50 protein-coding genes and 1 pseudogene (2 of these 51 only partly in view) are annotated in these 57671 nt (G+C 68.7%); 36 read left to right on the top strand and 15 right to left on the bottom strand.

The annotated features are described in order from the left end of the window. The 9 genes from O7615_RS14920 to fxlM (O7615_RS14880) all read right to left on the bottom strand — a co-directional run. Nucleotides 1-117, bottom strand: partial view of a hypothetical protein gene (locus tag O7615_RS14920; RefSeq protein ID WP_278178176.1) — the start only. The gene continues 135 nt to the left of window position 1, outside the view; 117 of the gene's 252 nt are visible here — the first part of the coding sequence; the start codon lies at nucleotides 115-117; its stop codon lies beyond the left edge, outside the window. Between the two features lie 607 nt (nucleotides 118-724). Continuing rightward, nucleotides 725-1156 (bottom strand): HAD hydrolase-like protein, encoded by a 432-nt coding sequence (locus O7615_RS14915; RefSeq protein ID WP_278178175.1) that lies wholly within the window; start codon nucleotides 1154-1156, stop codon nucleotides 725-727. 18 nt (nucleotides 1157-1174) lie between these two features. Beyond that, entirely contained in the window at nucleotides 1175-1450 is a 276-nt protein-coding gene (locus O7615_RS14910; protein WP_278178174.1) for a hypothetical protein, read from the bottom strand. A 238-nt stretch (nucleotides 1451-1688) separates the two neighbouring features. Continuing rightward, a complete protein-coding gene (locus O7615_RS14905; protein ID WP_278178173.1) occupies nucleotides 1689-2747 on the bottom strand; it encodes a hypothetical protein in 1059 nt (352 codons plus the stop codon). Further along, nucleotides 2744-3565, bottom strand: a complete 822-nt coding sequence (locus O7615_RS14900) for a thiopeptide-type bacteriocin biosynthesis protein (RefSeq protein ID WP_278178172.1) — start codon at nucleotides 3563-3565, stop codon at nucleotides 2744-2746. Before O7615_RS14900 ends, O7615_RS14905 begins: the two co-directional genes overlap by 4 nt. 17 nt (nucleotides 3566-3582) lie before the next feature. Then, on the bottom strand, nucleotides 3583-4812 hold the full coding sequence (locus O7615_RS14895) for a lanthionine synthetase C family protein (RefSeq protein ID WP_278178171.1): 1230 nt from the start codon (nucleotides 4810-4812) through the stop codon (nucleotides 3583-3585). Next, on the bottom strand, nucleotides 4809-7826 hold the full coding sequence (locus tag O7615_RS14890) for a lantibiotic dehydratase (RefSeq protein ID WP_278178170.1): 3018 nt from the start codon (nucleotides 7824-7826) through the stop codon (nucleotides 4809-4811). Before O7615_RS14890 ends, O7615_RS14895 begins: the two co-directional genes overlap by 4 nt. A 168-nt stretch (nucleotides 7827-7994) precedes the next feature. Beyond that, nucleotides 7995-8204, bottom strand: a complete 210-nt coding sequence (locus O7615_RS14885; protein WP_278178169.1) for an FxLD family lanthipeptide — start codon at nucleotides 8202-8204, stop codon at nucleotides 7995-7997. 79 nt (nucleotides 8205-8283) lie between these two features. Continuing rightward, complete coding sequence (gene fxlM / locus O7615_RS14880; protein ID WP_278178168.1) at nucleotides 8284-9492, bottom strand: methyltransferase, FxLD system; 1209 nt, start codon at nucleotides 9490-9492, stop codon at nucleotides 8284-8286. Between the two features lie 601 nt (nucleotides 9493-10093). Here fxlM (O7615_RS14880) and O7615_RS14875 point away from each other — a divergent pair. Together O7615_RS14875 and O7615_RS14870 are read left to right on the top strand one after the other, a co-directional pair. Beyond that, nucleotides 10094-10963, top strand: a complete 870-nt coding sequence (locus O7615_RS14875; RefSeq protein WP_278178166.1) for an aminoglycoside phosphotransferase family protein — start codon at nucleotides 10094-10096, stop codon at nucleotides 10961-10963. 147 nt (nucleotides 10964-11110) lie between these two features. Further along, nucleotides 11111-12385 (top strand): IS701 family transposase, encoded by a 1275-nt coding sequence (locus tag O7615_RS14870; RefSeq protein WP_278182106.1) that lies wholly within the window; start codon nucleotides 11111-11113, stop codon nucleotides 12383-12385. Nucleotides 12386-12406: 21 nt separating this feature from the next. Here the strand turns inward: O7615_RS14870 and O7615_RS14865 are convergent, their stop codons facing one another. Then, entirely contained in the window at nucleotides 12407-13774 is a 1368-nt protein-coding gene (locus O7615_RS14865; protein ID WP_278178164.1) for a hypothetical protein, read from the bottom strand. Nucleotides 13775-14438: 664 nt separating this feature from the next. Here O7615_RS14865 and O7615_RS14860 point away from each other — a divergent pair. From O7615_RS14860 to O7615_RS14775, 18 genes are all read left to right on the top strand, one after another. After that, nucleotides 14439-14975 carry a hypothetical protein gene (locus O7615_RS14860; protein ID WP_278178163.1) on the top strand — a complete coding sequence of 179 codons (537 nt, stop codon included), beginning with the start codon at nucleotides 14439-14441 and terminating at the stop codon, nucleotides 14973-14975. A gap of 27 nt (nucleotides 14976-15002) precedes the next feature. Then, on the top strand, nucleotides 15003-15791 hold the full coding sequence (locus O7615_RS14855; protein WP_278178162.1) for a helix-turn-helix transcriptional regulator: 789 nt from the start codon (nucleotides 15003-15005) through the stop codon (nucleotides 15789-15791). Between the two features lie 6 nt (nucleotides 15792-15797). Beyond that, nucleotides 15798-16988, top strand: a complete 1191-nt coding sequence (locus O7615_RS14850) for a M20/M25/M40 family metallo-hydrolase (RefSeq protein ID WP_278178161.1) — start codon at nucleotides 15798-15800, stop codon at nucleotides 16986-16988. A gap of 129 nt (nucleotides 16989-17117) precedes the next feature. Then, nucleotides 17118-18233 carry an NAD(P)-dependent oxidoreductase gene (locus tag O7615_RS14845; RefSeq protein ID WP_278178160.1) on the top strand — a complete coding sequence of 372 codons (1116 nt, stop codon included), beginning with the start codon at nucleotides 17118-17120 and terminating at the stop codon, nucleotides 18231-18233. Continuing rightward, the gene (locus O7615_RS14840; RefSeq protein WP_278178159.1) at nucleotides 18230-18976 is read left to right on the top strand and encodes a class I SAM-dependent methyltransferase; all 747 of its coding nucleotides are present in this window, start codon (nucleotides 18230-18232) and stop codon (nucleotides 18974-18976) included. The genes O7615_RS14845 and O7615_RS14840 overlap by 4 nt, the downstream gene beginning before the upstream one ends. After that, nucleotides 18973-19647, top strand: coding sequence for a class I SAM-dependent methyltransferase (locus O7615_RS14835; protein WP_278178158.1), 675 nt, complete (start codon nucleotides 18973-18975; stop codon nucleotides 19645-19647). Before O7615_RS14840 ends, O7615_RS14835 begins: the two co-directional genes overlap by 4 nt. Beyond that, nucleotides 19644-20768: a hypothetical protein gene (locus O7615_RS14830; protein ID WP_278178157.1), complete on the top strand. Its 1125-nt coding sequence runs from the start codon at nucleotides 19644-19646 to the stop codon at nucleotides 20766-20768. Before O7615_RS14835 ends, O7615_RS14830 begins: the two co-directional genes overlap by 4 nt. A gap of 9 nt (nucleotides 20769-20777) precedes the next feature. Then, on the top strand, nucleotides 20778-21125 hold the full coding sequence (gene speD / locus O7615_RS14825; RefSeq protein ID WP_278178156.1) for an adenosylmethionine decarboxylase: 348 nt from the start codon (nucleotides 20778-20780) through the stop codon (nucleotides 21123-21125). Between the two features lie 165 nt (nucleotides 21126-21290). Next, on the top strand, nucleotides 21291-21692 hold the full coding sequence (locus O7615_RS14820) for a sigma factor-like helix-turn-helix DNA-binding protein (RefSeq protein ID WP_278178154.1): 402 nt from the start codon (nucleotides 21291-21293) through the stop codon (nucleotides 21690-21692). Further along, nucleotides 21692-21982 (top strand): hypothetical protein, encoded by a 291-nt coding sequence (locus tag O7615_RS14815; protein ID WP_278178153.1) that lies wholly within the window; start codon nucleotides 21692-21694, stop codon nucleotides 21980-21982. Before O7615_RS14820 ends, O7615_RS14815 begins: the two co-directional genes overlap by 1 nt. 696 nt (nucleotides 21983-22678) lie before the next feature. Beyond that, entirely contained in the window at nucleotides 22679-23605 is a 927-nt protein-coding gene (locus tag O7615_RS14810) for a TauD/TfdA family dioxygenase (protein WP_278178152.1), read from the top strand. A 160-nt stretch (nucleotides 23606-23765) separates the two neighbouring features. Next, complete coding sequence (locus O7615_RS14805; RefSeq protein ID WP_278178151.1) at nucleotides 23766-24500, top strand: DUF6875 domain-containing protein; 735 nt, start codon at nucleotides 23766-23768, stop codon at nucleotides 24498-24500. Then, complete coding sequence (locus O7615_RS14800) at nucleotides 24494-31528, top strand: non-ribosomal peptide synthetase (protein ID WP_278178150.1); 7035 nt, start codon at nucleotides 24494-24496, stop codon at nucleotides 31526-31528. Before O7615_RS14805 ends, O7615_RS14800 begins: the two co-directional genes overlap by 7 nt. Before the next feature lie 2 nt (nucleotides 31529-31530). Further along, nucleotides 31531-33435, top strand: coding sequence for an asparagine synthase (glutamine-hydrolyzing) (gene asnB, locus O7615_RS14795; protein ID WP_278178149.1), 1905 nt, complete (start codon nucleotides 31531-31533; stop codon nucleotides 33433-33435). Next, on the top strand, nucleotides 33432-34400 hold the full coding sequence (locus tag O7615_RS14790; protein ID WP_278178148.1) for a TauD/TfdA family dioxygenase: 969 nt from the start codon (nucleotides 33432-33434) through the stop codon (nucleotides 34398-34400). Before asnB ends, O7615_RS14790 begins: the two co-directional genes overlap by 4 nt. Nucleotides 34401-34663: 263 nt before the next feature. Then, complete coding sequence (locus O7615_RS14785; RefSeq protein WP_278178146.1) at nucleotides 34664-36166, top strand: IMP dehydrogenase; 1503 nt, start codon at nucleotides 34664-34666, stop codon at nucleotides 36164-36166. Between the two features lie 129 nt (nucleotides 36167-36295). Then, nucleotides 36296-37246 carry a hypothetical protein gene (locus O7615_RS14780; RefSeq protein ID WP_278178145.1) on the top strand — a complete coding sequence of 317 codons (951 nt, stop codon included), beginning with the start codon at nucleotides 36296-36298 and terminating at the stop codon, nucleotides 37244-37246. An 844-nt stretch (nucleotides 37247-38090) separates the two neighbouring features. Next, the gene (locus tag O7615_RS14775; RefSeq protein ID WP_278178144.1) at nucleotides 38091-38372 is read left to right on the top strand and encodes a hypothetical protein; all 282 of its coding nucleotides are present in this window, start codon (nucleotides 38091-38093) and stop codon (nucleotides 38370-38372) included. Nucleotides 38373-38724: 352 nt separating this feature from the next. Here the strand turns inward: O7615_RS14775 and O7615_RS14770 are convergent, their stop codons facing one another. After that, nucleotides 38725-38973 carry a winged helix-turn-helix domain-containing protein gene (locus O7615_RS14770; RefSeq protein WP_278178143.1) on the bottom strand — a complete coding sequence of 83 codons (249 nt, stop codon included), beginning with the start codon at nucleotides 38971-38973 and terminating at the stop codon, nucleotides 38725-38727. 327 nt (nucleotides 38974-39300) lie between these two features. Between O7615_RS14770 and O7615_RS14765 the strand changes: the two genes are divergently transcribed. From O7615_RS14765 to O7615_RS14710, 12 genes and pseudogenes are all read left to right on the top strand, one after another. Then, nucleotides 39301-40332 carry an ABC transporter substrate-binding protein gene (locus O7615_RS14765; RefSeq protein ID WP_278178142.1) on the top strand — a complete coding sequence of 344 codons (1032 nt, stop codon included), beginning with the start codon at nucleotides 39301-39303 and terminating at the stop codon, nucleotides 40330-40332. A 110-nt stretch (nucleotides 40333-40442) separates the two neighbouring features. Beyond that, nucleotides 40443-41123 carry an ABC transporter permease gene (locus O7615_RS14760; RefSeq protein WP_278178141.1) on the top strand — a complete coding sequence of 227 codons (681 nt, stop codon included), beginning with the start codon at nucleotides 40443-40445 and terminating at the stop codon, nucleotides 41121-41123. A gap of 15 nt (nucleotides 41124-41138) precedes the next feature. Continuing rightward, nucleotides 41139-41945 (top strand): class I SAM-dependent methyltransferase, encoded by an 807-nt coding sequence (locus O7615_RS14755; RefSeq protein ID WP_278178140.1) that lies wholly within the window; start codon nucleotides 41139-41141, stop codon nucleotides 41943-41945. A gap of 742 nt (nucleotides 41946-42687) precedes the next feature. Next, complete coding sequence (locus O7615_RS14750) at nucleotides 42688-43599, top strand: trypsin-like serine protease (protein WP_278178137.1); 912 nt, start codon at nucleotides 42688-42690, stop codon at nucleotides 43597-43599. Between the two features lie 215 nt (nucleotides 43600-43814). After that, nucleotides 43815-44318, top strand: a complete 504-nt coding sequence (locus O7615_RS14745; RefSeq protein WP_278178135.1) for an NUDIX domain-containing protein — start codon at nucleotides 43815-43817, stop codon at nucleotides 44316-44318. Between the two features lie 2 nt (nucleotides 44319-44320). Next, entirely contained in the window at nucleotides 44321-45163 is an 843-nt protein-coding gene (locus O7615_RS14740) for a carbon-nitrogen hydrolase family protein (RefSeq protein ID WP_278178133.1), read from the top strand. A gap of 21 nt (nucleotides 45164-45184) precedes the next feature. Beyond that, nucleotides 45185-46252, top strand: a complete 1068-nt coding sequence (locus tag O7615_RS14735; RefSeq protein ID WP_278178131.1) for a methyltransferase domain-containing protein — start codon at nucleotides 45185-45187, stop codon at nucleotides 46250-46252. A gap of 49 nt (nucleotides 46253-46301) precedes the next feature. Further along, on the top strand, nucleotides 46302-46793 hold the full coding sequence (locus O7615_RS14730) for an NUDIX domain-containing protein (RefSeq protein WP_278178129.1): 492 nt from the start codon (nucleotides 46302-46304) through the stop codon (nucleotides 46791-46793). Between the two features lie 290 nt (nucleotides 46794-47083). Continuing rightward, nucleotides 47084-48322 carry a methyltransferase, FxLD system gene (gene fxlM / locus O7615_RS14725; protein ID WP_278178128.1) on the top strand — a complete coding sequence of 413 codons (1239 nt, stop codon included), beginning with the start codon at nucleotides 47084-47086 and terminating at the stop codon, nucleotides 48320-48322. Between the two features lie 900 nt (nucleotides 48323-49222). Then, the gene (locus O7615_RS14720; protein WP_278178127.1) at nucleotides 49223-49591 is read left to right on the top strand and encodes a hypothetical protein; all 369 of its coding nucleotides are present in this window, start codon (nucleotides 49223-49225) and stop codon (nucleotides 49589-49591) included. After that, nucleotides 49588-49770: pseudogene (locus O7615_RS34330) on the top strand (hypothetical protein); the annotation flags it as partial. The gene O7615_RS14720 and the pseudogene O7615_RS34330, both read left to right, overlap by 4 nt. Beyond that, nucleotides 49727-50218: a nucleotidyltransferase family protein gene (locus O7615_RS14710; protein WP_278178126.1), complete on the top strand. Its 492-nt coding sequence runs from the start codon at nucleotides 49727-49729 to the stop codon at nucleotides 50216-50218. The pseudogene O7615_RS34330 and the gene O7615_RS14710, both read left to right, overlap by 44 nt. Nucleotides 50219-50734: 516 nt before the next feature. Here the strand turns inward: O7615_RS14710 and O7615_RS14705 are convergent. Further along, on the bottom strand, nucleotides 50735-51244 hold the full coding sequence (locus tag O7615_RS14705) for an NUDIX hydrolase (protein WP_278178125.1): 510 nt from the start codon (nucleotides 51242-51244) through the stop codon (nucleotides 50735-50737). A 1180-nt stretch (nucleotides 51245-52424) separates the two neighbouring features. Here O7615_RS14705 and O7615_RS14700 point away from each other — a divergent pair. After that, nucleotides 52425-52736, top strand: coding sequence for a hypothetical protein (locus O7615_RS14700; RefSeq protein WP_278178124.1), 312 nt, complete (start codon nucleotides 52425-52427; stop codon nucleotides 52734-52736). Between the two features lie 6 nt (nucleotides 52737-52742). On the opposite strand, the gene O7615_RS14695 is transcribed toward O7615_RS14700, so the two are convergent. Continuing rightward, a complete protein-coding gene (locus O7615_RS14695; RefSeq protein ID WP_278178122.1) occupies nucleotides 52743-53351 on the bottom strand; it encodes a hypothetical protein in 609 nt (202 codons plus the stop codon). 326 nt (nucleotides 53352-53677) lie between these two features. Between O7615_RS14695 and O7615_RS14690 the strand changes: the two genes are divergently transcribed. Next, complete coding sequence (locus tag O7615_RS14690; protein WP_278178120.1) at nucleotides 53678-54550, top strand: helix-turn-helix transcriptional regulator; 873 nt, start codon at nucleotides 53678-53680, stop codon at nucleotides 54548-54550. Between the two features lie 132 nt (nucleotides 54551-54682). On the opposite strand, the gene O7615_RS14685 is transcribed toward O7615_RS14690, so the two are convergent. Next, nucleotides 54683-54886: a DUF397 domain-containing protein gene (locus O7615_RS14685; RefSeq protein ID WP_278178118.1), complete on the bottom strand. Its 204-nt coding sequence runs from the start codon at nucleotides 54884-54886 to the stop codon at nucleotides 54683-54685. A gap of 1315 nt (nucleotides 54887-56201) precedes the next feature. Then, on the bottom strand, nucleotides 56202-56507 hold the full coding sequence (locus O7615_RS14680; RefSeq protein WP_278178117.1) for a hypothetical protein: 306 nt from the start codon (nucleotides 56505-56507) through the stop codon (nucleotides 56202-56204). Between the two features lie 277 nt (nucleotides 56508-56784). Between O7615_RS14680 and O7615_RS14675 the strand changes: the two genes are divergently transcribed. Both O7615_RS14675 and O7615_RS14670 read left to right on the top strand, forming a co-directional pair. Then, nucleotides 56785-56952, top strand: a complete 168-nt coding sequence (locus tag O7615_RS14675; RefSeq protein WP_278178116.1) for a hypothetical protein — start codon at nucleotides 56785-56787, stop codon at nucleotides 56950-56952. A 173-nt stretch (nucleotides 56953-57125) separates the two neighbouring features. Then, nucleotides 57126-57671, top strand: the 5' portion of a protein-coding gene (locus O7615_RS14670; protein WP_278178115.1) for a hypothetical protein. Its footprint extends 69 nt past the window's final position; 546 of the gene's 615 nt are visible here — the first part of the coding sequence; its start codon is at nucleotides 57126-57128; its stop codon lies off the right edge, out of view.

The following is a 57671-nucleotide window of genomic DNA, read 5'->3' as shown; positions in this document are numbered from 1 at the left end:
CCGGGAGAGATCCATTTCCCCGTCCGCTTTAAGAAGGCCGGCCAGGAGGCGGTCCGCCTGCGAAATATCCTCCGCGCCGGCCAGAGCGCCGAGCACATTATTCGCATCGGGTGTCATGGGACTGAGTCTGTCCAGTTCAGCCAGGAGTTCCGACGTTCGGGGCGAGGTCAAAGCCTCACCCGGAGTGGTCGATAACGCTGAGGCACCCCACCAGAGACACGCTGTCAGAGTCTTCACCGTGCCGATCTGCATTTGGCGGCTCGCCCGGGTCCACTCGCGGGTCGCAATCTGGGCGATACGAGAAACAGCGGGTCCATCCACCCCCGAGAGTGCCGCAGCACCAACGGCATGGAGCGTCGCATATAGGACGATCGGGTCGGTCGGCACGCGCTGGTTCCTTCCGAGAGAGCGGCGGTAACACAGTGTAGGGCCAAGTGCCAATGGGTCGGAACCAGGGAGCCCATACCTGGTGGCGCTGGAAGTCAACCGGGGTCTATGTTGGACGGCCGGCGAGTGAGGCCAGCGAGCACTGCGGCCCGCCCTCCGCGCCGCCGAGCACTGGATGCCGCCGAAGTCTGTGCCCAATGAGCGCTGTCCCACTTGCACATCGATCTTGCCCGAGCGCACGTGCAGACCGGCTCCGGGGAGCGAGCGTTCGACGCTCTCCTGACGGCGAGACGAGTCGCGCCGGAGCACACCCGTGTTCATCCGCACGTACGCCACGTCATTGCCGCGCTACGTCCTCGAGTCTCAGCCAACAGCCAGTTGCATGAGTACGCACGGTGGGTATCGGGTGCAGCGGGCTAGTTCGGCAGGGGACGATGTGGGCCAGGTGCGCCAACGACTCCAACACCACCACGCCGTGGTCGACGAGTGCGGGATCGTTGGCCCAGAGGTGTCCCCAGGGGCCGCGTTTGATCAGTGCCGCTCGTAGACCTGCGGCTTGGGCAGCTCGAACGTCGTAGTCACGATGGTCCCCAACATAGAGGATCTCGCCCGGCTCACTCGGCGCGAACTCGATGACCCGGGCGAAGAACCGTGGATCCGGTTTCGCGACGCCCCACTCCCCTGACGTGGCAACGGCGTCGACCGGAAGTTCCAGGGCGCGGAGAAGGTTGCCGCCCGGACGGTCTGGTTGCCGGCCACGCCAACCCACATCCTACGTCCACGCAGTTCAGCCAGGGGCTGGCCGAACATCCGGGTACAGGTCAGCGTCGTCGATCCTCTCGCCGTGGCCGGCCGCGTCGCGTCGCTCGCGCTCGACAGCAAGGTCGATGCCAGGTCGGAGGTACTGGAAGGCGTCGGCGTTGCTGCGGCCCTGCGTGACGACGATCCCCACGAGAGCCGACAAGGTGTGCCGTGGCACGTCCAGCCAGTCTGCCCAGGCCTGGAACTCTCGGGTGTCGTCCAGCAGCGTCTCCCCGACGTCGAAAACCACTGATCTGATCACTTGGGCTCCTTCATCGCGGTCGAGGACTCACCCTACGGACCTTGACCGCGAGGGAGGAACGAGCAGACCGGCTTCGGCGCGAGGCGGAGGGACCGCCCTGGGCCGCATTCGACAACTGCAAGATCCTCGGGCTTAGGAACATCGACGTCAACGGTGGTCAGGATGGCGGTGACTGCGTCGACATCGAGCGAGGACGGCCCTTGCCGCGGGCTCGACGTCTCGTCGAGTGGTTCGTGAGTCATGGTCGGGCGATGGTCAACTCGGCAGTGTCGAGGACCGCGAGGAGCTGATTGAGCTGCGGTTCGGGGACGGTTCCGGTGTCGAGGCCGCACGTCTCGACGAGGGTCGCGAGCTGGTGGGTCTGCTGCTGGCTCGCCGCGCTCAGGCAGGCGCGGTGGGTGAGGATGTCGCGGGCGGCGTACCCGTCGCGGGCGGCGTACGCGATCAGGCCGGCCGCGATCTGGTGGGCCTGGGGGAGGCGGGGGCCGAGGGCGTCGAGGAGGGTCAGGCCGAGCCGGGTGTGGAAGAGGGCAAGGCCGTTCTCTTGGGAACTGCGGTCAAGGTAGGCGGCGATGTCGACGGTACGGCGGTCGGGTGGAGTGTCGTCGGCCAGGAGCAGGGACAGGCATGCGGTGACGGCGTTTTCCCATGTTTCGCCGGGTTGGGTGGCATCCACTGTCGCGCGGGCGTGATGGCGACGGCCGGCGATGGCGTGGGCGATGACGGTGAGTTGTCGGCCGTCGAGCATGCGGTTGCCGATGCCGTTGTAGTGGGTGAGTCGCTGGATCGCGTGGTCCCATCGTCCGTCGACGGCCAGAGCGTGGGCGCCGGTGCCGAGCAGGACCGTCCAGAGCCAGGCGCGGGTTCTGTGATGGGCGGAGGGGTCGGCGGCGATGTGGGAGGCGGGGATGGTGAGGCCGTCGATGATCGTGTCGGTGCGGGTGTCGATGGCGTGGAACAGGGTGTGCAGCAGCGTCCAGGCGGCGGCGCCGTTGCCGGCGCGGATGTGGAGGCGGGCGAGGTTGACGACGGGTTCGAGGCCGTGTCGCGGGTCGCGGTCGGTGCGCAGGGCCGTGCGGGCGAGCCGATGGCACCACGTGCGGGCGAGATCGGGAACTCCGCAGTCGGATGCCAGCAGGGCGGCGAGGTTGAACACGGCGGTGGCTGCGGCCACGTCGCCGGTGTCGTGGGCGCGTCCGGCGCGTTGCTGAAGGCCGGTGACCCGTTGGGGCAGGGGTGTGCAGGCGGGCCGGGGCCGGGCGACCAGTGGGAATCGGCGGATGGTGGCGGGGTTCACCGGGGGATGCCGATCGAGGCGAGGACCGTGGTGGCGGGGTCGGGTCCGAAGATGAGGGTCTTGGCGGTGGTGGCGAAGGCGGCTTGCTGGCGGCCGGGGACGCCTCGCCGGTTCCAGGCGAAGATCACGTGGTGGGTGAGGATCTCGCGTAGGCCGCGGCGCAGTTGTCCGGTCTGATTGAGGCGGTCGAGTGTGGCGCCGGCGGTGGTGTAGGCGTCGATCCAGGCAGGGGCGGGAGCCAGGGGTGCGGTGGCCGGGGTGAGGCTCGCCAGGTCGACGGTCAGGAGCCGGTGCACCGGGCCTTGCAGGCCCTCGATGAGGGCCGGGTCGGGTGGGTCACGGTGGTCGGCGACGCGGGCCCAGACGTCGCCTTGTTCGTAGCGGTCGAGGGCGGCGGCGCGCATCATCGCCGTGCACAGAATGAGCGACGCCTCGCGGGAGCGGGCCGGCTGTCCGCCGTTTCCGGCGGTGAGGAGGTGGCGGCTGTCGTGGTGCCAGAGCTGATGTGCCGTGTCCATGGCGGCGGTGCCGCCGAAGGCGTGGATTTCCGGCTCGTAGATGCCGGGGATGACCGCGGCGAGGTGGCCGGCGTGGTTCAGCAGCGCCAACCGGTCGTGAAGGAAGGCGTCAGCTGCCGACGCGGCAACGGTGGGGAGGTATCGCAGTCGCCACAGGCCCTTGCGGACGAAGAACCACGCGGTGATCAGCCGCCGGGCTTCGGCCTCGGCAAGGACCGGCGCGAGACGCCCGCGGGCGACGTCGGCGGCGGTGCGGGGATCCGGGAAGGCAATGGTGAGCTGGCTCCAGGTGGATCGCATCGCGATCACCTCCAGGGTCAGGCAAGGGCGAGAAAGGCGTCCCAGCATGTTGCGGGGGTGCCGGTGGCGGTGGTGTGCAGGGCGAGTGCGGCCCCGGCGGTGCCGTTGAGCAGTTCCGGCTCGGTCGGCTGATCATTGGTGAGATGGGTGGCAAGGTCGGCGGCCAGGCCGGGCAGCTCGGCGGCGATGTCGCTGGCCCACTGTGGGTTGGTGCTGGCGGCGGCCATGCGGCAGGCGGCCTGGAGCAGGCCGGCTTTGCCGTGGCAGAGTCCGATCTCGGGCAGCCGGGCCCGTTCGATCGGGTCGCGCAGGACAGCAAGCATCGCATTCTCCGCGTGCCGCTGGCGGTTGCTGTCGCCGAGGGCGAGGCCGGCGAGTTGTTGGGCGCGGGCGGTGCCGGCGGTGCCGTAGCACCAGGAGGGTCGGTGCCGTCGTGGTGCGGTGGGTTCGGTGGTGACGTAGCCGGGCCACCAGGTTCCGGTGGGATCGTTGTCCTGGCGGTGCTGGTCGGTCCACGCGCAGAGGGCGGTGAGCGCCCCGTGCAGGCGTGGTGTGGTGTGGCCGCGCAGGAGGGCGAGGGCGAGGACGGCGAGGACGGCGCTGATGCCGTGAGCGACACCGAGGTTGCCGTGCCCGTGGGGGAAGTCCGGGTGCCGTGTGCCGCCGAGCCCGGAGGGTAGCCACCAGGGCGGCTGCAGGGCGTTGGCATCGAGCGGGTCGGTGATGCAGGCCAGGTAGGCCAGCACGTCGTGGGTGATCTGGTGGTCGGGGTGGGCCTGCAGGTGGTAGACGCCGAGTCCGGTGAGGCCGTGGACAAGGTCGAACTCCCGCATCGTCAGCGGGTCGCGGCGGTCTATGCGGGCGTGTGCAGCGGCCAGCCGATCTCGGGTGATGGCGATGGTGGCGTCGTCGAGCGTGGTGAGGGCCTGCTGGTAGCGGCCGAGTGGACGCGCGGTGTGTAGCAGGAAGGCCAGCGTGGGGGCGCCGTTAAACAGGTCGGCGTTGGGGCCGGCGCTGACCGGCTCGCTGGCCGCGGCACGGAGCCAGGCGTGCGCGGTCGCCGAGTTGCCGCGCCCGGTCAGCGCGCGTTCGACGTGCAGCAGAGCGATGCCGGCGGCACCGCCGGCCAGGGACTGCGGTCGGGTTCGTCCGTCGGGTGAGCCTTCGACGACCATGGGATCGGTGAGCGTGGCGGCGGTCGCGGCGACCACGTCCAAGACGTCAGGGCTGGCGGACAGGATTGTCACGATGGGCTCCTTGTCGTCCACGACAGTGCGGCGGCGCGGGCCAGATGCAGACAAGCCCGTTCGCTGTCCAGGTCAGGGCCGGCGATACGCACGTGGTGCAGGTGCAGCAGGTCGGGCAGCAGGTCGGCCGGTTCGGTGGTGCTGTGGTCGGGAAGGGTGTCACGCCAGGCGGCCGCGATCTGGCGTCGCTGCTGCCAGCACGCCAGCAGCCGTTTCCCGTCGGGCAGGGCGGCCACCGCGTGGTGGTCGTGGGGGTTGGCGAGGCGGACGGCCTGGTCGTAGACGGCCCGCTCGGGCGCGGGTCGGTGCGCTCGGGCGTGCATGATGAGCCAGTACATGGCCTGGTACGGGTCGCCGATGACCGCTGTCGCGAGGTCGACCATACTGGCGGCGGTCAGGGCTCGCCAGTGCGGTGCATGTCGGTGACTGGTGACGGACAGTTGGGCGAGCGCGGCGGAGGAGTCTGCGGCGAAAACGCCGACGGTGGTGTGGTAGGCGGCCGGGCCGCCGAAGCGTCCGGGTTCGGGGAAGTCGGTGTCCCATTGGATGCGGCGGGTCAGATCGGCGTCGACGAGCTGCCGGGACCATGCGGTAATCGTCTCCACGGGCAGCCCTCGCAGGCGCAACCGCAGGTGCGGCTGCGGGTCGATGAAGCGTTGGAACCACCAGCTGCCCTCGGGCGCAAGGTGACCGAGCAGGCCGGGCAGGTGGTCGGTGAGGATGCAGGTCTGCTGGTCCGGTCGGGCATACACCTTCAGGTACCGGTGGTCGGGATCGCCGGGCAGGGTGCCGTGTTCGCGCACGTCGATCACCTGGTGGGTGAGCCGCGGTGGCGGTGGCGGCGGTGTGGTGGCGACCAGGGGAATGACGATCTCGTGCGGGTGCCCGCCGATCCAGTCGCTGCCGCCCGGTGCCGCGCGCAGCACGCCGGTGCCGGTGCGGCGCAGGTGGTCGCGCAACAGCGTTCGGTGGGCGGGTTCGCCGAGGTCGAGGCCGAGAGTTTGATCGCCGAAACCGAGGGAGACCTCCGGTGGGCAGCCGGTGGCCTGGAGCCAGCGGGCCAGAGCGTCATCCCACTCCTTCCCGCCGACGATGGGCGGGGGCAGGTCAGTGACAGGCAACAGCCAGCGGGCCCGGCTCAGCAGCGTCCGGCCGTGACGCACCGCAGGGAGGAACGGTAGATCCCGGGCAGCCGGACCCCAGTCAAACGGCGCACACGCAGTCGCCAGGGCGGTGGGCGCCTCGGCGAGGAACCGCACGATCGGCAGCGCGTGCCGATTCCGCTCGACCGCGTTGACGAGCATCGGCAGGAGCGCCCGCTGACGAGAGATCGAGACCAGGTAGAGACGGTGAGCGTCGGCGGTGACGGCGATGTCATCCACACCGATCACGTCGGGCGCGGTCTCGTGGTACTCGCCGACCGGGATCACGTAGGGCAACAGCCGGCGGGCGCGGGCGACGTCCAGGCTCACGGTGTAGCGGGTCGGCGCCGACAGTTGAGCCAGCAGTACGTCACCTGCCCGGGCCTGGACGGCGGCGACGCGGGCGGCCAGCCGCTGGAACTCGGATTCGTCGAACATGTCCAGGACCCGGCCGGCGGTACCGAAGGCAGGCCCACCGGCGCGCACCACCGACAGCATGAAGTCCCCGTCGGCGACCGCCTCCACCGTGCGGGCATGCACGCGTACGGTCAGCTCGGCCGATGGCGACACGTCGACCGGTGCGCGCCCCGCCAGGGCTCCCAGTAGCCCATCGGTCAGGTTGATCTCCCGCTCGCGATGCAGCGCGGCGCGCTGGGCGAGGGCCAGCAGGGCGCGGTCGCGGTCGGTGACCGCGGCCGGCGCTGCCGGCGCGGCGCCGGTGAAGCCGGCCGGGTAGCCGATTCCGACATCGGCATCAACCGCGTCACGGACCGGCACGAGCGCGTGCAGGCCGTACCGGTCCAGGAACCGCGCATGCCACTGCGTCCACTCGACCGTCGTGGGCCGGGCGAGACGCGCCAGCGCGGTGGCGGCCCGGCATGCCTCGGCCGTCACCGTACGCGGAAGCACCAGCTCGCAGTCCACTCGCAGGTCGACCCCGACCGGCGGGGCTCCCGCGACGACGCCTGCGGCAGTCGTGTCGAGGTCACGGCGGTGAACCGCAGCGACGGCCCCATCCGGCGTGCCGTCGTGGCGGATCTTCTTCTCCCGGACCTGCCGCAACGGCGTCAGTACCTCACCCACCGCGGTGCCATCGGCGTCGAGACGCTCCAGCTGGTTGATCAGGTGGGTGAGCGGGTCGGTGGCTGTCGACGGTGGGCGCAGGCTGCTCACCAACAGCCTCTGGGACACAAGCTGGCCGATCAGCCGGTCCGCTGCGCCCGGCGGGGCACGGTGTTCGGCGGCGAGTTTATCGGTGAGATCGCCCCAGCGGATCGGTTCGGCAGCCAGGGCCAGCGCGGCCCGGACCACCATGGTCGCGCGCACCCGGACGTGCAGCGGCGCACCACGGGGAGCCTGGCTGGCGCGGTGCTCCAGCACGAACTGCGTGCCCCGCTCGACCAGCAGGTTGTTGACGCGCACCAGCAGAAGCGGCCTAACCCGCGGGTCGGCCTCGATACGGTCGAGCACCGCGGACAGCCACGCCGCCGGGATCCGCGCGGCGAGGCGATGACCGACGCCTACTCGGGCGGAGCCGGTCCGGGCGGCGACGGCCGGGGCGGTGCCCGCGAACAGTCCGTACGGCGTCGGGCGGGTCGTGGCGCGCAGCAGGTACCGCATCACCGCGAGGACCACGCGGCGGTTGTCCGCCTGCGATAGGTTTCCGTCAAGTGCGGCTGTGATGCGGGCGGCCAGCTCTGGAGAGGCGTGTGCGAGCGCCACCCCGAAGCCGGGAACCTCCAGCGCCCGGCGCAGCCACGGCCGCCAACCTGCGACAGCGTCGGGGTGGCTCAGATCCGGCCACGGACCGAGGTGGTCGGGTCGGCACACGGCCGCCCGCACCACCAACGCGTCATCGATGCCCCGAAACACCCTGCTCTCCCTGGTTTACTCGTCGAAACGAGGGTGGGGTGTCCGGCCCGGGGCGCGGCAATCACGTCCTGGGCCGGGCATCCACGTCGCTTAACGGCTGCGGTGGGTCGGCTGTCCGGCGGCCTCACCCTGCGAGCCCTGCCGCTGTGCCGGGCGGCAGGCGGTTTCTCAACAGCTGGTGCAGGCGGATTCGCAGGTGCTGCCGCAGTTGTCCTCGGTCATCTTGATGATGTGCTCGACGGTGCCCCCGGCCTCGACGAACGTGATGTCGAGGTCGAAGTCGTCCGTGATGTCGAGGTCGAAGTCGTCGGGGATCCGGTCCGCGTCGGGCCGGACGTCGATGGCCGGTCGCAGCGGTGTGGCAAGTTGGACGGTCATGGCAACCTCCGAGGGTTGGGGGTGGGGATCTTCCGACGCCTGTCTCGAGTTCGCCGAGTCGGGTGAGGCGTCGGGAGTTTCAGGACCAGCTGACGGCGAGGCTTCCGTGCCGCTTCGTCGCATGCCATCCGGTCACGTTGCTGGCATCGGCGGTACCCGGGTGGTAGCTGATGCGGGCAGCGCCGCGCCGGTAGTGGTGGCCCGCCCACTCGCGGATCAACCCCAGAAGCTCGTCGGCGACCAGCTCCGCATCCGGTCCGTGCGCGACGACACCGGTCTCGTAGCCGCTGACCATCTCGCCGTTCTCACGCTTAATCCGGTAGGCGAGGCTACCGCCACGGATGATCGCGGGGGTACCGAGCCGAACCGTGCGGTTGACGACACCCTGGTCGACGGCACGCTGCGCGGCATGCAACATCGGCACGTCGACACCGCTGCTCAACAAGAAGAGCTCCAGCTCATCCGGCATATCGAACGGGGTACCTGACCAACGTTCGATCGCCGTGCCATGCAGCGCCCTGCGCAGGGCCGACACATGGAACGTGGCCGTGCTCTGCGGATCCAGACGCAACGCGATGTCCGGGCTGATGGCAACCATCTGCTCACTCGCTGCGCCGGCGCCCTGCATCGCCACGAACGAGCCGAGCCGGTAGTTACTGGCAGTCAGCACCGGGCTGTCCAGGGTGCGGTCGAAGGCGATCAGCCGGGTGATCGCGGCGAAGCGCAGCGGAACGACGATCCGGCCGGGCGCGGTGAGCTGGTCCAGCCAGGCCGGAGGAATGTCGAACGCACCCACCGTCGCGATGATCCGGTCGAACGGGGCGAACGCTGGCGCACCGTACTCCGCGTCGGCCAAGACCACGTTGACCCGGTCATAGCCCGCGGTGCGCAGCCCTGACCGGGCACGAGCCACGATGTCGGCGTCGATGTCGACCGTCGTCACCGACCCGCCTGGGCCGACGAGTTCCGTGAGCAAGGCGGCGTTGTAGCCACCCGAGCCGACTTCCAACACGTTCATGCCAGGCTCGATAGCGGCCTGTTCGAGCTGGATCGCCTGGATGTGCGACGCGGACACCACGCTGGTCTGACGACCATCGGCGCCGATCTTCGGCGCCAGCGTCGTGTGCGTCTCGTATACCCTGGCCAGCGGCTCGCCTGGCGCGAACGCCTGACGGGGAACGGTGTTCATGGCAGCAGCCACACGGTCGGAAGTGATCAGCCCTTCGTCGCGCAGCGCGGCCACCATAGCCGCGCGCAAGACGGCAGGATCCTCGATCTTCAGACTCATAGCATTCCTTCGATGACTAGCCGGTTCGCGCTCCACGACGATGGCCCGGCCTTGGCCAGGCTGATGCCACGATCGACAGGCCAGCGGCAAACGGGCGAAGGCCCCGGGCGGGCAGAGGAGCCGCCAGGGAAAGCGATGTTCGGGAGTTCCTGCCATCGGGCGTGAACGTGTGCACAGTCAGGACCACCGCCCCGCCCTCCTGCCGCTTCGTGATTGGCGTGCCTGCGGCCGGGCAATGATCCAGCCCGGGTAGCAAACCCAACCTCGCCAGTGCGTAGCTCCGTAACCAGCTGCATAGTCAACAATTACAGACCGCGCCGATCCGGGGAACACCGACCTACGGTCCGACCTTGCGTACCGACCTTCGGTCCGACCTGGTTCTGAACTGGCCAAACGGGGCGTCGAGGCTCAGGGCTCCATGCAGGCAGTCTCTACCTCGACCCGGCGTAGAAGACATGACGATGACGACATACGTAGCAGCTCGGTGGGACGCTGTCGGCAGCGGCGTGGTCGCGGCTCGTCGTACAGCGAGCGACGCCAGGCGACAACGGCGATCGAGAGGCCGACGAGGCAGCGCGGCGCGCCGAGGGAGAATGATGGGGTGCGCGCGGAAGACGCAATCGATGTCGTGGTCGCAGCGGCTGCCGAGGCTGGCGTCTCGGCTCATGGTGCCGTAGCGGTTCGAGTCGGCGAGAACGGCGTGATCCTCCTGCCAACCGCTGGAGTGCTGGCGAGAGTGGTACCGACACGGACCAGCGGAGGCGATCCGCGGCGTGAGATCGACATCGCCGCTTGGCTGGCGGAGCAGCAGCTGCCTGTCGTTCGGCCCGTACGACAGGAGCCGATCACCATCGGACAGCACGTAGTGTCCCTGTGGGAGTACCTTACCGAAAGCCGGCCGGCCGACCTGGTCACGCTCGCCGAGTGCTTGCGGCAACTTCATTCAGTTCCCCTGCCGACGAATCTGCTGCCCCGCCTGTCACCGTTCGACAAGTTCGATGAGCGGTTAGAAGCTGGAGTCGACCTTGATAAGGCTGACAGTGTCCTCCTGCGCCAGCTTCGCGATGACCTCTCGACGCGGTGGGACGTGGCGGAGTTCGCGCTCGGTGAGGCTGTACTGCACGGCGATGCACATATGGAGAATCTTCTGGTCGCAGGCGACGGGCGACCAGCATTCGTGGATCTAGAGACGGTGTGTATCGGACCCCCGGAATGGGACCTCACCCTTACCGCCCTCTATTTCGAGTGCGGATGGTTCTCCGAGCAGGAGTATCGCGAATTCGTCGAGACGTACGGGTACGACGTTCGCCGCAGCCCATCGTGGCCAACACTGCGGCTGATTCGCATGCTCAGGATGACTCTTTGGCTGGCTCAGTCCGCGCGCGGCGATGCGCAGCGGCAGCGTCAACTGAGGCATCGCATCGACACGTTGCGAGACGGGAGCGCACCTGCCGGCTGGACCGGCTACTAGTACGGCAGCCGCCGTTTGAGATGTCGCTGGTGGGGTCTGGTAGGCGAGGTGCGGCCACCGCGTGATCGTCTGTCTGCTGTGGACATAACTTCGGATCTGGCGGTGGCCGCGTGCCACAGCGTAAACCCTGCCCGGTGGCGGCAGGTTCTGGCCGGGGTGTGTGATGCGTTCGCGGGACGGTTCGGGCGGGTCGAGCCGCGGCGCACGGCTACGGCGTTCGTGAGTGGGCTGCTGGCCGACATTGAGGTCAAGACGTGCTGGCAGTTGGCGGAGCGGGCCGGGCATGCCCGGCCGGACGCGATGCAGAGGTTGTTGTATCGGGCGGTGTGGGACGCCGACGCTGTCCGCGACGATCTGCGCGACGTGGTCGTGGCCCGGTTCGGTGACTCGGACGGCGTGCTGGTTGTCGACGAGACCGGGGACCTGAAGAAGGGCACGCATTCGGTCGGGGTGCAACGCCAGTACACCGGCACTGCCGGCAGGATCGAGAACGCGCAGGTAGGGGTGTTCTGCGGCTATGCCAGCCGGCATGGGCACACGCTGATCGACCGCCGGGTCTACCTGCCGGTGTCGTGGACCGATGACCGGGACAGATGCCAGGCCGCTGGGGTTCCCGACGAGGTTGTCTTCGCCACGAAGTCCGAGCTGGCCGCCGACATGATCACCGCTGCGGTCGACGCCGGCGTTCCCGTCGGGTGGGCGGCTGCGGACGAGGCCTACGGCAACAGCAGCGTCTTCCGCACTCACCTGCGCGAACACCGCCTGGGCTATGTCCTGGCCGTGTCCCGCAGCCACCTGGTCCCTCTCGACGGTGGCAAGACCCGGGTGCGGGCTGATCGGGTCGCCGTCGACCTACCGGCCTCGGCGTGGCAGCGCCGCAGCGCAGGCGCCGGATCCAAGGGCCCGCGTTTCTACGACTGGGCCTGGCTCAACGACGTCTGCACCGATGCCGACCCCGACGACGGCGGCCACCACAGCCTCCTGATCCGCCGCAACACCACCACCGGCGAGCTGGCCTTCTACCGCTGCTGGACCCCGCAACAAGCCACCCTTGCCCGACTCGTGCGGGTCGCGGGCATCCGCTGGACGGTCGAGGAAAGCTTCCAGGCCGCCAAGGGCCAGGTCGGCCTCGACCAGCACCAGGTCCGCCGCTGGGACTCCTGGCACCGCTTCACCACCCTCGCCCTGGCCGCCCTCGCCGTCCTGGCGATCTGCGCCGCCGACGCCGACGACGACTCCACCGACACAGGGCTGATCAAGCTGACCGTCAACGAGACCCGCCGACTGATCAACACCCTCGTACTCCGCCCGATCCGCGACCTCACCCACCGTCTGCGCTGGTCAGACTGGCGCCGCCGCCATCAAGCCCGAGCCCGCCAAGCCCACTACACCCGACGCCTCAACCTCGAACACCAGCCATAGTCCCGAACGGCGGCTGCCGTACTAGAACTGCAAACTCACTGCCGCCGCTACGCGTGCCCGCGCTGCCGCCAGCCCATCCGCAAGCTCTGGCTCCGGTTCGGCGCCTGCGAGGATGGAATCAAGGGCTCGAAGGTCGTCGCGCAGTCTGGCGGACTGAACGCCCTCGGCATCCGCTAGGCCTACCCGTATCGACTCCAACGCGCCACCCAGATTGGCGCCGCGCATCTGCAGGCCGGCAATCCGGATCATAGTGAGTGCCCGCGACCTGGCAATCTCCACCGGATGAAAGGAGTACGCCGATCGCAATCGATCGATCGTTTCTGTAATCCGGCCACGATCATCACTTTTCACGGCAATATCGAATAGGGCATGTCCGGCATCCCCGAGAATCTGACCTGCATCGGCGTAGTAGCCCCACACCGGATCTTCTGCCCCGTCCGGCCGGCTGACCGCGAACTCGTCATCACACTGGCCAACCGCTCGAACGCACGCCGGCCCATCATGATTCCGCGCGTGGGCGCGGGCCTCCACGATCCGGACCGCAGCACGTCCAAGCGGAGGGAGATCACGCCAGCTCGACCGAACGAGGTCGATTAACTGAAAAGCGTCAGAAACTCGTCCATGGTAGGCCAAATGCCTGATAAGGGTAGTTCCCACGTGGGCGCACTGCTGCACGTCCCCGGCCTCGCGGGCAAGCTGGATCGCAGTAACTAGATACCGCTGAGCGGTCCCAGGGTCATCGCCCGCGTCGAAGCACGCCCATCCGGCAAGGTCGCCAAGTCGGGCTGCCGTCGAAAGCCAGGCCCGACGAACCGACTCGACGGCCAACGCCTGACGAGCGACTTGACAGGCCCATTCGAGCTGGCCGGCCATCGCCGCACGGGCGAGTCCACCACCGTGCTGATGATCCCACTCCTCGAACAAGGCGATGCTGCGTTGCAGCGCCTCGACGTGAGGCCACTCAATCCTCTTCGGTGCCTGCAAGCCCGACACCCACGGTCCCGCCAGCTGCACCAGGTCTTTCGGCCGATTGCCGAGCCATGCGCCCGCAAACTGATCAAAATCGGGCCTCAAACCGTCGGTGCGGCGAGGGCTGTACAGGTCGAGGTCAGCGTCGGAAGCAGCCGACAGGACACGCCGCAGGGCGGCGCGGCGCTCCTCGCTGGGCCAACGGTGCTCCCCGCGCTCCAGCTTTCCTATCCACCGGTCGTTGACGTAGTGGGCGGTGAGGTTCCGCTCCGGATAGAGCTGGTCGAGCGTCTCGTTGACGGCATCGGCCAGCTCGGACCGGGACATGCACTGCCTTCGACGTCGGGGCGACGGCATGCGCTGACGCGCTTCGAGCAGCAGCGCGTTGGGCGTGATCAGCGTCTCTGGATGCCGAGGCACCGATTCTCCCCTCAGCGGGCCGGACTGGAGGTAACTCGGAGCTGTCTGAGCAGCATCCCACTCCGCAGCCGTCTGTGGTAGCGGACACACGTGGGATGATGGGTCCTCACCGATCTAAGCCTCTGCACGACAGCGACCGCACCGTCCGCCAGGCGGCGCCCTGATCATGGCAGGTGCCTTCCGAAGTGCTTCATGCACGTGCAGTCGAAGGGGTAGTCGCACCGGACATCACGTCGAAGCTCTGCTCCGCTGGGCCGACCGTCGGGGCAGGTGACGGTCGGGTCGGACCACAAGTCGGCGCTCGAAGTCGAACCACAAGTCGGTATTCCCAAGGTGCAACGACTCGCGGACAGTTACGGCATCCACTGCCGTCGCCCTGCGAAGCGATTCATAAAGCTTGACGACGGGTTCCACGGTCGCCGTATCGGGTCGCGGGCAGGCCCGCCCGAGGCCGCGTCGCCGGTCGTCGCGCGAGAGCTCACGCTCAGTCCATCGCAACGCGTTTGGCTTCACGGAGCCGCTCACTGTGCTCGGCCCCGCATCGGCCCGGCGCCCGAGTCACGGCCAGACGCGGACGATCTCAGACGGTTGGCTAGCAAGGACACGACCACGTCGATGCAAGCAGGTACCGCATCTGCCGGCGAGGACCGGCAGGATGGGTCCGGTGAGACCCATCGACTTTCGCACCCCGGCCCAGCCGACCTTGTTCGGCCCAGACGACCCGATCATGGCCCCCGATCAGGCTGAGCCCGTACTGATGGCCCTGCATGCCGAGTATTACGACCTCATCTGGGCAAGGCTGAAGACACACGAGTTCCGGCGGCGTTTCCTGGACGGGCGGGCTGTTCAGTGGTTCGTGTATCTGAACGCTCCAGAGTCACGTCTGGCGGCCGTCATTGATCTCGCCCCGGCCGTGGTTGACTCCCCTGATCGCATCGCGGCCATCGCAGAAGGCGCTCGCCCCGGCAATGGCGCGTCGGTCCTGGAGTACGTCCGAGATCTCGATCGCGCCTACGCCATTCCGATCCTGCGTGTGCGCGAGTACCCGGGAATCGTGCTCGACCGGATTCGTAGGGAGGTGGGCGGCTTTCACCCGCCGCAGGGGTACGTGCGGCTTCGCCAGCATCGGGAGCTGCTGCGCTTGGGCGAGTCGTTGATGGCGGATCCACCGACGCGGGAGATCATCGTTCATCATCGGTAGTCTGGGGTCTCCTCGCTCGGTTCGGAGGTGGTCGCTATCGCTCGTCGTTCGGCAGCCACGTCGACGCCGTCGCCGCTGCGACGGGCGCGGCTCGCGCGGATGTGGACGCTGGAGCGGCTCGTCGAGGAGATGGATCAGCGTGCTCCCGGGGGTCACTGCGGGGTTACCGCGACGATGGTCAGTGGCTGGGAGTTGGGGCGGCATACCACCAGCATCGGGCACCGAAAGACACTGTGTGAGATTTACGGGGCGTCTGTCGATGATCTGTTCGCTCACCAGGATCGGCATCTGGGGGCGGTAGACGGCGACGCTCCGCAGTTGCTTGCCCGGTACGTCGAGTTGCACGAAGCGATGATGGCAGTCGTCGCCGAGGCGCAAGAATGTCTGATCGTGACCGGCTCGCGAACGCGGTCCGTCGCCTATTTGCAAGCGATCGAGGAGGCGCTCGTCGCCCGTCCGTCCCTGATCCATTACCGCGTGCTGTACGGGCCGCCGCGCTATCCCCTGCTGCAAGAGCATCTGTTGCGGTTGTTGGACCTGCGGGATCCCCACGACCGCACGTTCGGTGTGAAGACGCTGCATCTGGCCGTCGAGGTCGACCCTCGCGTGCCGGAGCGGTTCTTTCTCGCGAGCGAGCGGGCCGCGGTGGTGCCGATCCCTTCGTTGACGTCGCATTCCGCGTTCGACAGCGGTGTGCTGTTGGGCGGCGCCGCGGCGCCGCGCCTGCTCGATCACGGCCGGCAGGCGTACGCTGCGGGCCAGCGGATCGAATCGGTGGCTGAGGTCGAGGCGTTGGGCGTGGTGCGTGAGGGGTGACAGCAGGTGACAGACCCTGTCTGGGAAGCGGCGCGCGACGACCACGCCTCGGTTATGGACTTGGCCGGCGAGTTGGTGAGGATTCCCAGCCGCGGTGGGCTCGACAGCTACGAACCGGTGGTGAATCACCTCGCGGATTGGTTGGGGGCACACGGCCTGGCGGCCCGCCGTCTGCGCGGGCCGTCCGGCGAGGTGGTGGCCGTGGCGTGTGAGGTGCACGGCGCGCGGCCCGGACCCCGGTACGTGCTGGATGCGTGTTTGGACACCGCGCCGTTCGGCGCCGAGACCGCGTGGACCCGCTCACCGGTGTCCGGCGCGGTCGTCGACGGCTGGTTGCATGGACGCGGCAGCGCGGACTCGAAGGCCGCCGTGGCGATCTTCGCGCACATCGGTGCCCGCCTGCGGCGAGACGCAGAGCGGATGCATGGCGCTGTCACGCTGCTGTTCGACGTAGACGAGCACACCGGCGGTTTCGGGGGTGCGAAGGCGTACTTCACCGACCCGGCCACCGGGCCGGTCGCCGGGGTAATGATCGGCTACCCGGGGCCGGAGCACGTGGTGATCGGTGGGCGTGGTGTGCTGCGGGCCCGGCTGCACGTGCATGGTGTCGCTGGCCACTCCGGCGGTAGCCGGCCCACGCCGAACGCAATCGTGAAGGCCGCCGCGATGGTGCAGGCCCTCGCGGAGGCAGATCTGCCGGGGAGCCCGTCGGCACAGTTCCCGCCCCCGCCGAGGGTGACGGTAACCGCGGTCAGCGGTGGCGAGGGGTATTCGGTCGTGCCGGACCTGTGCACGCTCAACATCGATATACGGCTCACCCCGAGCTTCGACCACGCCGGTGCCGAGAAACTGTTACGCGGCACGGTCGACGACATCGACGCCCGGTGGCCGGAGACCGCGCCGACGAGCCTGGAGCTCGTCACCCGGTGGCCGCCATACCGTCTGCCGGATACCTCTCCACTGCTCACCGCGCTGCTGCGCGCCGCCAGCCGGTACGGTTCCGCACCGCAGCCGCGGGTGGCCGGGCCGTCGAACATCGGCAACTACCTGGCCGGCCTGGGTATCCCAGCGACCGCCGGATACGGGGTGGACTACGTCGGCCTGCACGGCACCGACGAACGCATCCGCATCCAGTCGATCACGCCCGTGCAGGCGGTCTACCACCGCGCGCTCATGGAGCTTCTCCCCATCGCTTGACCTGCGGCGACAGCGAAATCGTCACCACCTCATCGACAGTCAACCGATAACGCTGCGACAACCTGTGACCTGGCCTCCCACATCACCCGTAGGTGATGGTTCCACTACCAACAGGCACCGTAGTGGGAGGTGGACTCGACCATGCCCCGCCGTTGCGCACCGACCGTGGGCTTTCCGCGCGAGAGCGGCACGGAACGCCGTACCCTACTCACGCCGCCCCTCGCCGAAGCCTTCGTCGACGCCGGTTTCACCGTCGTCACCGAGCCAAGTATCGGGTGCGGGGTGTACCTCACCGACGACGACTACCAGCAGGCAGGCGCACGGCTCGCCGCTGCCGAGGAGGTCTGGTCGGCGCCGCTAGTCTTGCGCTACAAGTCCCCGAACCCGGCAGACCTGCGGCGCTTGCGGCCCGGTCAGCACATCGGCGCACTGTTCCACGCCGAGGGCGACGTCGACCTCCTCACCGGTCTACTCGCCGCGAAGGTGACTGCCTGGAGCTACGAGTTCGTCGCCGAGGACGGCGGGTTTCCCCTCGGCCGCCCCGGTGGGGAGATCGCCGGCACCCAAGCGGTCTTCGCCGGTGCGCAGGCACTGCAACATCCCGACGGCCGTGGCACGCTCCTCGCCGGGATCCGCGGCGTGGCCCCGGCGTCCGTACTGGTGATCGGCAACGGCAGCGTCGGCGCAGCGGCGGCCCGTACGGCGGCGGCGCTCGGCACCGAGGTCACGGTCCTGACCAGGACCGAGAAATCCCGCCAGGACTACCTTCCCTCCGCTACGGCTGGAGTGAGGGTCCTGGTCAACACGAGGGCGACGCTGCTTGCCTGCCTCCGCACCGCCGATTTGGTGATCGGCGCGGTCCTCATCTCGACGTACGACACGCCACCGATGATCGACGAGAGTCACCTGGCGGTGATGCGGCCCGGCGCGGTCATCGTGGACGTCACCTGCGGCTACGGGCCGGGCTACCTGCCGACCGCTGGCCCGGTACAGCGGCCTGGCGATCCACCGCACGCGGTGCGCGGCATCCTGCACGTCAAGATCGACACCCTGCCCGCGCTGGTCCCGGTGACCGCCAGCACCGCCTACAGCGCCAACGCCGCCCCGTACCTGCTCCGACTGGCTCAGGTCGTGCTCCAGGGTCGACACGACGATGCCGTCCAGGCCGCCCGGATCGTCTCCGACGGGCAGCTGGTGCACCCGGTGCTGCGTCAGCACGCCCGGTTCTACGGCATCACGCCATGACTGACCAGTACACGATCCGCGCCCGGTGCTACGCGGCCGAACTCGCCGGCCTCACACCGCCGAGGCTGTTGCCAGCGGTCCTGCGTTTCGGGATACGGGTGGCCGAAGTACCCAGCGGCACCGGACACTTCCTGCCCGCCTACCGCGCCGTCGACGCGCGGGTGCTGCTCATCGACGCGAACGCCGCGATGCTCCGCACCGCCGCCGAGGACGCCGCCGTCCTGCCACGCCTGGCCACCGTGCACGCTCGCGTCGAGGACCTCGGCACCGAGGTCGGTCCGGTCGACCTGGTCGTGGTGCCCAACGGCGCACTCAACCAGCTCACCCACGACGGTGACCTCACCCACCTGCTGCACACCCTCGCGCGGCTCCTCGCACCCGGCGGCCGGCTCCTCGCCCAAACCCTGCTGACGCACGCTGACGGCGTCACCGACGTTAGCGGCTTCTACGACCCGCACCGCGACGGCGAATGGTTCATCGACCGGCGCTTTACCGGTCCTGGCGGAGAAGAGATGGTGCGCCGCCGACGGCAACACCGCAGCGGCGACACCGTCACCGTCGATTTCGCCCTGACCAGCGACGGCAACCCGGCGTACGAGCAGACCGTGGCGCTTCGCGTACTCGATCCCGCGACCGTCCGGGCCACTGTCACCCGGGCCGGGCTCACCCTCGACCGCGTCCTGCCCGGTCGCGGACAGTTGAGCGAGGTCCTGGCGAGCCGGCCCTTGGGCGGCCGGTCATGACCCGCACGGTGCACGACGCCGACGACTACTGGCAGCGCTACTACCACGAGCAGTTCACGCCCGGCCTCGGTACCGAACAGATCCTCGCCGCCCTCGGTCGCATACCACCCGTACGTACCTGGCTCGACCTCGGCGCCGGCTCCGAATCGCTGTTCTGGTCCATCCCCCTGACCGCCCGACACCTCATCGCCGTCGACCACGATCCCACCCGCCTGGGCATCCTGTCCCGCTACGCCGCCGCCGAAACACCCCGCTCCGCCTACGAGACCGTCCTGCGGCTATGTGACCGCACCGCCGACGACTTCGTCAGCCGTTGCCGTTCGCTGGCCGCCACCATCACCGCCGACTGCCTCACCCGCCCCCTGCCCATCACCCCCGGCAGCGTGGACCTGGTCACCCAGTTCGGGCTGCTCGGCCTCACCCCTAACCGCGACCAGTTCCTCACCGGCTGGGCACACGTCCACGCCCTCGTTCGCCCCGGCGGCTGGTGCGCCGGCGCGAACTGGATCCCCACCGTGCCCGACGGCACGCGGGTCGCACTCACCGAAAGCCTGTACCGCGACGCGTTCACCAGCACCGGCGTCCACGCGCACCTGCTCACCCGGGTTCCGATCACCGGGGATCCGGACTTCACCGGCCTGTGGCTCTACCTCGGAAGGAGACACTCATGAGCCCCAGCGACGACCTGGTCTTCGCCCCCGTCGGCATCGCCCACCTCACCCACCGAAACGCCGACCTGCTCCGCGCCGCCGCGGCCGGTCGCTCCCGGCTACGCATCACCACCGCAGCCCAACTCAACGGCGTACCGCATCTCGGCACCACCGTCACCATCCTGACCGTGTTCGCCTTCGCCGCCCACGCCGCCGACGCCTTGGGCCTACCCGCCACCGTCATCTTCGACAGCCTCGAAAATGCCCCTGCCGAAACGATCACCCGAGACGGCGACACCTACACCCGCACCGTCGGAGACCTCATCGACGACGGCCGCCTCGACGCCACCGAACGCACCACCGGATTCCTCCGCCTGCTCAACTGGGCCCACCACCGCTCAGGAGTCCCGTACGAGGTGCGCCCCTACACCACCTACCAGGACCTGTACCCTGTCCGCGCCTGCCTGCACCGCATCGCCAGCCGCCTCGACGACTTCGCCCCGATCGTCGCCCCCACCGACGGAATCGTCCGCGTCCGCCCACGCTGCCCCGCCTGCCGGCTGATGCAGAAGTCCGCCAAGGACCTACGCATCACCGCGCTGCCCGACACCGTCCACCTCGACAGCGTCTGCCCCGACCACGGCCGCTACACCGAGATCATCCCCGTCAACGGCGGGGGTGGCTGGTACGACGCCAACACCCCCGTCCGATCCCTCCAGAAGGGCCAGCTCCTCGCCGCCGAGCGCACCACCTACGACGCCTGCTCCGTGTCCGTCGACGGCGCCGACTGGGGCGGCGCCTGGCACGCCCACGTCCTCGCCCCCGGCCTCGCCACCCTCGGTATCCCCGTCCACCACTGGCCCATCAGTGTCTTCACGCCACTGATCACCGACCGCACCGGCGGCAAACTCTCCAAGAGCCTCTACGTCGCCAACGGCACCTACAGCGACCTACCCGAATGGTTCCTCAACCTCAACGTCCTGCTCGACCAGCACGGCGACCAGATACTCGACACACTCTGGAACGAGTCACGCCGATGGGCCACCGAACCCCGCCGCCTGCACCGCTCCTACACCGTCGACTATCTCACCGCACTCCTCGCCGACCAGCTCCACCATCAGCCAGCCGCCCGCGCAGCCTGAGAGGCCCCGGTGATCCACGCCGTCTTCGATCTGACCAACTGCCGCGGTCTCGCCACCGCCACCCCCGAGCAGATCCTGACCGCCATGCGCGAGACCGCCGAGCGACTCGGCTGCACCGTCCGCAGCCAACTCATCGCACCCTTCCAACCCCACGGCGCGACCTGCGTCCTCATCCTCGCCGAGTCACACATCACCGTCTCCACCTGGCCCGAACACCGACACGCCTACATCGACGTCTTCACCTGCCGCGCGGACACCACGCCCGCCGCCGCGGTCCAACCCATACTCAACCTCTTCAACGGCGACATCACCCACGAGCAACACGTGCCCCGCCTACCCGTTCCAACCACCACGTAGGACCCGCCGCAGACTCCGGCCGAGGAGTGCGAGCCCACGCTGCTGCCACCGGGCCGGCTCCGGCGGCCCGACCGCCGCCCGCAGGTGGCAAGTCACGCGCGCGGCCAGCAACAGGCTGGCCGGATTGCCCGCCCTGACGCGCGACACTGATCACCCTCCTCGTCATTGCGGTTGCGTCCGGCGGCGTATTGGATGCTCGGCACGCTGAGCGAGGCCAAGGACGCCGTGCAGGAGACCTGGTTGCGGCTCGCACCACCGACATCGCCGATCCGGACGCGGATCCGGCGGAGGCCGCCGGTGCTGGCCGACTCGGTCGGGCCGGCGCTGCTGGTGGTGCTGGACACCCTCACCCCGGCCGAGCGGCTCGCCTTCGTGCTGCACGACATGTTCGGCGCGCCCTTCGAGGAGATCGGCGCGCTGGTCGACCGGTCGCCGGCCGCCGCCCGGCAGCTCGCCAGCCGGGCCCGCCGCCGGGCCCCGCCCCTAATGGCCCGGACCTGGCACGCCAGCGGGAGGTGTCGGCGCGTTCCAGGCCCGCCGCCCGGGACGGCGACTTCGACCGGCTGATGGCCGTGCCGCACCCCGCCATGGCGCTCCGCTCGGACGGCGGGAGCACGCAGGCCCGGCACTCCACGATGCCCACCGCGGCGCGGGTGGTCGCCGCGCAGGCCACCACGCTCGGCCGGTTCTCCCCGTTCGCCCGGCCAGTGCTGGTCAACGGCGCTGCCGGAATCTTGGTCAGCGCCGCCGGCCGGCCGCTGTCCGTAATGGCGTTCACGGTCACCGACGGGCGGATCGCCGCCATCGAAGTGATCGCCGACACTGAGCGGCTGGCCGCGCTCGACCTCGACCGCTGATCTCGCCGCGGGCAGGGTCGGGGCGCCCAGCCGAAACTCGGCCCACGGCACCGCCCGGACACCATCTGGGCCCGACCCCGCCAGGTGCTGCTGCCGGGCTACACCGAGGAAGCCTCCTCCAGACGCCCTTCGTGAATACACATCGCTGCAACGATCATCAACGTTGGCGGCTCCGGCCGGGACTCGATCATCGCCTCTATTACTGGACCGACTCCGCAGATCGCCAACTCGGGAACCAAATGACCAATCCTGACATCAACGGCCGGCCCTGACGCCGCAGCATTGGGCATTACTCCTATCCCTGTTCGTTGCGCGGGGAACGATTCATATCGATAGAGTTGCTCACGGTCCCTGATCTACCCATGATCCCGGCGGGCGTCCCCAGACGAAAAACTTTCACTGGCTTGACGTGACCCGAGCGCGGACCTGCGCGTTTGAGCAGCTCAACGCCAGGTCGGACCAAAGGTCGGGACGCAAGGTCGGACCATAGGTCGGTATTCCCAGGGCGCGCTCCGCTCTGTGATTGTTGGTAGCGCAGTCGGCTACCAAGCGTCGTGATCGTCTCGCTCCGACTGTCCACAGGATTGCGAAGCAAATGCTGCGGGAAGGTTCCGGCGCAAATTCGAGAGGTAGGCAGGCATGTCGACGCCGATTACTGCTAACCGTCACAGGGCAGACCAACTCGATGTACGTCCCGTGGCCGGCTACATCGGTGCCGAGGTCATGGGATGCGATTTGTCCGGCTCACTGACCGACGGTGTCGTGGCGGGAATCCGGAAGGCGATGTTGACCTACAAGGTGTTGTTCTTCCGCGGACAAACCCTGGACCACGCCCAGCACGTCACGCTCGGGCAACGGTTCGGCGAGCTGACGCGTCGTTCCCGCACCCAGAGCAACGCTGCCTTGAATGCGCATCCGGAAATCTTGACGATCTCGCCTCAGATCGATGAGGAGCGCTACGGCCGGGACTACGAGGCGCACTACCGGACGCGGTGGGCAACGACGATCACGGGCTGGCACTCGGACATGACCCATGCCGTCAATCCTCCGGCCGCCTCGATCCTGCGGGCGGAGGTGGCCCCGTCGGTGGGTGGCGACACCCAGTGGACGAACCTGGTCGCGGCGTATGAAGGGCTGTCGGAGCCATTGCGGACCTTCGTCGATTCCCTGCGGGCCGAGCACAGCTTCTTCGCCGGCTATCGGATGGTCGACCATGACCCGGTCGACCGGGAGATCATCGACATGATCGAGGGCGACCCGATGGTCGCCATCCATCCGGTGGTTCGAGTCCATCCGGAAACCGGCGAGCGGGCGCTGTTCGTCAATCCGTCGCGCACCGGCCGAGTCCTCGGGCTGTCGCCCGCCGAGAGCAGGCACATCCTCGACCTGCTGTTCGCTCAGATAACGAGGCCGGAGTTCACGGTCCGCTTCCGCTGGGAGGAGGGCTCGGTGGCGATGTGGGACAACCGGTCGACGGCTCACATCGCGGCAACGGACCTGAACCCGGGAACCAGGCGAACGCTCCACCGGGTCACGCTCGTCGGTGACCGGCCGATCGGTCCCGACGGCTTCGTCTCCGAACTGGTCAGCGGAACGCCGTTCGGCACCGAGCCCGGGGCCTAGACATCTCCTCACGGCTCCAACGCGGCAACGCTCTCCCGCGTCTGCGCTCCCAGCGGCGCAGTGATCCGCCGTCAGTGACTCGCACAGCCGCACAAGCCCTTTTCTGCGCTCCTCGCCCGTGCCCAGCGACCTACGGCCTGAACGATCATGGAGGAAGACGATGGTAAGCCTACCCACCGGCGTGGCGATCGCGTCCCATGCCGCGGTGGAGCGCTATCCCTTCGAGGACGGGTCACTCACCGACGCCAAAAGCGCCCCGGGGCTGTTCGAGCAATACCCCGCGTACCAGTCCTGTTTGCGTTGGCTCGATGAGTTCGTGGCGGCTCCGCATCCGGACATTAACCGCCCGGGTGACGTGTGCACACGGCTCAGATACGCCTTGGAGCGGAACCTCGTCTGGCTCGTCACGATCCGCACCTACCGATCGGACACCAACGAGGCCGTGGAGAAAGGGCTGCACCTGCCCGCGCTGTTCCACGAGATCTTCACCGAACCGCGGGCTTTCCGCTCGGGCGCGCTGCTGGCCGTGTTCCCCGATGTGCAGCCAGACGCGGCCGCCGGGTTCATCGACGCCGGCCATCGGGCGCTGCGGATGGAGTTCGTGAAGCGAGGTCTCATGCTCGGCGAGTTCCATCCGTCGAGCACGGTCGCCAGCGTCCGCAATTCCCACTTCCAGGTGATGCGCTCGCCGGCACCGCTGTATGCCGTGAGGGCCATGACGCCGCACGACCTGATGTTTCTCGACCGGCCAGATACAGCGCCCTCCGAACGGGTCCAGTACCTGCGGCACTTCTTGAAGCACCTCGAGGGGCAGCTCACTCCGGGTACCCGAGATCGGGTGGCCCGCAGCGTCGCCGCGGCCGATGCTATCGCGACGGGGAGGGTCCCATGCTGATCGACCCAGACGGGCATCTCGGCAGCGGGTGGCGGGCGATCGTGGCATCTCACGCGGATCGTCCCGCGCTGCGGTTCAACGGCCAGACGACGACATACGCCGAGGTCGACGAGGCTTCGCGGGCGGTGGCCGCAGCGCTGACGACGCCGATCCACGAGACAGCCGGGGCGACGCCCCTGGTCGCTGTCGTGCTGGAGGCGTCAGTCGAGTTCGTCTGCACGGTGCTCGGGGTGGTGCGGTCCGGTGCCGCCTATCTGCCGCTCGACGTCGACATGCCTGATGACTACCTGCTCGACGTGCTCCGGCAGGCCAAGCCAGCTGTGGTAGTCACCACGGCCGACCGTGCCGCGCCGCTGCGCGCGTGCGGCGCGCTGGTCGTGACCTACGACGCCCTGGCCTCCACGCCCACCGCTCCACCGGCCGGTGTCACGCCGACCGGCGGGAATCCGGCGTACGTGATCTACACCTCTGGCTCGACGGGACGGCCGAAGGGCGTCGTGGTCAGCCACCGCGCGCTGCTGAACTCCACCGCGGCGCGGACGGTGGCCTACGGGATCCCGGAGCGGGTGCCGCTGGTGCACTCCGTCGCGTTCGACCTGGCGTCCGGGGTGCTGTGGTGGGCGCTGCTGTCGGGCGGCACGCTGGTGGTCAGCGATGCGCGGCTGCGCGATGTCGGCGCCACGCTGGCCCTGGTACACGACGAGCAGATTACGCATCTGGTCTATGCGGCGTCGTTGTATGCCCCGTTCTTGCAGCGGGCCGCCGCCGCGCCGCCGACCGGGCTGGTCGCGGTGATGATCGGCAGTGAACGGTGGAGTGAGGTGCTGATCGATCGGCACGCCCAGCTGCTTCCCGCCACGTCGCTCTACAACGAGTACGGGCCGACCGAGGCGTGCGTGTGGTCGAGCTACGCGCACGTGTACGACGGGCAGACCGGCCGGCGGGCGCCGCTGACGCTCGGTCAGCCGATCATCAACACCGGCTACCTCGTGCTCGACGACGCAGGCAACCCGGTCCGCTCGGGCGATCAGGGCGAGTTGTGCATCACCGGCTCGAACCTCGCCTTGGGCTACCTGCATCAGCCGGAGCTGACTGCGCAGCGGTTCGTCCAGATCGACGGGCAGCGGGCTTACCGCACCGGTGACCTGGTCGAGGTGACCGACAGCGGTGAGTGCGTGTTTCTGGGCCGCGTCGACCGGCAGGTCAAAGTGGGCGGTAACCGCGTCGAGGCCGGGCACGTCGAGACGGTCTTGATGTCCCATTCTGGGGTTGTCCAGGCGTACGTTCGCGCCGCCACGGCCGGGCGCGGAGTCGTCCTCGTGGCCTACCTGGTCGCCGAGCCGGGCGGCGGCGATCGTGAGGGGTGGGACACCGCCGGTCTGGACGCTTACCTGAGTGAGCGGCTGCCCGCCTACATGAAGCCCTCGGCGTATGTGGTCGTGGACGAGTTGCCGCGCACCCCGTCCGGGAAGGTCGATGAGTCGCGCCTGCCGGAGCCGGTCGCGTCGGCTGGTGACTCGGCTGACGAGGTGGCGAGCCCGTTGGAGTCGTCACTGGCCGTCGAGGTCGCCGACATCCTGGGCCGCTCCGCGGTCGGCGTGGTGACGCCGTTGACGCAGGTAGGTGCGAACTCCCTGGCGTTCGTCCAGATCGCGGCCACGATCTCCAGCCGGTACGGCGTCGAGGTGCCGATCAGCGCCATGTTCGCCGACCCCACCGTTCGGGCGATCGCGGCCCACGTTCGGGTCGCGGTCCCCGGGAGCCGGCCGCCGCTGGTCGTCGCGCCGCAATGCCACGGTCCGGCGCCCTTGAGCGCCCAGCAACAGCAGATCTGGGTGCTGCACCAGCTCGCGCCGCTCAGCTTGGCCTACAACGCGCAGTGCTCACTGCGGCTGACCGGCCCGTTGGACGTGCCCGCGCTGGAGGCCGCCCTGTCGACCATCGTGGAGCGGCACGAGATCCTGCGCACAACTTTTCACGACGGCCCGGACGGGCCGGTCCAGGTTGTCCACGAGCCGTGGCCGGTCTGCGTCGATGTCGTCGACCTGACCCATGTCGGTGAGGCGCTGGGCGTCGCGGCTCTGGCCGCAGAGGTGGATCGGCAGACCCGGCGCCGGTTCGATGTCAGCGCGCTGCCGCTGGTGCGCTGGCACCTGTACCGGCTGTCGCCGACGTCGTTCAGCCTGTTGCAGGTCGAGCATCACTTCGTGCACGACGGCTGGTCGGCGGTGCTGTGGCTGCGGGAGATCCGGGAGGTCTACCGCACCGCTGTCGAGGGCAGGCAGCCCGACCTCGCGCCGCTGCCGGTCCAGTATCGAGACTACGCCCGCTGGTACCAGGAGTGGACCACGACGGAGGACTTCGCGCAGCAGGGCCGGTTCTGGCAACGCACGCTCGACGGCTGCCCGGTCGAGGGCGTGACGTTCCAACCGGATCAACCCCGGCCGCAGCGGCGAGCCTTCCGTGGCAGTTGCCTGCGCGCCGAGATACCCGCAGCGACCGTCGCCAGCGTGGACGCCCTCTGCGCGCAGGATCAGGTCAGCCGGTTCGCGGTGTTCTTGGCCGCGTTCGCGTCCCTCGTCTGGCGGCACACCGACGAGGCCGACCTGGTGATCGGGTCGGCGCTGTCCAACCGGCGCCTGCCGAACACGGCACCGATGATGGGCATGTTCGTCAACGCGCTGCCGCTGCGTCTGTCCATCGCCGGAGACCGGACCGTGGTGCAGGTCGTCGCGGACACGATGCAGACGATCTTGCAGGCGCAGGACCACCAGGAGTTCCCGCTGGTCGAAATCGTCCGCCGACTGGGGCTACCGCGTGATGCCTCCCGCAATCCGCTGTTCTCGCTGATGTTCGCATTCCACGACAGCCCTCGACCCCGGTTCGAGGTCGACGACCTGCGCGGTGAACTCGTCATCGAGCACAACGGGTCGGCGAAGAACGATCTCAACGTCGTGTGCGTGCCGCATCCGCCCGAGGCCGGGTCCGGCCTGTCGCACGGCGGGATGCAGGTGTTGTGGGAGTACGACGAGGAGCTGTTCGATCGGGCCACGGCGCAGGCCCTGCTAACGAACTTCGGCCACGTCCTCGACGTGATGATCGAGAGCTGGAACCAGCGGCTTGACGCGCTGGACCTGCTCGGTCCCGATCAGACCGCCACCATTCTGCGCGCCGGGACCGGCGCGCAGGTGGCGGTGGCGCACCCCACGCTGCACGGCGGTGCCGACGCGAGCATCGCTCGGCAACCCGATGTGACGGCTGTGGTGCAGGGCGACCGGGAGGTCACGTACCAGGACCTCGACCAACTCTCTACGCACCTGGAGCAACAGCTCGCCGAACACGGGGTGGGCGCGGGGGCGGTCGTGGCGATCGCCGTACCGAGATCGCCGGAGTTGGTCGCCGCGTGCCTGGCCGTCCTGCGCCGAGGCGCGGTGTACCTGTGCCTTGACGATCAACAGCCGCCCGCCCGCGTGGACCTGCTCGTCGCCGACGCCCAACCCGTCGCGCTGGTCTGCACGGCGGCCACGGCCGCCGGTCTACGGCGGCTCGACGTGCCCCTCATCGTGGCCGACCGGCCGGACGTCGAACACGTCGCGGCACCCGCCCGGCCGCAGGTCGACCCGCAATCGGCGGCGTACCTCGTCTACACCTCCGGCTCGACCGGCACCCCGAAAGCGGTCCTGGCCACCCATGGCAACGCCGCCGCCGCGATCCAGGCCCGCACCGCACTCGTCGGCGCTGCGGCGCCGCGCACCCTGGTCACCCTGCCACCGATCTTCGACGTGGCCACCTCGGTAATCTTCTGGACCCTCGCGCTCGGCGGCACGGTGGTGTTCCCGCCGTCCGAGGACGAGACCCGCGATCCCGACGCGCTACGACACCTGGTCGAGCAGCACGCGGTCACCCACCTCAACATGGTGCCCTCGTTCTACCGGCACCTCGTCGGCGGCCCCGACGGGTGGGGACGGTCGCTGCGTCTCGTCGCGGTCGGTGGCGAGCCCTGCCCGCTGGACCTAGTAGTCGGGCACGCCGCCCATCTGCCACACGCGATCCTGCTCAACGAGTACGGACCCACCGAAACCACCGCGTTCAACTCTGCGACGCGTCTGTATGATCCGCAGACGCAGTCGGCCGTCAGCCGCATCAGCGTCGGGCGCCCGGTCGCGAACGCGAGCATGTTCGTGCTCGACCTGCAGCGCAGGCTCGCGCCCCTCGGCGGCGCCGGCGAGCTGCACATCGGCGGCGCCGGGGTGGCCGCCGGTTACCACCAGCGCCCCGGCCTGACGCTGGACCGGTTCGTGATCGCCCAGGGCGGGCCGCTCGCCGGGACGCGGCTGTACCGCACCGGGGACCGGGCCCGGCTGAACCACCGCGGCGAGTTCGAGATCCTCGGCCGCCTGGACGAACAGGTCAAGCTCCGCGGGTACCGCATCGAACTCGGGGAGGTACGGCGCTGCCTCATCCGACACCCCCAGGTCGACGACGCGTTCGTCCTCCTCCAGCAGCCCAGCGACGGGCCCGGCCGGCTGCTGGCCTACGTCGCTTCCGATCAGCCGGCCGACTACCTGATGACACAGCTGCCGGGCTGGGTGGCCGACCGCCTGCCGAGCTACATGGTTCCCGCCTCGCACACGGTGCTGCCCGAGCTTCCGCGTACCTCGACCGGCAAGATTGATCCGAGCCGGCTTCCCCCGCCCCACGAGCACGCCGAGTCGGCGCCACCAGGGCGGGCCGTCACCGATCGGGAAGCCCGGCTGATCACCCTCGTGCGGGACGTGCTCGGTACCTCGGCGAGCCCCGGCGACGACTTCTTCGCCCTGGGCGGCGACTCACTTCAAGCCATCCGTCTGGCTACCAGGGCACGCGCGCACGGCATGCGCCTGACTGCGGCGCAGGTGCTCCAGGCCCGCACCGTCAACGCCATCGCAGCGCTGATGGTTGGCGCGGCGGCCGGCACGACGGCGGTACGCCGACTGCCGGGCACGGCGATCGGCCTCACCCCGATCCAAGGCTGGTTCTTCGCCCAGCGGTTCGCCAACCCGCACCACTTCAACCAGGCCAGGCTGTACCAGATCGCTCCAGACACCCCGCAGCCGGCGATGCTGGAGGCTCTGGCCTGGACCATCGCACGCCACGACGCCTTCCGGACCCGGTTCCGCCGCGACGGTCGCACTTGGGCAGCGTTCCTGGACGACGATCCCGTCCGCGTCGAACAGCGGGTGCTGTCCGGTCCTGCCGAGCAACTCCTTGCGCAGGAACTCAACGAGCTGCAACGGTCCCTCAACATCGAGCACGGTCCGCTGTTCCGGATCGTGGTGTTCACCATGCCGGGCAGCCCGCAGCGATGGTTGTACCTGGTCGCACATCACCTGATCGTCGACTCCGTGTCCTGGGACATCCTCGGCGAGGACATCGAATCGGCGTGCCGGCGGCTGGCCCTCGGCGAACGACTGCCCGACCAGCCCGCACCGGGTTTGCCCGAGCTGTCCCCGGCGGCGGCGCCCAGCGATACGGAACTCGGCTACTGGCGGGGCCTGCTCGACCAGCCTAAGCCCACCGGCGGGGCCGATCGGCTAGCCGAACCCGTACCGGTAGGGCAGTTGCGGCACGCCAGCCGGAGGTTGACTCCGCACGCGACCCGTCACCTCCTGCACGACGCGCCGCGCCTGTACTCCTCGACCACCGAGTCGATCCTGCTCGCCGCGCTCGCCCAGGCACTCGGGCCGCTATCAGATCGGCCAGGTCTGTACACCTTCGTCGAAAGGCACGGTCGAGATGGTGATCTTCCGGCCGATGGCGTCGTCGGCTGGCTCACGAACCTGTACCCGGTCCTGCTGTCCCCGCCACAGCGCGACGGTCTGCTCGCCTGGGCCGCCGCGTTCGGCCAACAACTGGCGCAGGTACCCGCAGGCGGGGCCACGTTCGGGCGGGCACGCTACCTCGAACCCGACAGTTCCTTGGGCACGCTGGTCAGCAAGCTCGACCTACCGAGAATCACCGTCAACTATCTCGGGCAGGCCGCGAGCGTCAACGGTCGCGGCGTCCTGCGTTCCTCCCCGCTGGATACGGGCCAGGCCATCAGTCCGAGCAACGTCCTGCCGACACCGCTGCATATCACCTTCGCGGTTGATCGGGGCACGCTTCAGGCGCGGTTCAGCTACGACGAGGGCGTGTGGGCCGACACCATCGAATCCGTCGCCGACCGCTTCGTCGCCTCCCTCGAACACACCGCCCGAGCGGTACCGCTGACCGACCGGTGGTACGACGCCAGCGCCCAACCGCACTGGCTGGTACACCCGATCGGGGGCGCCGTCGACTGGTACGCCCCGCTTGCCCGCACGCTGGCGCCGCAGCAGAACTGCTACGGCCTGCCGTACGACCGCGACGACAACGCCCCAGACATCCCCATGCTGGCGGCGGCGTACCTCGACCGGATCCACTCGGTGCAACCAGCCGGCCCATACCGGCTGACCGGATGGTCGTTCGGGGCCGTGATCGCCTACGAGATCGCCCGCCAGCTAGAGCAGGACGGCCAGAGCGTACGGCTGACGCTGTTGGACCCCGTCGTGCCATTCGACCGGGCCGGCGACGCCGCCGCGCTGGTGGCGCAGGTGAGCGGGCTCACCCCTCACCTCAACCCCTCGACGCTGGTGACCGCCGTCGACACGACCAGGAATCTGCCGCCGCTGGCGCGGGCTCAGGTGCTGGCCGAACAGCTCGGTCTGACCGGTCCGGAGCCGGAGCACACGCTCGCTCAACAGCGGTTGGACATCATCGTGCGCAACCACGCCGCGCTGACCGCCTGGCGGCCGGAGGGATCAGTGCACAACCTCCTGCTGATCCTGTCCGCGCAGACCGCTGCCCGCCAGATGGAGGCCCTCGCCGGTTGGCAGGACCTGGCCCGGATGTGCGTCAACGTCGAAGTCGTGCCCGGTGACCACCAGACGATGCTCACCGGCCCCGGGCTCAAGAAGATCGAGGAGCACCTGCGCGCGCCGTTGCGGGATCCGCACGGCGAGGGGCGGTAGGCGTGTGCGGCATCGCGGGCGTCCTTCGGTTCGTCTCCGGCGGCAGCAGCGTGCCCGGCGGAGACGAGATTCGGGCGGTCACCGCCGCCCTAGCCCACCGCGGCCCGGACGGCGGGAATGTCTGGCACCGTCCCGAGATCACGCTCGGACACCGGCGGCTGAGCATCCTCGACCTGACCGAGCACGGCACGCAGCCGATGACCCGAGACCACCTGACGCTCGTCTACAACGGGGAGCTGTACAACTTCGCCGACCTGCGCAGCCACCTACAACGTCAGTACCGCTTCCAGTCCGGCACCGACACCGAAGTCGTCCTACGCGCGTGGCAGCAGTGGGGGCCTGCCGCCCTCGACCGGTTCGACGGCATGTTCGCCTTCGCGCTCTGGGACGACCGCGCCCGGCAACTGCACCTCGTGCGGGACCGGCTCGGCGTGAAGCCGCTGTACTACCACCGCGGCAACGGGTTCCTCGTCTTCGCCTCCGAGGTCGAAGCTCTCCTGCGCTGCCCACAGGTACCGCGCCGGCCGAACCTGGACGCCTTCTACTCGCACCTGCTGTGCTCGTCCACGCTCCAAGTCGACCGGCGGCTCACCCTGGTCGACCAGGTCCACGCCCTACCGCCCGCCACCCACCTCACCCTCGATCACCAGGGATCCGAAACCGCCCACGCGTACTGGCAGCTCCCCACCCCGTCCGCCGGACGACGTCTGGCCGAGGCCCCAGCGGCGTTCACTGAACTGGGCCGCCTGTTCCAGCGCAGTGTGACTAGCATGCTCGTGGCGGACGTCCCGATCGCCGTCTTCCTCAGCGGCGGGCTGGACTCCAGCGCCATCACCGCCACCGCCACCGCCGCAGCCACCGGCCCGCTCACCGCCATCACCCTCACCCACCTCATCGGAGGGTGCCGGCGGGATCGCGACACCGGCGACGCCGATTTGCGCTTCAGCAAGCTGCTCGCCGCGCACACCGGCCGAATCACCCACCGCATCGGCGCCCGCCCGAGCACGGTCACACTCGACGACGTCGACACGGTCTGCGACCTCGCGGCGATCGGCGACGACGTCCGGCACGTCAGCATCGCGCACAACTACCGGATGGTCCGAAACCTCGGACTCAAGGTCGTACTCAACGGACAAGGTGCGGACGAAACCATGGCCGGCTACGTCGCCCTGCCCGCCTTCGTCAACCACGTCCTCGACATAGGCCAGCCGTCTGCCACCACCATCAACTCCCTGCCCGGTTCCCGGCAGACCACCGGGCTCACCCCCGAGGTCCTCGCCCACCGCGCCCCGATGCACGAGCGCGTCCTCGACTTCCACGCCGGCCTACCCGGCGCCCCGCTGGAACGCGCGCATCGGCTGCTCGTGCACACCCAACTCAACCGGGTCGTGCAGTTCGAGGACCGCCTCAGCATGCGCTCCGGAGTGGAAAGCCGCCTGCCGTACCTCGACCACCACCTCGTCGAGTGGTGCTTCACGCTGCCGTTCGAGCACCACGTCAACCGCCGCACCCGGCAAGGCAAAGCAGTCCTGCGCGCCGCACTCGCCGCAACGCTCCCCGCCGCGCTGCTGGCACGGCCGAAGCAGGTCTTCCCCCACCCCGAACCGGCCATGCTGCATCGGAGTCTCGCCGCGCTCGTCCGCCTCCACGCCGCCGACCTGCGGGCCGACCCGCTCGTCAACCACCTGTTCACCCTGCCGCCCGGCGACAGGCTGTCCGTCCTCCCGACCAAGACGCTGTGGCTGCTACTAACCACCTGGAGATGGCACCACAAACTCCAGCGGCTCCACCCCGGCCCCGCCAGCCCACAGCCGACGACGAGCTACCGAACACGGCCTCGCCAACCACCACACATCAGCCCGACGCATACCCGCGGCCAAGAGCCCGACGAAAGGACACCACGGTGACGAAACAGACCCTCCCCGACCGGATCACCGTCCGCCAGATCGCCGGCCATATCGGCGCCGAGATCCACGGCATCGACCTCTCCCGGCCGCTGACCGACGACGTCATCTCGACCATCCGTGCGGCACTGCTCACCCACAAGGTGATCTTCCTCCGCGACCAGCAACTGACCCACGCCGAACACATCGCCTTCGCCCGCCGGTTCGGCGAACTCACCCGCCGCCCCGGCAACAAGCACGGCGCTCACCCCGACGGCTTCCCACAGATCCTCACCATCGACCCCGACGCCGAGGACGCACGGTACGGACGCGACTTCGAAGAGCGGTACCGCCAGAAGTGGACCACCTACACCGCAGGCTGGCACACCGACCTCACCCCCGCGGTGAACCCGCCAGCCATCTCGATCCTGCGCGCCGAAACGGTCCCACCCTTCGGAGGCGACACCCAGTGGACCAACCTCGTCGCCGCCTACAACGGCCTCTCCGAGCCGCTACGCACCCTCATCGACGGACTCCGCGCCGAACACACCTTCTTCGCCGGCTGCCAGATCCACCCCGCCGACCCCGAGGACATCGCGATCAGAAAGATGAACCGCGACGACCCCCAAGTCTCACTCCACCCCGTGGTCCGGGTACACCCCGAAACCGGCGAGCGAGCACTGTTCGTCCACCCCGCCTCCGTCAGCCGGATCCCCGGGCTCAGCCCGGCCGAGAGCAGCAAGCTGCTCGACCTGCTCTTCGCCCAGATCATCCGCCCCGAGTACACCGTCCGATTCAGCTGGCAGCCCGGCAGCATCGCCATCTGGGACAACCGCGCAACCGCCCACCTCGCCGCCACCGACCTGTCCCACCTCGACGCACGACGCACGATGTACCGGGTGACGGTCCTCGGCGACCGCCCCAGCGGCCCCGATGGCTTCACCTCCGAGATCATCGCCGGCGAACCCCTCGCCGCGCTTCAGGAGTAGTCCGGCAGCGTTCACCTGTCTGATCCTCCACCCAACGGCAGGGAGCACCGCCAGCCAGCGGGTGCGGCAACAGCCCCAACGAACCGGGAGGGACGGGCCGGCGGTGCCAGTTCGACTATGTCATTAGCAGAGGCTTCGCCCCGTCCGTCCTGGCACGACAGGCGGTGACATCAACACCCTCGGACAATCAGCGGTCCACCGGCGTCCGACTGATAACCTTCCGCAACCGCCAACACACATAGCTCGCGGAGCAAGGAGAACGCGTGAAAATCCTCGACGAAACCTCCCGGACGCTCAACGAATACTTGCTCATTCCGAACCTCACGACCGAGGACTGCACACCCGGGAATGTCGACCTCAGCGCACCGCTCGTACGGCACCGCCTCGGCGAACAATCGCCAATCCGGATCGCCGTGCCCCTCGTCAGCGCCATCATGGGAGCGGTCTCCTCACCCCGCATGACGATCTCGCTTGCCCAGTGCGGAGGACTCGGCTTCATCCACCACAACCAACCCACGGCCGGCCAGGCGGAGATGGTCAGCAAGGTCAAAAAACACAAAGCCGGGTTCCGACACAGCGACATCAACACCACGCCCACCGCGACACTCGGCGACGTCACCGAACTCCTACGGGCAGCAGAGCGCGACATCGCCGTTGTCACCCACGACGGCACCCCCCACGGGACCTTCCTCGGCCTCATCTCCACCCGCGACTTCCACCCCAAGCGCCACAACCTCAACGACTTCGTCGAATCGCGCATGCAGCCCACCAAATCCCTCGTCGTCGCAGACCCCTCGATCTCACTGTCCGAAGCAAACTCCATGATCTGGGACAACCGCCTCGACGTACTTCCTGTAGTCGCCGACAACGGGAGTCTGGAGTCCATCGTCCTACGCCGGGACTACGAACTCCACAAAACCTTCCAGAATGAAACCATCGACAGCGGCAAGCGGTTCAGGGTCGGAGCAGGAATCAACACCCGCGACTACAAAGAGCGCGTGCCGGCCCTCATACAAGCCGGGGCTGACGTCCTGTGCATCGACTCCTCCGACGGATACTCCGTCTGGCAACGCAACACGCTCCACTACGTCAAAGGCGAGTTCGGAGACCGAACCCCGATCGGAGCCGGCAACGTCGTCGACGGTCGAGCCTTCCGCTACCTCGCCGACGCAGGCGCCGACTTCATCAAAGTCGGCATCGGCGGTGGCTCCATCTGCATCACCCGAGACCAGAAAGGAATCGGCAGAGGCCAGGCATCAGCCCTGATAGACGTCGTAGCCGAACGCGACGCATACGCCCAAGAAACCGGCGTCTACATCCCGATCTGTTGCGATGGCGGCCTGCTGAGCGACTACCACATGGCAATCGCGTTTGCGCTGGGCACAGACTTCATCATGCTCGGCCGCTACTTCGCCCGATTCGCGGAAAGCCCCACCAACCTCGTTCGAGTCAAAGGCCAACTCTTCAAGGAGTACTGGGGCGAAGGCTCCCAGCGTGCCCGCAACTGGTCCCGCTACGACCAGGGCGGCGAGCAGCACCTCGTCTTCGAGGAAGGCGTCGACGGATACGTTCCCTACGCGGGCAGCATGTACGACAACGTCGCGATGACTATCACCAAGCTCAAGGCAACGATGATCAGCTGCGGCTCAACGACCCTCCGCGACTTCCATGAGAGTGCAGTGCTGGTTCCCGTATCACATCAAAGCTACCTTCAAAATATGTCTGAGATTCATCTACGCGACCGCCCAAGCGACCCGGGCCAGTAGCCACAGGAGATGGCGAGACCGCCGCAGGCCGAAAAGGGACCCGCACCAAGGCGGCGGCGTACCGTTCTCTGCACCTCCGACACAAAATCGGGAACCGAGATGGCCATTCACAGGGCCAGGGACAAAGTGATGACCACCAAACCAACGCTCAGCGTCATCTATCGAACCGACGATTTCGACCCGGCCTACCTTGCCAGAGCTACAGAGCACTTCTTTGCCGCTTCTTCGGAGGCGGCAAAGAGAGCCGGATTTGAATTCCGCGCCATCCCGGTCAACGAGCTATCACCGAGCTGCGTGGGTCAACCGCAGCTCTGGCATCGAGGCAAGGATCTACTTCGAACAAGGCAGTTCTTTCAGGTCGACGACTTTAGCTGGGACCCGCAGACCGCCCACCACCTTAAGGCGGTTTGCCGCACTGTGCGGGAAAGTGACTCGATTCTCCTGAACCACTCATTCGTAGAAGCGGAACACCTGACAACAGACAAGCTCGCCATCGCCCAGCGTGCTACACGACTCGGGCTGTCCGCACCACTTACCGTAGCCGTTCCTTTTGGTCGCTACGCCCGCACAGCAATCCCGCTCATTGAGGAGAAAATCGGGCCGGGACCATATATCGTTAAGCCACGGGAGATGGGCATGGGGTTCGGAGTAATAAAAGTCAACACCATCGAGCAGTTGTCCACAACCCTCGACGTAACGACCCAGACCGGCATGGGCTACATTGTGCAAGAATTCATCCCCAACTTCGGCGACCTAAGGGCCTACGTCATCAACAAACAGGTCGTTGCGACACAGCATCGCCGGCCACCCCAAGGACGTTACCTCTCCAACATCAGTCAGGGCGGAGACAGCACACTCGGAGCGCCAGACACAGGCATCAACGCAGCAACGGTTCGCATCGCCGAAAGCCTCAACGCATCGTGCCTACAAGTAGACTGGCTCCTAAGCGATAGCGGTCCGATCGTCAACGAGTGGAGCAGCGGCTTCGGGGGCTACTCAGCCCTACCTGAACCAGAACGCACTCAGGTGAGCAATGCCTACTTCGGCTGGGCTAGAACACTGCTCCGAGGCGGGAGGTGAGTTCCGTAACGTGGGAACTCGCCAGGGCGACCAGGTGAGCGCCTTTCACCCGCCGCAAGGGTACGTGCGGCTTCGCCACCATCGGGAACTGCTGCGCCCGGGCGAGACTCCCCGGGCGTCGCGCTTCGCTTACTCGCAACACTCCACGGCGGCCGTCGAAGCCGCCTGGAGGCATCCACCTGTCGATCGGCACCGCCACCTATGGGATGCCCTGCCATCACCGACAGCTTCTCCTCCAAGCCTGACCCGCCGGCTCGGAGACACCCCTCCGCGCCTTAGACACGACGGCGCCCCACCCTCAGGTGCCACCCGACTCGCGCCCCGCACCTCCTGATCAACTGCTCAACTCTTCGTGACCGCCCCGGACAAGGACCCATGCATACTGCCAACAACCCCACTGCCGCCGACCTGGCGGAACCTTGCAACGGCCTCAGCCAGCCGGAATTCAGAGAGGAACACCTTGTCACTACAACAAGGACGTGTCGCCGCCGGCGATCTGGTCCATCCACCCTGGTGCGACCTCACCGAGCGCACTGCCACCAGGTCCGGCGACGTGACGCCGCCAATACACCGGAGCCAGCGCTTCGACTGCAACCCACAGCCAGGGTCGTACCTGACTGAGTTCTACCTGCAGCTCGTCCGGTTCGCTAATGATCCCTCGGATACCGACTTCGTGTGCATCGAACTGAGCGGCCCAGACGAAGTCCGGTCGCATTACGTACATCTACGACAGGCAGGTGTGCTGCACGAAGTGCTGCCGTCGCTCCTCGGAGAGGCGAGGTGCGGACTAGTCGCCGGCGATGAAGTTCATCCATCCTGGTGCCACCTGGCTGAGTGCACCGTCATGGGATACAACGGATTCCACCCGGAACTGCCACCGACAGCGCACTGTGGCCACCGGCACGACTGCAACCCGCGGCCAGGCCGGTACCCGACTGAGGCGTTCCTCCAGCTCATCCAGTACGTCGGCCCTCCACAGACCACCTTCATTCGGCTGGAGCTGGGCGGCGTCGACGAGCGGCGAGCGCACGACGCCCACCCAAGTCAAGCCAAGGCGATCTGCGACGCCCTCACTGCCATCGTCACCCGGGCAGATGCGTTGATGCCGCCGGCATCACGGCTGTAACCCGGGCTCGGATGATCCGGCCAACGACGACTTGCGCGGCCACCGGGTCGACCAGGCGGGCGAGCGAGTCCCGAACCGTCTCCTCTTATTCAGTGGTGGTCACGCCCGAAGGCAGCAGGGCTTCGTTGAGCACAATCGTGGTCAGGCCGGCTAGATGCTCGGGCGTCGCGGCGGCGATGCCGTACGGTCCGCTGTCCCGGGCGGGGGTGGGCTCGGGCCGTTGATCCTTCGCGGTTGACAGTCGGGCGGGTGCGATCAGGCCAGGCGGGTCGGCTCGGCGCCCGGGCGTCGGCGTCGCGGGTGGTGCCGGTGGGAGCGCGTGAGCGGCCCTGGCGGTGGATGCGAATCGGATTCAGTCGGGCGCTGCCCTGACGAAGACACCGCGACCCTGGTGGCCCTGGATCAGGCCGAGGGCGTGTAGTCGGCTGAGCGCGTGCCGCACGGTGGCAGGGGCGCACTGGTACTGCTGAGCGAGTTGGCTGGTGGAGGGTAGGCGATCACCCGGCTTCAGCTCGCCGGAGTCGATCCGGGACGTGAATTCGCGGACGATCCGCTGGTAGACAGGTTCGGCGGGCGGTGCAGGGGTCGGGCGCTGCGGCATCGGTTGATTGCTCTCCCTTACGGCGTAGGCACCCGTTATCCGACCATGCTTGACCTGCGAAGACAAGTTGGCATAGCACCCTCGGTTGACTTTGCTAGCTATGCGAATTAAGTTCGCTCGGCGAGGCGTGCGATCCCCCGGCGTAGGCAGCGGCGCGGGGATCGAGGTGCACGCCTCCCTCCGCCGCGCTTGCACAGCTTTCTCGGCGGCGGCTCGGCGAGGGCGCAGTGTGCTGCGGCGCCCTCGCCGAGGGCTGCGGCGGGAAGGCGCCGCCACAGGTCCGGCCCAACTTTGATAGATATGCTAGCCAAGTAGTGAGGACTCGGGATGTCACCATCGCTCACGCGCCGCACGCTCATGCTCGGCGGCGTGGCCGCCGCCGCGGGACTGATGGGAGCCTGCGGCAGTGATAGCAACCGTCGAGCCCCGTCGGCTGCGGTCGACGAGGTCTCGGTGTTGACCGGCGCCGCCATTCAGGGTCGTGAGGCCCCGATCTTCGTCGCCAGGCAGAAGGGGTGGTTCAAGGAGCAAGGGCTTGAGGTCTCCGTGCTCGCCGGGAGCGGCACCACGGAGAACCTTAAGCTGCTGGCCTCTGGCCAGGCGACCTTCGCCACGCTCGACGTCTCGGGTGCGATGATCGAATACGCCAAGAAGGACGGGATCAAGAACTTCAAGCTGACGTCGGTGCTGCATCAGCAGACCCTCGCGGCCTTCGTCGCGCGCCGGAGTAGCGGCATCAGCATCGCATCCGATCTGGCCGGCAGGACGATCTCCTACATCCCCGGCGGAATCAATTTCGTGCTTTTCAATGCGTACGCGCGTCTGGCCGGATTCGATCCGAACAATCCCAAGATCACGTGGGTTGCCAACCCGGTTGCCCCACAGCACGCGGTTCTTCTGGCGCAGCGTCGGGTCGAGGCCATCTCGGCGTTCGTCCCGGCTGTCGAAGTGATCAAGAGCGTCGTCAAGGAGGAGCTGACCGTCCTGCCGTTCGGCGACTACGTCACCGATCTGCACGGGTCAGCCATTGGTGTGACAGATCAGACGGCACAAACCAGGCCCGATGTGGTGCGACGGTTCAACTCGGCACTCATTCAAGGGCTGCGGTACGCGATCGAGCACCCCGACGAGGCCGGCGAGATTTATGCGACCCAGCCGGAGACGAAGGGGCAGCCGGCTAGCGCGGCGGTGGCCGAGCTTACGACGATGAAAGGCTACGTCCAGGGCAACGGCCAAGTCCCCATCGGACGTTTCGACCAGGCTCGCGTCGCGCGCAACATAGCGATTCTCCGGGGCGCCGGCGAAATCCCTCCAGGGCTCACCCCGCTGGACATCGTTGCGGCTGACCTGGCCGGATAGACCCCACCATGCGACTTCGCGGCGTAGCCCGCCGTGGACGGACTGTCCTGTCCCGCAGCGTCGCGCCGCTGGTGGGCACCGCCGGATGCATCGGTGTGTGGTGGATCGCGGTGCTCGCCCTCGACATCGCGCCGTACATCGTGCCGGCACCGCCTGCGGTAGCGCGGGCGTTCGCCGAGATGCCCGACTACTTCCTGTCCCATGCGCGGATCACGCTGATGGAGGCGCTCGCGGGGCTCGGGTGTGCCATCGTCACTGCTCTGCTGCTCGGCGTCATCCTGGCCGCATCACGCCGTGTGGAGCGGGCGCTGTATCCAGCGTTGCTGGTCCTCAGCGCTATCCCGAAGCCGGCGGTCGCTCCCCTGCTGATCACCATCGGCGGGTTCGGCAGCGGACCCAAGATCGCGCTGGTGTGGATGATGTGCTTCTTCCCCGTGGCCATGGCCACCTTGACCGGGTTGACATCCACACCAGCGGAGCTGGTGGAGCTGGCTAGGTCACTCGACGCGTCGCGGTGGCGCACCTTCGTCAAGGTCAGATTGCCGGCGGCTCTGCCGCGCATCTTCGTCGGGGTGCGGACAGCCCTCCCGTTGAGCGTCATCGGTGCCGTGGTGGCCGAGCTTTTCGGCGCGGTCGCGGGACTGGGCTACGTCATCCGCAGCGCCGGGACAGACGCGTCGATCGCGTTCGCGGCGGTAGCACTGCTGAGCGTCATGAGTATCACCCTCTTCTATCTCCTCGCCGCCGTCGAGCAGCGGATCATCCCCTGGATCCACCACACCCACGTCTAACCCATCGGAGGAAACGTGCAGGACACCTACGTCTTCGAGGACGCCGAGGCCGACGTCGACGGTGACGCCATGCTCCACTACCTCGCCGCCATGTACGACCCGATCAGCGCCCGGCGGCTCACCGAGGCCGAGATCCCCAGAGACGCGCGCTGTCTGGTGATCGCCGCCGGGGCGAGCAGCATCGCCTCCACCCTCGCCGACCTCGCCCACGCCGGGCAGGTGATCGCCATCGACATCGACCTAAGCCACATCCCGGCGGACCCCCGCGTGGAAGTGCGGCAGCACAACCTCGTGACTGATCCGCTGCCCCCCGGCCCGTGGGACGTGATCCACTGCCGGCTCCTGCTGGGACACCTGAAACAGCGTGTCCTGCTGCTCGGGCGGATGGCCGCTGAACTCGCCCCGAACGGGATCGTGGTGGTGGACGAGTTCCGGGGAACGTGGAGGGACTGCGTGCTCTCCACCCCTGACCCCGACGCCAAGCGGCTGTTCGGCGCGTACCACGCTGCCTTTGAGCGGGTGCTGGTCGAATCCGGAAACGATCCGGAGTGGTCTCACCAGGTGCTCGACGCCATGCTGCGTCTCGGGCTGGAGGCGACCGCCTCGGCCCACGCGACCGACTGGGCCGGCGGCACCGCCGGCTGTCTTCTCCCTCGGGCGACAGCAGGAGTGCTCCGGCACAAGCTCATCACCGCGGGCATGACCGGCGCCGACATCGACGCCTTCCGGACGCTCCTGCTCGACCCACGGCTGCGGGTCATGGGCAACCTCGCGGTGTCCACCCTCGGCCGGCGCCCCGGAATCAGGCCGGCGACGACCTGATGGACGAGCCGACATACGCGGCGATCGCCGCCGCTGTGGCGGGCCCAACCGTGACGGGCCTGACCCAGCCCGGCGGCGCAGCCCTACGCAACCTGGTCCGGCTGGTCACCAACCGGCTCGGCCGGGATGAATTGTCGCGCGCCGCCCTGGAGACAGCCCGCGCCGAACCCTCGCCCGATGCGCTAGCCGCTTGGACCCAGGCACTGGAATCGGCCGCGAAGCGCGACACGCTCCTCGCGAGCGAACTGAGCCGGCTGTGGCCGGAAATCCAGCCCGGGACCGGCGGCGTCGTCGGATGCAGTGATCAACACCGTCGACAGCAGTGTCGACGGACCGGTCGTGCAGGCCAGAGACGACCGCGGAGGACTCACGATCGGCTTCCCTGCCGGTACGTGGGGTCGGGAGTGATGCCGCCGGCATCGCTCAGTCTCCCCTAACAGATCACCACCGAGAGGAACGACCAGGTGGCGAAGCCGGAAAAACCGACGAAGGTGACCATGACCGCGACCGACCAGTCAGGCAAGAAACACACGATGACGTCAACCGCTGCCAAGCCCGGCGAGACGCGGACGAGCAGCGACGGCAGCGTGGTGCAGACCAACGGCGACCAGGTCATCAGGGACTGACAACGGCGCTGCCCGAGCCATCCAGCTACGACTCCTCGTCAGCTACATCGCTGGCGGACGAGGAAGACCTTCCGAACGACAGCGCCAGGTCGCGCATTCACCAGCGAAAGGAACCCATGCAGAACCTCAAACGGCTGGCAGTCGCATGTGTTGCGGTTGTCAGTGTGCTCTCGGTCGGCCTAGGGCCGGCGTTCGCGATCGTCGATGGGCGCGATGCCACACAACGGTACGACGGCATGGTTCACGTGCAGATCGAGTTTTCCGGACTCGGCACCGCGCACTGCGACGGAGGTTTGATCCGTCCCCAATGGGTGCTCACCGCCGCCCACTGCGGTTCGGACCAGGACCTCGCACCGGAGCCAGTCGCGGTGCCGGGCGGCAACATCACGGTTCGCGCCGGTAGCAACAGCCGCGAGGTCGGTGGGCAGGTGGTGGTTGGGCGGAAGGTCTACCTATACCCCGGGTGGATGTGGGGGGTGAACTGGCCCGACGCCGAGGTCTCGGACCTGGCACTCGTCGAGCTGGCCCGACCCGTGTTCGGCGTGCCACTGATGCCGCTCGCTCCTCGTCAGGTGCACGAGCACAGCCCGGTGCGGCTGGTCGGCTGGGGGCTGACGCAGTACCCGCCTGCACCTGACGCCACACCGGCGACGTACCTTCAGGAGCGGGACACCCACCGCTTCCCAAGCGCTACCTGCGAGGACGGTTTCATCGGCTCGGGCGAGATTTGCGTGGGCGCCGGCGCCTGCTTCGGTGACTCCGGCGGCCCGGCGTTGCGCCAGGCACCGGGTAGGCCCTCCGGCAAGCCAGCGTGGGCGTCGGTCGGTGTCGCGAGCCGCGAGACGTCCACGCAGGCGCCTTGCCACTCGCCGACCGTCTACACGGACCCGACCCACACCCCCTTCTGGCGCTGGATCCACACCACGATCCGCACGCGCAAGGACGTGCCGTGCACGTGTCCGCCGCTGCGAACCACGGCGGCGACATCCGAACTGACGGAGCTGCTGAAGGTCAAGACCTTCCAGTAGCGACCGTGGACCCCGGTCCGGCCAGCCGACCCGCTGAGCCGGGCCGGGGTCCGCCGCGTCGAGGGCCGTCGTGGAGATGGCCAGCCCGTCGCGGCGCCCATCTGCGCGAGGTGGAGCGCGACCACCTCCCCGGCGGCCTGCGGCACGGCCGCGCAGCCGAGCTCGGCGCACGGCGCTGCGGGCGTGTCGGGCGGCCGGCGTCCTACCGTCTGCGCATGTCTCCCGGACGACCCGATGCCACCGCCGGCCTGCCCCGCAAACGGGTGGCCGCCGGACTGCTGATCACCGATCCCGACCAGCGGGTCCTGCTCGTCGCACCCGCCTACCAGGTGGGCTGGGAGATCCCCGGCGGGTGCGTCGAGGCCGACCAGTCGCCCTGTAAGGCCGCGATCCGGGAGGGCCGGGAGGAACTCGGGTTGGAGCTGGGCGGTACGCGGAGCTGTTCACCCTGCAAGCACCAGTTCGACCGCCGGACGGAGCACGCCATGACGACGTCGAACCCCACGAAGCTTGCATGTGCCAGTCACCCGGTCCCCTTGAGGAGGACGCCTCGCAGGCGTGAAAGCGGGGCAGGTGGGGGCATAGTGGGTTTGCCTTATCGGTCAGCTCCGTGCGGGTTCTTGTCCAGCGGTGGCTTCGAGGGTGCGCCAGAGCGCTCGCGGCGTAACGTTGCAGCCGGCTCGGACAGACCGGCGACCCGACACCCGCGGGGGCGGTGAACGTGGCCGAGCGGATCCGTATCGCCATCGCGCAGACGCACGTCGCCGCCGACCCGGCCGCCAACGGCACCGCGATCCGGGCCGCCATGCGGCAGGCCGCCGACGGCGGCGCCCGGCTCGTCCACTTCGCCGAAGGCGCGCTGAGCGGCTACGCGGGTGCGGCCAAGCCGCACCACGCTGGATGGCACATCGACTGGGCGCCGGTCGCCGAACAACTGGCCGTAACGAGGGCACTGGCCGGTGAGCTCGGGGTGTGGGTCGTGGTCGGCGGCAACCACCGGCTCACCGGAGACCACCGGCCCCACAACTCGCTGTGGGTGATCAACGACAGCGGCGATCTGATCGACCGGTACGACAAGCGGCTGCTGTCGCACAACGAGGTCACCGGTTTCTACACCCCGGGCGAGCACGTCTGCACCTTCGCGGTGGACGGGTTCACCTTCGGCTGTCTGCTCTGCATCGAGGTCAACTTCCCTGAGTTGTGGATGCAGCAGGCCGACCTCGGTGTGGACTGCGTGCTGTTCTCCAGCTTCTCCGAGGACCCGATTTTCGAGATCATCGCCCGCGGGCACGCTGCCACCACCGGATGTTGGGTCAGCATGGCCGTGCCCGCCCAATGCGCGCCGGCCGCGTCCTGCGCGCTGATCGGCCCGCACGGCTATCTGCTGCGCCGCGCGAGGTCGGACGGCCCGGACGTCGTCTGCGTCGATCTGGACCGCACCGATGCGGACCTGGATATCGCGCTGAACAAGGCCCGGCCGTGGCGAGCCGCCGCCCGGGCCGGTGACATCTACGCCACCCGCCGGGTCACCGATGCCCGCAGCCTCGACCGCACCCACCCCTGAGCCTGTGTAAAGGGAGCAGCCGTGACCGACCTCGACCGGGCCTTCGACGCCGTACCGGCCACGATCTACACCCACCATGAGCGGCACGGCGAGACGGTGCACCGCTCGGCACCGGAGTCGATCCGCCGCGAGTTGGCCGCCCTGCAGGTCCGCGCCGGGGACCGGGTGCTTGAGATCGGTACGGGCTCCGGGTACAGCGGCGCGCTGCTCGCGCACCTGTGCTGCCCGGACGGCCAGGTCACCAGCATCGACATCAGCGACGAACTCGTCCGCCGCGCGACTGCCATCCACGCCGAACGTGGGGTAACCGGCGTCGACTGCCATGTTGGCGACGGCCTGGCCGGCTACCCCGCCACAGCGCCCTTCCATCGAGTTGTTTCGTGGTGTTCCCCGCCTCGGCTGCCGAAGGCGTGGACGCAGCAGGTCGTGAATGGTGGGCGGATCGTCGTGTGCCTGCCGATCGCGGCCCTGCCGTCGACCACGTTGATCGCCACCATCACCGTCGCGGCCGGGAAACCTCGTATCGAAGCCCTCGCCGGGGGCGGCTACGCCCAGAGCACGCCCGTCGCGGTCGACGATGCCCTGACCGTCCCCGGCCGCTGGGTCGACTACTGCGACCGCCAGCCCGATCCGTCCTGGATCGGCATCTGCTGGCGCGCTGCCGACGACGCCCAGCACACCGGCGCCCGCTCCGCCCTCGGCCAGCTGCTGCATCCCGGGTACACCGACACGTACCGGCAGATGGAGCTGCACTGGCGCTCCTGGTACACCTGGACGGCCGCGCTCGGCGACCCGCAGCTGAGCCTGGTGTCGCTACGCAACGAGATCCGCGGACTCGGTCACACCACACCACGTTCGGCGGCGGTGATCCTGACCGATGGCAGGGTCATCGCGGACCGGCCGGACTCGCCGTCCCTGCACTCCTTGCGGACCTGGCTGCAACGGTGGGAACACGCCGACCGACCAGCACCCGAGTCCTTCGCCCGCACCCTCGTGCCGCACGACGGCCCTGATCTCGCCGGCTGGGACCTGCAGGTCGGCCATGGCACCGTGACCACCCGACCGGCAGCCACCGCGGCGCGTCGATGAGCCTCGCCGCCCTTGAGCAGACCCGCACCCGAGGCGGAAGGGCAACCTATTGACCAGCCGATATCGCACCATCGTCGTCGTGCACGTGCTGCTGCGCCGCGCCGACGGCCAGGTCCTGTTCCTACAACGCACCGGCACCGGCGAAGCCGCCGGCCAGCTCTGTCTGCCCGGTGGACACCTCGAAGACGGGGAATCGGTCGTCGCCGGCGCGATACGGGAGACCGCCGAGGAAACCGGTGTCGAGCTGTCCGAGACGAATCTGGAGTTCCTGCATGTCATGCACCGCCGCCACGGCCACGACGACCCGCGGCTCGGCTTCTTCTTCCTCGCCACCGGCTGGCAAGGCCAGCCGGTCAACCGGGAACACCACAAATGCGCAGGCCTGGTCTGGGCGGACCCGGCGCAGCCACCCGCCACCACGATCGCGTACACCGTGGCCGCCCTGGAACAGATCCACAGCGGGCGACCCTTCTCCCTGGACGGCTGGGCAGAGCACCCGCCCCCCGCCGGCCTGGCCCAACTTCCCACCCCCGGCGACTGACCCGGCGACTGCAGGCTGCCTTACTGCGCCCGACACGCTCGCACTCTCCCCGCTCGGCAGCCACCTCGTGAACGGAGGCCTCCCGTTGACTGTTGTCTTCAAGCCGGACGGCATCGACACCTGCGACCTGCTCTGGCGGGTACCGGCCGACTGGCCGCTCCCGGCCCTGCCCGACGGCGTGCTCAACACCCACCAGTGACGCGGACGGTAGCGGCTTCGCCGCACCCGCGCCCGACACCCCGCATCACGCAGATGAACACCTCCGAACACCTCCGGAAAGGACAGCAGGAGTGGACACCACGGTCGACAGCACCTCACCGGACCGGCTCCGCGCCGACCTGGTAGCAACCCTGACAGCGAAGAACTGGATCCGCACACCAGTGATCGAGCACGCCTTCCGGACGGTGCCCCGGCACCTGTTCGTGCCGGACACGGTCACCCCGCAAAAGGCGTACGAGGATACGATCGTCGTGACCAAGCGCGGGCCCGACGGCAAGTCGACCAGCACCGTCTCGGCGCCATATCTCCAGGCTTATGCCCTAGAACAGACCGATTTGCGGCCGGGCGCACGCGCCCTCGAGGTCGGCTCCGGCGGTTTCCAGGCGGCCTTGATGGCCGAACTAGTCGGCCCGGACGGGCACGTGGTCACCGTCGACATCGACGCCGACATCACCGGCCAGGCCCGCACCTACCTCGACCGGGCCGGCTACCCCCAGGTTCAGGTCCTGCACGGCGACGGCAACCTCGGCCACCCACCGGGAGCGCCCTTCGACGCGATCATCGTGTCCGTTGAGGCCGGCGACATCGCCCCGTCCTGGATCGAGCAACTCACTCCGGGCGGCAGGATCGTCGTTCCGCTGCGGATACGGACGCTGACTCGCTATCTCACTCTGCGGCGATCCGGTGATCATCTCGTCGCGACCGCGGCGCTGCAATGTGGCTTCGTCGCGATGCAGGGCGACGGCAGCCAGCTCGCCCGCCGGGTGCCGCTGCGCGGCAACGACATCGTCCTGCTGCTCGACGATCCGACCGAGGTGGATGCCGGCGCTCTCACTGCTGCCCTCGACCAGCCGCGACGGGATGTGTGGTCGCCGGTCACCATCACCATGCACGAGCTTGAGTCGTTCGAACGCTTGCACCTGTGGCTGTCCAGCCAGCCCCGCCCGTTCGGTGCCCTCGCCGTCGACCGGCAACGTACTGAGGGCCTGGTCGACCCGCAGGACCGGTTCACCTGCCCGACCCTGCTCACGTCCGGCAGCCTCGCCTACCTGACCATGCGCAAGATCGGCGATGACCGGTGGCAGTTCGGCGCTCACGGCTTCGGCCCCGACGCGCATGCGCTCACCGCCGACCTGCTTGACCTCATCGCCGTCTGGGACCGTGACTACCGACACGCACCCGCTCCGGAGATCACGGTCCACCCGCACGGCACCACCCCACCGGCAGCTACCGGGCAGCCACAACTCGTCGTGGCCCGTCGGCACACCGTGATCGCCACGACCTGGCCCATGCCAGGGGGTGCGCGGTGACCACCGGACCGTGCATCGAACGCAATTCCCCGGGCTCCCCCACGTTGTTGATCATTCGGGGCAACTCCGGCAGCGGGAAGACGACCGTCGCCCGTGAGGTACGTCGCCGTTTCGGGCGCGGGGCGGCCCTGCTGGAGCTTTCCCACCGTCCTCTTGGTGTACGTGACGTCCACGAAGCCCGCCGCTATTGATGTCACGGCGGCTCTAACCTTTCATGGTCTTCGCGTTCAGGACGTGGGGATGTGAGGGTGCGTGGATCGCAGGCGGGTTGTCGGACGGCTCCGGGTACAGGAGATCTTCCTCAGCGGCGGGCGGCGGTCGTGGACGATCCTGTGGCCGGAGGGCGCGGTTCACGAGGAGGCGGACGGGTTCCTGCGCCGGTACGACGGCGAGCCGGGCACGCAGCGGACGTACGCGTACCTGCTGGTGGATCATCTGCGGTGGCTGGAACGCGAAGCACTGCAGCTGAGCGCGGTCCGGCTGCGTGATCTCCAGCGGTATATGGGGATCGTCGGTGCCGCCGTCCGGATGCCGCCGGGTGAGCCGTGGCGGGTCGGCAAGCGGCCATACGGTGCGGCGACCTTGGGCACCGCAGCGTCGGTTTTGAAGGGCTTCTACTTGGGCCTTCACCCCGCGGGAGATGCGCCGGTGGTACGCCGATCGCGACCTGCTCGGCGTCCCCGGCGAGACGGTCATCGCCGAGACCAGCACCTTCGCCCAGACCGTCACCACGATCCTGCACGCCAGCGGCCTCACCACCGCGACACCGCGGACGCCCTGCCCACGGCGCTGCCGACACTGCGCCCGCGAGTCCGACCAGACAATCGCGACTGCGGTGACAGTGCCAGTGGATCCCCTGGCCACAAACCCAGGCGTACGGCGCGGAGGAGGAGCAGCCCGATGAGCCAGTCACCGCCACGTCCACCGACGACGCGACGCGCCACCGGGGTGACCAGCCAGTTCGTGGTCACCGGCGTCTCGGGGCGGCTGGTGACCGCCGCCGAGCCCGGCGGCCGGCTCACCTACGTCGACCTGCGAGCCGGCACGCACGGCGCCACACTCGCCGGGCTGACCGACGCCCCGTCCACCGCGATCACCACCGGCCTGCACGCCGGTGTGCCCGCAGCGGTGTTCATCGACGCGCTACGCCACCCGCACCGTGCCGGCTGTGCTACCGGCAATCCGGGCGTGCCGCACGTGACCTCGCTGAGCGACTGCCTCGCCCAGCCGCTACACCACCACCAGCGCACCGTCAGGGACCGGTCATGACCGGCCCACCCGACGGCGCGGCGGGGCCTGGGCGCGGCGACGAGCTGCGCGAGGTGGTGCGCTCCAGTCCATGGCTGATGCGGGCGCTGGCCGTGGTGCGCGGCTCCCGGCTACCGGAGGCGTGGATCGGCGCCGGTGTCCTGCGCGACCTGGTGTGGGGCCACCGCTACGGCCGAGGGTTCGACCTGCGGACGGTACGGGACGTGGACGTGGCGTTCTTTCGACCCGGCCGACCTGAGCCGCGACAACGACCAGCGGGCCACCGCCCGCCTGACCGCACTGGAGGCCGGCCTGCCGTGGGAGGCGAGGAACCAGGCCGCCGTGCACACCTGGTACCCGCAGCGGTTCGGCGGCCCACCCGTCCCAGCGTTTCGCAGCATCGCGGAGGCGGTCGCGACCTGGCCGGAGTACGCCACCGCGGTCGCGATCCGCCTCGACCCCGACCAGCACATCGCGGTCTGCGCCCCGCACGGCCTGGACGATCTCCTCGACGGTGTGTGGCGGCGCAACCCGGCCCGGGTCAGCGAGCAGATCTCCCAGCAGCGCCTCGCCCGGCACCACCCGGCGCAGCGGTGGCCCGGCATCCGCATCATCACCACCCCCGGCACGAGCGGCCAGGGCCGGTGACCGGGTTGTTCGTCGTCGACGGGCACCAGCTGCGCTACCGCGCCTGGTTCGGGTTCCCCGCCCGCATCACCAGCCGTGACCGCTCCCGCGACCTCACCGGCGTGTTCGGGTTCGGTGCCCTCACGCGCAAAGCCCACCGGCTCCACGCCCCCGACAGCGAACTCGTCGTCGTCTTCGACGCCGAAGACGCCACGGCCGGGCACACCCCGACCGTGCCCGGGTACAAGGCGAACCGCGCCGACGCCGACCACACCCCCATCACCGCCCTGCCCCAGGTGAAACGCGCCCTCGACACCGCCGGCGTGCGCTGGGCGGAGATCTGGCACCGGTGCCCACCGCGATACAGCGGCGACGCGCGGATGGAACGCCTGCCCGACAGTCGCGCGGGGCTGAACCGCTGGGCGGCCACCGCACAACGAAGACCGCCGCCCCCGGCCTGTCGTGGGTACCGGCCCCGGCGGGCGCGCACGGTACGCCGGGGGCTGGCCCCGGCCGGCCTTCGGCCACCGGGGCGGGCTAGTAGCTACGGTCGCAGACAACGATCATCGTCGGGATCGGTATCCCCGAGGTCTGCGGGGTCAACGGTGGCAGGGGCACCCAGTCCAGGCCCACCATCCGCGGACACTCACACGGCAGCTCGTCCACGCCGAGTGTCGGCTCGCCGTCGGCCACCTCGACGGCGAAGCAGGCCGTCATCCCCGACGGATACGGCACGTCCAACAGGTACCGCACCGCGACCGGCAGCAAGCCGATCTCCTCGGCCACCTCACGCCGGACCGCGTCCTCCGCTGTCTCCCCAGCGGCGATACCGCCACCAGGCAGCGTCCAATACTCCTGGCCGTCATGACGACCAGACGGACCCAGGCCACGCTCCCGCACCATCAACAACCGGCCACCACGCACGATCACCGCCGCGGCCCGCGCACGTCGCATCACCACGTCATCCTCCCCGTTCCAGCACGCCCGCAGCCCTGACCACGCCGCGCCACGGGTGGGCCCGCCGTGGGCGGCGACAGGACGACGCATCGAGCACACCGATCTCACCTGCACCCGCCCGCTCCCGGTACCGCGCCTGTCCGCGGCAGGTACATCGCGGGCAGGCGCCGGGGTATGGGCTGGAGTACAGAGCTAGGTACGGCTGATCTTTGCAGAGGTTTTCGTGGTCGGAGCTGTGCCGTGGGCGTCGATACGATCCACTCTCGCCGTGGGAGGAGCGAGGCCGGTGAGCGTAGCCGACGTGGGCGCGGCCCTACGGGCTGTCGTCGACGGCGGCAGGTCGAACGTCGACGACAGCCGGAACCCGACCGCCTGCTTGACCGGGCGGCCGTGCTCGCCGCGCTGGACCTTGCGGCCCTTGGCCTGCCACCGCTGGGCTTCCTCCTCGGTGGGCTGGCGCCGGAGAGGCGCCCACACCGTGAACGCTTCCTCGCCCGTGCGCACACCGCTGCGTAGATACGCGACGGTCCCGGTGCGCCCGACGTCGTCGAGTTCCGCGTGACCGTCGCGCGGCCGCGGCGCGCTGCACCGACCCCGGCCGCCGCAGCCCCGTAGACACCTGGCGTCGCCGGCCGGCACCCAACGCGCATGCCGCCGGAGGTACGCGCCGCCGGCGGTCGGCTTCACGCGACGGCATGTCTGGGCGTCGGCGGGGTGCTGGTCGGTGGGCGGCGGGTATCCCGGCGGGTGCAGGTGTGGATTGCGCCGCCCGTCCGGGAAGACAGCGGTGATCGCGGCGCTGCGCAGACACCGTTGGTGGGTCTGATCGAACCCGCTGGGATTATCCCCAGCGATCACACTGTTCCGGTTTCCCACGTCGCCCAATGACCCCCTCTGGATTACTGAGGGTCGATTGATATGGGTGTTGCGGTCGATGCTCGTCGTGGTGGGCGTTGATGGATTGGGGTGGGCGGTTCGCGACCTGCCGTTTCCGCCTCTCACGTGAACACAAGATTCACGTGATGAATTGGGACAGATACTTTCCGTAGCGGCGCTGCTGGTTGACTGAGGGTCTTTTGGCTGCTGTGGTGGGTCGTCAGGGGGACGCGGTGTTCTCTGGATGGTTGGTGTGTGCCACCCAGCGTGATGTCGTTGCGGGCCGTCCATTGTGGTTGTGTAGGCCGTGCGGGAGTCGCAGGGGAGGGGTGATGGTGTGGCGGCAGCGAGATCAGGGTCCTTCAGTGGACTGGTCCGACGCGGCCTCGCGGCGATGAACGGTGGCGTTGCCGACGGCGACAGCGCGCGCGATGATCGTGCGTTGGTGGCACCGATTCGCGCCTCTGCGCGTCGGCGGGTTCGGCTGTTGGTCGCCGCCGTTGTTGTCGGGAGCGTGTCGGCGATGGTTTCGGCGTCCGTGATGATGATCGTGGTGTGGCTGGTGCTCAGTGATCGCAGTGCGTCGACGAAGGGTGTTGTCGTCCTCGCGGGGACGGCGGTGGGCGCGGCGGCCGGGGGTTGGTTCAGTCAGCCGTTGGTGGCGCGTCTGCTCGCGACGTTGCCCGGTGACCGTGGCCACCGGTGAGCCGACTCAGCGACGACGTCGAGGGCTACCAGAGCGGTCCTTCTTGGAGGCGCGTCGGCTGCTCCACGAGCGCAGCAGAAGCGTGGACGCGCCGAGGACCGTTCCCGTGCCCAGTACGGTGGGCAGATCCACGGACAGGGCTTCGGCGCCGTATGCGTTGACGATGGCCAGCACGATCAGGGCCAGTACCGCGGGCGGCACGATGAGCAGCGTGAGCAGCGCCAGGTTGTAGGCCCACAGCAGTCGGATCTCTTCGTCGAGGTTGTCCGTCGCGTCGACCCGCCGTTCGAGGAAGTCGAGGAAGGCGGCCACGATTGGCGGCCGCGCGGCGGCCCGGCTGGCCGCGGCCCCGGGTGGCTTGCCGCCGCGCCGACGCCGGCGAGTTCGTGTGGAGTCCGGCGCGCAGAACACGACAGGCTGCCGTTCGGTCGGCGCGATACCGGCGGTCGGCGGCGGTGTCTGCTGGCGGCTGTTGACGGTGCGCCCGGTCTTCGGTGACGAGGCGGCGTTGGACCGCTTCGCCTGCCGTGTCCGAACCCGGTCGCCCGCCGCGACGGCGTCCGGCCCCGGCTGGGGCGCGCGGCTCTGCGAGGTGCGGTCTGTCTGGGGTGGCACGCGCGGTTGATCGGGTGACGGGTTGCCGCCCGCCTGGGGTGCTGTGGACACCGCGTGGTCTCCGGTTCGTGATGGTTGGCGTTGTCGGGTGGAGGCATCGTTGCCTCGTCAAGCCACGTCGGCGGCGGTGTCCCCCAGGTCGGTCGGGCGATGCGGAACGTGCAGGTAGCAAGTTGAGCGCCAGCGTGCGATCGTACACGCAATGTGTGACTACCAAATAGTGACGCACACATGGTCACTACCCAACACATAGTAGATCACTGCGGGTAGTCGTCTAGTGTCGCCATGACGTGGTCCGCATGCTGGCATAGGGGGAAGTCGGACGTATGGTGCAGGACATCGACCCCACGGTCCAACGTCGACGGTTGCGGGTCCGCCTGCGGCAGGCGCGGGAGGCGACGGGGCTGACCCAGAAGGACGCCGCCCAGAAGCTGAGGTGGGGAACAGCGAAGATCATCCGGATCGAGACCGGGCAGGTGGGTATCTCGGCCACCGATCTCACGGCACTGCTCGGGCTGTACGGGATCACCGATCCCGACCAGGTCGCGGCCTACGTCGAAATGGCGATGCAGAGCCGGAAGCAGCACTGGAGCGTCTACCGGGACGTGCTCAACCAGGACTTCCTCATCTACCTGGGATTCGAGGGCTCGGCGTCGGTGCTGCGGCAGTCCGAGTCGCTCATCCTGCCGGGCCTGCTGCAGACCGAGGAGTACGCCCGGGCGGTCATCCACGCCTTCAACCCGCCGGGCACCTCGCCGCGCCACATGAACAGGCAACTGGAGGTGCGCATGAGGCGGCAGGAAATCCTCGACCGCGCGGACCCACCCACCCTGTTCTTCATCCTCGACGAGGCGGTGATCCGACGCGCGGTCGGCGCCGTCGACGGCAGCGCCAGGGTCATGCAGCGCCAGCTGGCGCACCTCAACGACATCGGCCGCCGCCACCACGTCCACCTGCGCGTGGTCCGGTTCTCACACGGGGCCCACATCGGGCTCATGGGACCCTTCGCCATCCTGGAGTTCCCCGACGACGGCGACGACGACCTCCTGTTCCTCGAAAACGGGCCCCACAGCCTGGCCACACGCGAGGACGCGAGCGTGATATCGCTCTACCTGAAGCAGTTCGCGGAACTGGAGAACCACGCACTCAGTGAGGCGGACACCGCGGACCTCATCGACGAGGTGCGCGCACAGATGTAGGCCGCACCCGGCCTACATCTGCCACCACCGCAGCGACGCACCGGAGCGGGACCAGCTCTCCGTCAACCGGAGCGCGCTCCTTCGAGCCGCAGCGGGCGAGTCCGCTCGCCGCACCCGTCGCTTCCGCAGCGGTCAGCCGGCATCTGCCGCCACCATCGGCCCGCTTCTCAATCCACGCGTCAGGGACGCCCACGAGTCTCGCCCGAAAGCAAGAACCGGACCCGACCGGTCCTGAGAATCCCGCACGAACACGGCGTCGTCGTGGCACGCCACCTCGACGCAGTTGTTGTCACCCGCCCCGCTTCTCGAACTCTTCCGCCAGTCAACACCTGTCACGTCACACCTCCGAGAGGATCATCCTGGTACCACCAGGCATCACCTTTGCTCTACTTCACATCCATACGGTGTAGTTGAAGTGCCCTCGCGACTATTGACAACGAGCGACACAGTTTATAGTAGAGGCAATCGTACGCTGCGGCAGCAACCGCCTACGGCGAGTCATAACCTCGGTCGTGTGCCCATCGCGACAGCCTGCGGGCCAAGCTAGGTCGGCGGCTTCCACCGCTCCCCCGCCTCGATGCCCCACCCAGGGGACAGGCGAGCATCCCGGTGTCGAACTCGAGCCAGCGGTGGTGGTAGCGGACAGGGCGCGGTGTCACGTGTTCGTTACGCCAGGCCGAGCGGATCGTTGCTGGAAGTGATGGGCGCGGGGCCGGCTGGCTGCCGACCCCGCACCGGTAGCGCTACCTCTGGCCGTGATGCTGGAACACGCTGGCCAGGTGTAGCAGGTGGGCGATGGCCTTGACGGTGACGGCAGGGCCATCGCGTCCCGCCCCCTGCAGCACATCCGCCGCAAGGTCGCAGGCGATCGCCGTCGCCGTCAGTGCCCGCCCATCCCGACACGACGCCGCTGGCTGCGGTCCCGGGTCGGCAGGGCGCTCTTCGTCCGGAACCTGAGGTCCGTCATCCTTCTCCGTCACGCGTGCACGGAGACCAATGCGAGAGCGTCCCGCGTGGATTGCAACGCGTGACATGGACCGTGGTGACGATCCCCGCCGATATCCACCACGACGCCGTCCGACCGCCCCGGTGGCGTCGCACACCGAGTCCGCTACTCAGTGACTGTCGTGAAGGTTTCCCGTGGTTCCTGGCCATTGTTGGCCGATCGGGTCGGGCGACTACCTAACCCGCCGACAGGCAGACGGGCATGCAAATTGCACGCCACCGACCCGTCGGCAACGAATCGTCTCCGTCCCCCAGCCACCACTCCGACAACACTCAACTACTTTCCGTGATGGGCGTCGCAGTCTCCGCGCTGTCGCCGGTCCTGTCGGCGATACTGTGCACACGGGACGGGGCCCCGAGCTTGCCGCGCCTGTTCCAGTACAGCGGCGGGCACGGGCACCGTTGTCGCGGGCGGCCGGACGTCGTCGCACACCGAACTGGTCCGCAGACTGCTCACCAACGCCTTCGCCCGCTCCTACGTCGGACGTCGGCGCCCTCACCCCCGCGCCGGGCTACCCGCCGCAATCTGGGCCCTCGCCGGGGTTCTGCAGGCGGACCCGTCACGGAGCGGTCTGAATCGTCAGCCCTCCACACCGGCCACACCGAACCAGGTGCCAGCACGTCGAGCCCAAGATCAATCGCGCCGTCAAGGGGCTACGGCGGACTCCGTCTCATCGAGGACGGTGTTCAACTCGGCGGCGATCCGGCCCGCGTTGGCCCGCACGAACGCAGATGTCGTCAGCCCCGCAGCCTGGGCGCCATCGACCAGGTCGCCGCGGGCCAGCAAGACTCGACGAACCCCTGATCCGGGCCGCAGGACCAGGTTGGGGTCGACGATGCGGATGCCGTCGTCAGCATCGACCAACATGGTCGCGCCGTGGTCGACCGGCCCGTTGCGGGCAACGAGGAACTCCACATGCTCGACGGTGACGCGATGCCCCTTAACAGCCACGAGGACTCCTCGATCAACGCACCGACAACAAACGTCAACCCGGCGTGATGGTCAATACCAGCACCCCTGGGGCCGAACCACGCCGTCACACCCAACCACAACGCGACCTGGTGAGGCCACGCCAACCCGTCCGGCCCCGCAGACCGGACAGCTGCTGCGCGGCGGTGGCGTTGGCGTCCCAGAACGCCCCGACGTCCCCGTCGGCGGGTTCACCGACCCGCCGCAGCCACCCGGTGTCCGGTGGGGGCTGCCCCGGGCGTGGGCCAGCTGGGAGACCATGGAACGCGACTCGGCCCAGCTCACCACCCCCGGCTGCTGGATCACGGACTGGGAGGGTTGGGGCCTGGCCCCGGCCGGCTTCGACGCGGCCAGCCTGTACCTACACAGCCTGGCCGTCTGCCAGGTCGCCGCCCTGGTCCTAGCCGCCGCCCGATGGCAGGCGTAGTCGCGCACGTTCGTGACTGCGCATCCACCTCGGCCGAGGTGTCCATCCGGGAAACGGATCTGTAGCCTTAGCGGCTACGGGCGCCTCCGCGGCGGTCCCCTTTCACGGCACACCCCTTCGGCCCGCGACAAGCCAGGCAGAGCAGTCTCAGCGGTAGCTCAGCGAGGAGCAGCATGTCCGCATTCTCGACGGTTCCCTCCCGCCCGACGCCGGGCGCGTTGTGGCTGGGCGGCGCCCTCGGCGCCGCCGCCGGGCTGGCCGCGCTCCTCACCGGCGACTGGCGGTGGATACTCGCCGTCGGGGTGGCCGCGATCGGATTCTGGCTGGAGCTGCGCAGCGTACGGTTCTGGCGCGTGCACCACGACCGCGCCGCGCTCAACGACGAGTTGGGGACGCTCGTGCGCGACATGGCCACCTCCGTCACCTACCGCAGCGAGGACGGCAGCGCCGTCGTGCTCACCCCTCGGCGGCTGGGCACCTGGCACCTGCACCGGATCACCGACGACGAACTCGACCGCGTCCGCACCGCCCCCGAGCCGGTCGCTCTCCGGCGGCACACGCTGGTGGTGTCCACCGGCCGCCGAACGCAGATCACCCTGTCCCCGCACCACACCCACGCGCAGATCCGGGACGGCGGCACCGTCGCCTCGCCCGCGCCGCGCCTGGCGCTGTTTTCACCCGACACGCGAGGCGCTCGCAGCACGGACCTGCCCAGCGTC

The organism is Micromonospora sp. WMMD1082 (assembly GCF_029626175.1).
Taxonomy (GTDB): domain Bacteria; phylum Actinomycetota; class Actinomycetes; order Mycobacteriales; family Micromonosporaceae; genus Micromonospora.
The sequence above is the reverse complement of the archived record's forward strand: the minus strand, read 5'-3'. Positions and strand labels throughout refer to the sequence as shown.

Excerpts from the sequence above, each read along its gene's own strand:
- O7615_RS14750 (WP_278178137.1), top strand. The coding sequence starts at position 42,688 with ATGCAGAACCTCAAACGGCTGGCAGTCGCATGTGTTGCGGTTGTCAGT.
- O7615_RS14770 (WP_278178143.1), bottom strand. The coding sequence starts at position 38,973 with ATGCCGCAGCGCCCGACCCCTGCACCGCCCGCCGAACCTGTCTACCAG.
- O7615_RS14780 (WP_278178145.1), top strand. The coding sequence starts at position 36,296 with ATGACCACCAAACCAACGCTCAGCGTCATCTATCGAACCGACGATTTC.
- O7615_RS14830 (WP_278178157.1), top strand. The coding sequence starts at position 19,644 with ATGAGCCCCAGCGACGACCTGGTCTTCGCCCCCGTCGGCATCGCCCAC.
- O7615_RS14835 (WP_278178158.1), top strand. The coding sequence starts at position 18,973 with ATGACCCGCACGGTGCACGACGCCGACGACTACTGGCAGCGCTACTAC.
- O7615_RS14690 (WP_278178120.1), top strand. The coding sequence starts at position 53,678 with ATGGTGCAGGACATCGACCCCACGGTCCAACGTCGACGGTTGCGGGTC.
- O7615_RS14765 (WP_278178142.1), top strand. The coding sequence starts at position 39,301 with ATGTCACCATCGCTCACGCGCCGCACGCTCATGCTCGGCGGCGTGGCC.
- O7615_RS14800 (WP_278178150.1), top strand. The coding sequence starts at position 24,494 with ATGCTGATCGACCCAGACGGGCATCTCGGCAGCGGGTGGCGGGCGATC.
- fxlM (WP_278178168.1), bottom strand. The coding sequence starts at position 9,492 with ATGAGTCTGAAGATCGAGGATCCTGCCGTCTTGCGCGCGGCTATGGTG.
- O7615_RS14720 (WP_278178127.1), top strand. The coding sequence starts at position 49,223 with ATGAGCCAGTCACCGCCACGTCCACCGACGACGCGACGCGCCACCGGG.
- O7615_RS14775 (WP_278178144.1), top strand. The coding sequence starts at position 38,091 with ATGGGATACAACGGATTCCACCCGGAACTGCCACCGACAGCGCACTGT.
- O7615_RS14885 (WP_278178169.1), bottom strand. The coding sequence starts at position 8,204 with ATGACCGTCCAACTTGCCACACCGCTGCGACCGGCCATCGACGTCCGG.
- O7615_RS14700 (WP_278178124.1), top strand. The coding sequence starts at position 52,425 with ATGAACGGTGGCGTTGCCGACGGCGACAGCGCGCGCGATGATCGTGCG.
- O7615_RS14815 (WP_278178153.1), top strand. The coding sequence starts at position 21,692 with ATGGCCGTGCCGCACCCCGCCATGGCGCTCCGCTCGGACGGCGGGAGC.
- O7615_RS14705 (WP_278178125.1), bottom strand. The coding sequence starts at position 51,244 with ATGCGTCGTCCTGTCGCCGCCCACGGCGGGCCCACCCGTGGCGCGGCG.
- O7615_RS14840 (WP_278178159.1), top strand. The coding sequence starts at position 18,230 with ATGACTGACCAGTACACGATCCGCGCCCGGTGCTACGCGGCCGAACTC.
- O7615_RS14805 (WP_278178151.1), top strand. The coding sequence starts at position 23,766 with ATGGTAAGCCTACCCACCGGCGTGGCGATCGCGTCCCATGCCGCGGTG.
- O7615_RS14675 (WP_278178116.1), top strand. The coding sequence starts at position 56,785 with ATGGAACGCGACTCGGCCCAGCTCACCACCCCCGGCTGCTGGATCACG.
- O7615_RS14900 (WP_278178172.1), bottom strand. The coding sequence starts at position 3,565 with ATGCGATCCACCTGGAGCCAGCTCACCATTGCCTTCCCGGATCCCCGC.
- O7615_RS14745 (WP_278178135.1), top strand. The coding sequence starts at position 43,815 with ATGTCTCCCGGACGACCCGATGCCACCGCCGGCCTGCCCCGCAAACGG.